The 57,671-nt window shown below is 68.8% G+C and carries 46 protein-coding genes and 3 tRNA genes (1 of these 49 only partly in view); 29 read left to right on the forward strand and 20 right to left on the reverse strand.

Going from position 1 to position 57,671, the window contains the following annotated elements; genetic code table 11:
* A protein-coding gene (locus VGC56_RS12140; protein ID WP_464125184.1) for a secretion protein HlyD crosses the window boundary here: on the reverse strand, positions 1-740 show its 5' portion. Its footprint begins 493 nt before the window's first position; only the first 740 of its 1,233 coding nucleotides appear in the window; it begins with the start codon at positions 738-740; its stop codon lies beyond the left edge, outside the window.
* Positions 741-1,124: 384 nt separating this feature from the next.
* Between VGC56_RS12140 and VGC56_RS12145 the strand changes: the two genes are divergently transcribed.
* Positions 1,125-1,283, forward strand: a complete 159-nt coding sequence (locus tag VGC56_RS12145; RefSeq protein ID WP_464125186.1) for a hypothetical protein — start codon at positions 1,125-1,127, stop codon at positions 1,281-1,283.
* A gap of 123 nt (positions 1,284-1,406) precedes the next feature.
* A complete protein-coding gene (locus tag VGC56_RS12150; protein WP_464125187.1) occupies positions 1,407-2,411 on the forward strand; it encodes a hypothetical protein in 1,005 nt (334 codons plus the stop codon).
* On the opposite strand, the gene VGC56_RS12155 is transcribed toward VGC56_RS12150, so the two are convergent.
* Entirely contained in the window at positions 2,339-3,379 is a 1,041-nt protein-coding gene (locus VGC56_RS12155) for a hypothetical protein (protein WP_464125189.1), read from the reverse strand. The genes VGC56_RS12150 and VGC56_RS12155 overlap by 73 nt on opposite strands.
* A 242-nt stretch (positions 3,380-3,621) precedes the next feature.
* Between VGC56_RS12155 and VGC56_RS12160 the strand changes: the two genes are divergently transcribed.
* Positions 3,622-8,715, forward strand: a complete 5,094-nt coding sequence (locus VGC56_RS12160) for a Calx-beta domain-containing protein (RefSeq protein ID WP_464125190.1) — start codon at positions 3,622-3,624, stop codon at positions 8,713-8,715.
* Between the two features lie 40 nt (positions 8,716-8,755).
* Here the strand turns inward: VGC56_RS12160 and VGC56_RS12165 are convergent, their stop codons facing one another.
* On the reverse strand, positions 8,756-8,968 hold the full coding sequence (locus VGC56_RS12165) for a hypothetical protein (protein WP_464125191.1): 213 nt from the start codon (positions 8,966-8,968) through the stop codon (positions 8,756-8,758).
* Positions 8,969-9,193: 225 nt separating this feature from the next.
* On the opposite strand from VGC56_RS12165, the gene VGC56_RS12170 reads away from it, so the two are divergent.
* Positions 9,194-10,810, forward strand: a complete 1,617-nt coding sequence (locus VGC56_RS12170; protein WP_464125192.1) for a Kelch repeat-containing protein — start codon at positions 9,194-9,196, stop codon at positions 10,808-10,810.
* Between the two features lie 106 nt (positions 10,811-10,916).
* Here VGC56_RS12170 and VGC56_RS12175 read toward each other — a convergent pair whose 3' ends face one another.
* The 3 genes from VGC56_RS12175 to VGC56_RS12185 are packed head-to-tail and all read right to left on the reverse strand — an operon-like array spanning position 10,917 to position 12,756.
* Positions 10,917-12,011, reverse strand: a complete 1,095-nt coding sequence (locus tag VGC56_RS12175) for an AI-2E family transporter (RefSeq protein WP_464125194.1) — start codon at positions 12,009-12,011, stop codon at positions 10,917-10,919.
* Positions 12,012-12,057: 46 nt separating this feature from the next.
* Positions 12,058-12,423, reverse strand: a complete 366-nt coding sequence (locus VGC56_RS12180; protein ID WP_464125195.1) for a response regulator — start codon at positions 12,421-12,423, stop codon at positions 12,058-12,060.
* A 9-nt stretch (positions 12,424-12,432) separates the two neighbouring features.
* Positions 12,433-12,756, reverse strand: coding sequence for a 4-fold beta flower protein (locus VGC56_RS12185; protein WP_464125197.1), 324 nt, complete (start codon positions 12,754-12,756; stop codon positions 12,433-12,435).
* A 207-nt stretch (positions 12,757-12,963) separates the two neighbouring features.
* Here VGC56_RS12185 and VGC56_RS12190 point away from each other — a divergent pair, with 207 nt between their 5' ends.
* The 3 genes from VGC56_RS12190 to VGC56_RS12200 all read left to right on the forward strand — a co-directional run bounded on the left by VGC56_RS12190 (position 12,964) and on the right by VGC56_RS12200 (position 16,712).
* Positions 12,964-13,770 (forward strand): hypothetical protein, encoded by an 807-nt coding sequence (locus tag VGC56_RS12190; protein WP_464125198.1) that lies wholly within the window; start codon positions 12,964-12,966, stop codon positions 13,768-13,770.
* A gap of 315 nt (positions 13,771-14,085) precedes the next feature.
* Positions 14,086-15,327 (forward strand): putative DNA modification/repair radical SAM protein, encoded by a 1,242-nt coding sequence (locus tag VGC56_RS12195; protein WP_464125200.1) that lies wholly within the window; start codon positions 14,086-14,088, stop codon positions 15,325-15,327.
* A gap of 2 nt (positions 15,328-15,329) precedes the next feature.
* Complete coding sequence (locus tag VGC56_RS12200; RefSeq protein WP_464125201.1) at positions 15,330-16,712, forward strand: UdgX family uracil-DNA binding protein; 1,383 nt, start codon at positions 15,330-15,332, stop codon at positions 16,710-16,712.
* Positions 16,713-16,725: 13 nt separating this feature from the next.
* On the opposite strand, the gene VGC56_RS12205 is transcribed toward VGC56_RS12200, so the two are convergent.
* The 3 genes from VGC56_RS12205 to VGC56_RS12215 form a co-directional block, all read right to left on the reverse strand.
* Positions 16,726-18,597 carry an ABC-F family ATP-binding cassette domain-containing protein gene (locus tag VGC56_RS12205; RefSeq protein ID WP_464125202.1) on the reverse strand — a complete coding sequence of 624 codons (1,872 nt, stop codon included), beginning with the start codon at positions 18,595-18,597 and terminating at the stop codon, positions 16,726-16,728.
* Positions 18,598-18,676: 79 nt separating this feature from the next.
* Positions 18,677-19,666: an NADP-dependent oxidoreductase gene (locus VGC56_RS12210; protein WP_464125203.1), complete on the reverse strand. Its 990-nt coding sequence runs from the start codon at positions 19,664-19,666 to the stop codon at positions 18,677-18,679.
* A 129-nt stretch (positions 19,667-19,795) separates the two neighbouring features.
* A complete protein-coding gene (locus tag VGC56_RS12215; RefSeq protein WP_464125205.1) occupies positions 19,796-20,911 on the reverse strand; it encodes a DUF2171 domain-containing protein in 1,116 nt (371 codons plus the stop codon).
* Positions 20,912-21,159: 248 nt separating this feature from the next.
* On the opposite strand from VGC56_RS12215, the gene VGC56_RS12220 reads away from it, so the two are divergent.
* Together VGC56_RS12220 and VGC56_RS12225 are read left to right on the forward strand one after the other, a co-directional pair.
* Positions 21,160-21,235, forward strand: a tRNA-Ala gene (locus tag VGC56_RS12220).
* A 107-nt stretch (positions 21,236-21,342) separates the two neighbouring features.
* Positions 21,343-21,960, forward strand: a complete 618-nt coding sequence (locus VGC56_RS12225; protein ID WP_464125207.1) for a hypothetical protein — start codon at positions 21,343-21,345, stop codon at positions 21,958-21,960.
* An 11-nt stretch (positions 21,961-21,971) separates the two neighbouring features.
* Here VGC56_RS12225 and rtcA read toward each other — a convergent pair whose 3' ends face one another.
* The 3 genes from rtcA to VGC56_RS12240 form a co-directional block, all read right to left on the reverse strand.
* Complete coding sequence (gene rtcA / locus VGC56_RS12230) at positions 21,972-22,991, reverse strand: RNA 3'-terminal phosphate cyclase (protein WP_464125209.1); 1,020 nt, start codon at positions 22,989-22,991, stop codon at positions 21,972-21,974.
* 33 nt (positions 22,992-23,024) lie between these two features.
* Positions 23,025-24,251, reverse strand: coding sequence for an RtcB family protein (locus tag VGC56_RS12235; protein WP_464125211.1), 1,227 nt, complete (start codon positions 24,249-24,251; stop codon positions 23,025-23,027).
* A 77-nt stretch (positions 24,252-24,328) separates the two neighbouring features.
* Positions 24,329-24,401, reverse strand: a tRNA-Pro gene (locus tag VGC56_RS12240).
* 248 nt (positions 24,402-24,649) lie between these two features.
* Here VGC56_RS12240 and rtcR point away from each other — a divergent pair.
* The 6 genes from rtcR (at position 24,650) to VGC56_RS12270 (ending at position 30,900) form a co-directional block, all read left to right on the forward strand.
* Positions 24,650-26,275, forward strand: a complete 1,626-nt coding sequence (gene rtcR, locus VGC56_RS12245; RefSeq protein WP_464125212.1) for an RNA repair transcriptional activator RtcR — start codon at positions 24,650-24,652, stop codon at positions 26,273-26,275.
* A gap of 20 nt (positions 26,276-26,295) precedes the next feature.
* A complete protein-coding gene (locus VGC56_RS12250; protein WP_464125214.1) occupies positions 26,296-27,294 on the forward strand; it encodes a PQQ-dependent catabolism-associated beta-propeller protein in 999 nt (332 codons plus the stop codon).
* Positions 27,291-28,094 carry a quinoprotein dehydrogenase-associated putative ABC transporter substrate-binding protein gene (locus VGC56_RS12255; RefSeq protein ID WP_464125216.1) on the forward strand — a complete coding sequence of 268 codons (804 nt, stop codon included), beginning with the start codon at positions 27,291-27,293 and terminating at the stop codon, positions 28,092-28,094. The genes VGC56_RS12250 and VGC56_RS12255 overlap by 4 nt, the downstream gene beginning before the upstream one ends.
* Before the next feature lie 319 nt (positions 28,095-28,413).
* A complete protein-coding gene (locus tag VGC56_RS12260; RefSeq protein WP_464125218.1) occupies positions 28,414-29,166 on the forward strand; it encodes an NUDIX hydrolase in 753 nt (250 codons plus the stop codon).
* On the forward strand, positions 29,163-29,894 hold the full coding sequence (locus tag VGC56_RS12265; RefSeq protein ID WP_464125220.1) for an extensin-like domain-containing protein: 732 nt from the start codon (positions 29,163-29,165) through the stop codon (positions 29,892-29,894). Before VGC56_RS12260 ends, VGC56_RS12265 begins: the two co-directional genes overlap by 4 nt.
* A 94-nt stretch (positions 29,895-29,988) precedes the next feature.
* A complete protein-coding gene (locus VGC56_RS12270; protein ID WP_464125222.1) occupies positions 29,989-30,900 on the forward strand; it encodes a hypothetical protein in 912 nt (303 codons plus the stop codon).
* Positions 30,901-30,976: 76 nt separating this feature from the next.
* Here the strand turns inward: VGC56_RS12270 and VGC56_RS12275 are convergent, their stop codons facing one another.
* Entirely contained in the window at positions 30,977-31,243 is a 267-nt protein-coding gene (locus VGC56_RS12275; protein WP_464125224.1) for an SWIB/MDM2 domain-containing protein, read from the reverse strand.
* A gap of 237 nt (positions 31,244-31,480) precedes the next feature.
* On the reverse strand, positions 31,481-32,299 hold the full coding sequence (locus VGC56_RS12280) for an LD-carboxypeptidase (RefSeq protein ID WP_464125226.1): 819 nt from the start codon (positions 32,297-32,299) through the stop codon (positions 31,481-31,483).
* Between the two features lie 48 nt (positions 32,300-32,347).
* Between VGC56_RS12280 and VGC56_RS12285 the strand changes: the two genes are divergently transcribed.
* Positions 32,348-33,736, forward strand: a complete 1,389-nt coding sequence (locus tag VGC56_RS12285; RefSeq protein ID WP_464125227.1) for a glutamate ligase domain-containing protein — start codon at positions 32,348-32,350, stop codon at positions 33,734-33,736.
* 57 nt (positions 33,737-33,793) lie between these two features.
* Here VGC56_RS12285 and VGC56_RS12290 read toward each other — a convergent pair whose 3' ends face one another.
* The gene (locus VGC56_RS12290; RefSeq protein ID WP_464125229.1) at positions 33,794-34,342 is read right to left on the reverse strand and encodes a hypothetical protein; all 549 of its coding nucleotides are present in this window, start codon (positions 34,340-34,342) and stop codon (positions 33,794-33,796) included.
* A 379-nt stretch (positions 34,343-34,721) separates the two neighbouring features.
* Between VGC56_RS12290 and VGC56_RS12295 the strand changes: the two genes are divergently transcribed.
* From VGC56_RS12295 to yghU, 7 genes are all read left to right on the forward strand, one after another.
* A complete protein-coding gene (locus tag VGC56_RS12295; protein ID WP_464125231.1) occupies positions 34,722-35,333 on the forward strand; it encodes a TetR/AcrR family transcriptional regulator in 612 nt (203 codons plus the stop codon).
* Between the two features lie 342 nt (positions 35,334-35,675).
* On the forward strand, positions 35,676-36,131 hold the full coding sequence (locus VGC56_RS12300; RefSeq protein WP_464125233.1) for a hypothetical protein: 456 nt from the start codon (positions 35,676-35,678) through the stop codon (positions 36,129-36,131).
* Positions 36,118-36,708 carry a hypothetical protein gene (locus VGC56_RS12305; RefSeq protein ID WP_464125234.1) on the forward strand — a complete coding sequence of 197 codons (591 nt, stop codon included), beginning with the start codon at positions 36,118-36,120 and terminating at the stop codon, positions 36,706-36,708. The genes VGC56_RS12300 and VGC56_RS12305 overlap by 14 nt, the downstream gene beginning before the upstream one ends.
* A gap of 20 nt (positions 36,709-36,728) precedes the next feature.
* Entirely contained in the window at positions 36,729-37,991 is a 1,263-nt protein-coding gene (locus VGC56_RS12310) for an efflux RND transporter periplasmic adaptor subunit (protein ID WP_464125236.1), read from the forward strand.
* A gap of 33 nt (positions 37,992-38,024) precedes the next feature.
* Positions 38,025-41,210, forward strand: a complete 3,186-nt coding sequence (locus VGC56_RS12315; protein WP_464125238.1) for an efflux RND transporter permease subunit — start codon at positions 38,025-38,027, stop codon at positions 41,208-41,210.
* A gap of 11 nt (positions 41,211-41,221) precedes the next feature.
* Positions 41,222-42,640: an efflux transporter outer membrane subunit gene (locus VGC56_RS12320; protein ID WP_464125239.1), complete on the forward strand. Its 1,419-nt coding sequence runs from the start codon at positions 41,222-41,224 to the stop codon at positions 42,638-42,640.
* 43 nt (positions 42,641-42,683) lie between these two features.
* Positions 42,684-43,562, forward strand: coding sequence for a glutathione-dependent disulfide-bond oxidoreductase (yghU, locus tag VGC56_RS12325; protein ID WP_464125240.1), 879 nt, complete (start codon positions 42,684-42,686; stop codon positions 43,560-43,562).
* A 52-nt stretch (positions 43,563-43,614) separates the two neighbouring features.
* Here the strand turns inward: yghU and VGC56_RS12330 are convergent, their stop codons facing one another.
* The gene (locus VGC56_RS12330) at positions 43,615-44,013 is read right to left on the reverse strand and encodes a hypothetical protein (protein ID WP_464125242.1); all 399 of its coding nucleotides are present in this window, start codon (positions 44,011-44,013) and stop codon (positions 43,615-43,617) included.
* Between the two features lie 60 nt (positions 44,014-44,073).
* Here VGC56_RS12330 and glpX point away from each other — a divergent pair, with 60 nt between their 5' ends.
* The 5 genes from glpX to VGC56_RS12355 all read left to right on the forward strand — a co-directional run bounded on the left by glpX (position 44,074) and on the right by VGC56_RS12355 (position 51,068).
* Positions 44,074-45,051: a class II fructose-bisphosphatase gene (gene glpX / locus VGC56_RS12335; RefSeq protein ID WP_464125243.1), complete on the forward strand. Its 978-nt coding sequence runs from the start codon at positions 44,074-44,076 to the stop codon at positions 45,049-45,051.
* A gap of 72 nt (positions 45,052-45,123) precedes the next feature.
* Entirely contained in the window at positions 45,124-46,899 is a 1,776-nt protein-coding gene (recJ, locus tag VGC56_RS12340) for a single-stranded-DNA-specific exonuclease RecJ (protein ID WP_464125245.1), read from the forward strand.
* A gap of 82 nt (positions 46,900-46,981) precedes the next feature.
* Positions 46,982-48,061, forward strand: coding sequence for a M64 family metallopeptidase (locus VGC56_RS12345; protein ID WP_464125247.1), 1,080 nt, complete (start codon positions 46,982-46,984; stop codon positions 48,059-48,061).
* 66 nt (positions 48,062-48,127) lie between these two features.
* Positions 48,128-48,203: transfer RNA gene (locus VGC56_RS12350), tRNA-Glu, on the forward strand.
* 318 nt (positions 48,204-48,521) lie between these two features.
* Positions 48,522-51,068, forward strand: coding sequence for an excinuclease ABC subunit UvrA (locus VGC56_RS12355; protein WP_464125249.1), 2,547 nt, complete (start codon positions 48,522-48,524; stop codon positions 51,066-51,068).
* A gap of 44 nt (positions 51,069-51,112) precedes the next feature.
* Here the strand turns inward: VGC56_RS12355 and VGC56_RS12360 are convergent, their stop codons facing one another.
* Together VGC56_RS12360 and VGC56_RS12365 are read right to left on the reverse strand one after the other, a co-directional pair.
* Positions 51,113-51,406 carry a putative quinol monooxygenase gene (locus VGC56_RS12360; RefSeq protein ID WP_464125251.1) on the reverse strand — a complete coding sequence of 98 codons (294 nt, stop codon included), beginning with the start codon at positions 51,404-51,406 and terminating at the stop codon, positions 51,113-51,115.
* A gap of 36 nt (positions 51,407-51,442) precedes the next feature.
* Positions 51,443-52,117 carry a TMEM175 family protein gene (locus VGC56_RS12365; RefSeq protein WP_464125253.1) on the reverse strand — a complete coding sequence of 225 codons (675 nt, stop codon included), beginning with the start codon at positions 52,115-52,117 and terminating at the stop codon, positions 51,443-51,445.
* Positions 52,118-52,259: 142 nt separating this feature from the next.
* On the opposite strand from VGC56_RS12365, the gene VGC56_RS12370 reads away from it, so the two are divergent.
* A complete protein-coding gene (locus tag VGC56_RS12370) occupies positions 52,260-53,093 on the forward strand; it encodes an aldo/keto reductase (RefSeq protein WP_464125254.1) in 834 nt (277 codons plus the stop codon).
* A 106-nt stretch (positions 53,094-53,199) separates the two neighbouring features.
* Here VGC56_RS12370 and VGC56_RS12375 read toward each other — a convergent pair whose 3' ends face one another.
* Both VGC56_RS12375 and VGC56_RS12380 read right to left on the reverse strand, forming a co-directional pair.
* Complete coding sequence (locus VGC56_RS12375; protein WP_464125256.1) at positions 53,200-54,939, reverse strand: putative bifunctional diguanylate cyclase/phosphodiesterase; 1,740 nt, start codon at positions 54,937-54,939, stop codon at positions 53,200-53,202.
* Between the two features lie 139 nt (positions 54,940-55,078).
* Complete coding sequence (locus tag VGC56_RS12380; RefSeq protein WP_464125257.1) at positions 55,079-57,622, reverse strand: PAS domain-containing protein; 2,544 nt, start codon at positions 57,620-57,622, stop codon at positions 55,079-55,081.
* Positions 57,623-57,671 lie beyond the last annotated feature (49 nt).

The raw sequence follows: 57,671 nt of genomic DNA on the forward strand, positions 1-57,671 counted from the left end.
CCTCTCGCCGAACGAATGGAAGAGACTTGGCTCCTCGCCTGAGCCGCACTTTCGGTGAGGGAGCGCTGCGCTTCCGTCAGCGCTGCCTGCTTACCCGCGCGGGACTGACGAAGTTGCGCCAGTTGCTGGCGTCGGCTGACAAAGCTGTCCTCTCGCATCTGCAGGTCGCGCCGGCTGATGAAGCCGCGAGCAGCCACGCTACGGGCACGGTCAAACTCGGATTTCGCACCCTGCATGAGTTGGCGCTGGTCGGCGATCTGCTCATCCAACCGCGCTATTTCGTCGCTGAGTCCCAGGATCTCGGCTCCGATCCGCTCCCGCTGCGCTTTCGCGGCGGACTCGATTTGCGATGCCTGCCCGGAAAGTCCCGCATCCTGCTGAACGAGGGTGGCATCGACTTCGGTTGCAAGCGGGACCCCTCGCGCGGTGGACTCGACGGCCCGAATCCGAGCCAGCGGCTGACCGGCAGTCACCGCATCCCCGTCATGCACCTCAATCGCGGCGATCGTTCCCGCCCGAGGGGGAACGATCTCGGCGATACCTTGCTGGGCAACGATCTCGCCTGCCACCGCCTCGACCCGCGTGTAGGTGGCAACGGAGGCGAAAGCGAGTGCAGCGGCGGGCCCTACGAAAAGGAACGCTCCTATCACTTGCCATGATACCGGCAGCGCTAACGCCACCCGTCCATACAGGCGTTCTGAACGGTGGCGGACGACTTCGTCCCGGAACAAATCCCGCATTCCCTCGCCCACGACTGTCGATCCCGTCCCCTTCCTAAACCAACTGGGAAAGCTCTCAACCCCTTCAGGAAGCTCTGCCCGTGGCGGTTGATCCGCGCGGCTATTCAGATACGAAGATCACTTGGTCGTCCAGCGCACCGCGGGGACTTCACCAGTCTATGGAGGCTCGGGTTTGTCAGCAGCAAGGGCCTGAGCGAGTGGGCGTATTCGGCTGCACCGATTTGGTATTCAACACTGGAGATTTAACAACTGCGAACACCGGTGGTCGCGGAACCACGTGGCGCCAGCGCCCGACAACAATTTTGCTTTCGCTGCTGTTGCCACCAGCTTCCTGTCTGATATGAACGACTCTCCTGAACAGGCTTCAGGAGAAAGGGGACCGTGATGACGAACAAAGCGCGTTACGAAGGCACCGGGACGAGGATTCTCGGGCGTAAGATCGGCCGTGAGCTCAGCGAGGCCGAACTCGAGTCCGTAGCCGGCGCCGGGACGGGATCGACCGGGCCGAACACCTACGGCACGAACGACACCGACTATTCCTAACATTCGGCGGCGGCGGCGGCCGGTTTGGCTGCCGCCGTTGCATCCCTTATGTCAGTTCTAATAATCTCATATTCCGGAGACCTCCACGCCTCCACGGTCTCGAGCGCTCTTCGTCGCTTCGGTATGAAGTGCGCGACCTTCTGCTTTGACGAGTTTCCAATTGCCTCCACCATCACCTTTGATCTCGATGCGGGAGGACCACTTCTTTCTGGGCCGTTGATTGACGGCAGGCTCGGTGACTTTCGGCTTGTCTGGAACCGGCGCGGCTGGGACCCAGTGCTTCCTGCGGACTTGAACGAGGATGACAGGCGTCTCGTGGCCCCCGTGTGCCGCCGCTATTGCGACGAGCTGAGGCTGTCGCCCCCCGACGGGCAGCTGTGGGTCAACAGCCGTGCAAGCCAGCTGGCGATGCGCAGCAAGGCGCTGCAGCTGCAGATTGCAACTGGCCTTGGGTTCCAGATTCCCGAGACTCTCGTGACGAACGATCCCGCAGCCGCGCGACGTTTCGTGGGCCGGCCAGGCGAATTCATCGTCAAGAGCATCTCACCGATGCGCTGGGAGGAAGAGGGAAAGGTCATTGCCCTCCATACCAGCAAGATCACGGTCGACGAGCTCGAGGACGAAGACGCGGTGCGGGCTTGCCCCATGGTTTATCAAAGGCTGATCGAGAAGCGCTACGAGCTAAGGGTCATCGTCTTCGGTGACGACATCCTCTGGGTAAAAATCCATTCGCAGGATTCAGGCCGCTATGGCCTCGACTGGCGCAAGGGAATTGCCGAGGAGCTCAGGCTCGAGGAGGTGCCGCCGCCCGATGGCGCAGCGGAAAAAATCCGCGCTTACTGCCGCGCGGCCGGCCTCGTCCATGGCTCCTTCGACCTTGCCGTGACGCCGGAGGGCGGCATCGTCTTCTTCGAAGTCAATGAGCAGGGGCAAACGCTTTGGATTGAGGAGGTCAATGAGGACATTGCCGTGTTCGATACTTTGAACCGGTTCCTCTGGCGCGAATCCAGCGGAGAACCGGCACCGTGGCGGGATCAGCGGCTCCTGCTGCGCGATTATCTTGATCTGTCGCTCGGCTCCGGACCGCCCGCTGAATCGGCGGCGGCATCTGGGTCCCGGCTGGTCTGAGTCGCCTCGCCCCTGGACCGCATGATCGATAGGGCAAGCCGAACCGCCTGTTGATCGGCGGAATAGCCGGCATCGCCGGAGTAGAGTGCCCGGAGATAGGCAAGGTCGAAAGCCGTCGCGCCTTCGATCCGTACCTTGGATGCCGTGTCGGTCGACAGCAGCTGCAGGACAGACGCCGTGCTGAGTTGTCCAACGCCTTTCGTGTTGATCGTCGAGAGTGCGAGCACGCCCGCGAGATCCCCGAACTGCTGGACGTTGAGACCCCTTGCGGCATCGCTGCTGATCACCACAAAGGAGTGAGCGAGCTCCATCCGGACGGGCTCCGTCAGCCGAGACATGGTGACGTTGGAAGCGATGTACGCGTTGGGCGAGACAGGTTTCGGCGGTCCCGAGCCGAACGCCACCTGCGAAACATGTTCTACCGGTGCGCCGTCACGGCGCTTAGGATCGATCGAATACCAATTCCAAACCGGTCCCGGCTCTTGCTTCAGCCGCGTGGCTTCGGCGCCGGAAAGGGACTCGAGCAACCGCGGGAACTTCTTCTGGAGCGCGAGGATGACCCTCCGTCCGTCATCGGCAGCTATAATCGTCAAATTGGTTGCACAGCCAGCTTTCGCTCCACGAAGTCCGATCTGTTCGGCAAGCAGCCGTATCCTCTCCTCGATCGCTACGGCAAGGCGCCGCTCGACGCCCAAGACGAGGGGGCAGACGGCCGTCTCGAATCGAGCGAACTGTCCTCGGTGGACCCCTGTTATGCTGCGCACGTCGCTCGTAGTGCGTTCAAGATTGCGGCGCATAGCGGTAACAACGATGTCGTCGCCGGCCGGTGCGACAGGCGGCGCTGTAGGTGAGGCACGCTCAACCCGGGCACTCGACTTCGGAATGGCGCGGCTCTGCGCGCCTGCGGGAGAGGTTGTCGTAACCCCGCAGACAAGTCCTAGGAGCAGTGCAAACGAAAACTTGACCACGTGGGCCTCCGCCCGAATGGAGGTTCGCGGACATTTTACGATTCAGGTGCTCGGGTCAATGGTTATTATGAATTGCGAGGTAAATCTGGTTCGCAACCGACACGGCGACGACGAGCCACATCGTCAGCCTGGTAGACACCAGCGGCTACAATGCCGCCTTCAGCAGCACCAGCCTCACCACGATCGCCACTGCGGGTACGAACACGGCGTTCCGGGGCATCGCGTTCGCACCGCAGGCGGCCGTGGTCTCGTCGACGCCCTCCCTCACCGTCAACGACGTCTCCCACAGCGAGGGCGACACCGGCACAATCACCTACACCTTCACCGTCAGCCTTTCCGCGGCGGCGCCTGCGGGCGGCGTCACGTTCGACATCAGCACCGCCGACGGCAGCGCCACCTCCGCGAGCGGTGACTATGTCGCGCACACGCTGACCGCCCAGACCATCGCCGCGGGCCAGACCAGCGCCACGTTCGACGTCACGGTCAATTCCGACCGCGCGATCGAGCCGAACGAAAGCTTCTTCGTCAACGTGACCAACGTCACCGGAGCGACGGTGACCGACGGCCAGGGCCAAGGCACGATCGTCAATGACGACACGACGCCGGCGCTTAGCATCGACAGCGTCAGCAAGGTCGAGGGCGACAGCGGCACGATCACCTACACCTTCACCGTCAGCCTCGACCATGCGGCGCGTGTGGGCGGCGTCACCTTCGACATCGCCACCGCGGACGGAACCGCGACTACCGCGGACGGCGATTACGTGGCCCGGACGCTGACCAGCCAGACGATTCCCGAAGGCCAATCGACCTACACGTTCGACGTGACGGTGAACGGCGACACCAACGTCGAGTCCAACGAGACGTTCGCGGTCAACGTCAGCAACGTCACCGGCGCCACCGTCGCGCAGGCGCAGGGCACCGGTACGATCATCGACAACGACGTGCCCCCGACCCTCAGCATCGCCGACGTCACCAAGGTCGAAGGCCAAGCGGGCACCACCACCTACACCTTCACCGTCAGCCTCGATCATCCGGCGCCGGCCGGCGGCGTGACCTTCGACATCGCCACCAGCGACGGTACGGCCACCGCCGGCAGCGACTATGCGAGCAAGGTGCTGACCAGCCAGACGATCGCCGCGGGGAGCACCAGCTACACGTTCGACGTCGTGGTGAGCGGCGACCGCGCCTTCGAGGCGGACGAGACGTTCAACGTCACCGTCAACAACGTCGTCGGCGCCTCGGTCGGCGACGGCGCGGCGGTCGGCACCATCACCAACGACGACAGCGCCGGCGGCATCCCGTTCATCAACGAATTCCACTACGACAATAGCGGCACCGACAGCGGCGAAGGCATCGAGATTGCTGGCCCCGCCGGCACCAGTCTCTCCGGCTGGACGCTCGTCCTCTACAACGGCACCAACACGCCGGCGGCGGCGCCGATCTACGCCACGATCAACCTCTCCGGCACCATCCCCAACCAGGACGACGGCTACGGTGTCCTCACCTTCGCCGTCCCCGGCCTCCAGAACGGCGCCAAGGACGGCTTCGCCCTGGTCGATGCCACCGGCAACGTCGTCCAGTTTCTCTCGTACGAAGGATCGATCACCGGCGCGACAGGCACGCCCGCCGCGGGGATCACCAGCACCGATGTCATCGTTTCGGAAGAGCCGGCCGTCGGCGTCGGCCTGTCGCTGCAGCTGACCGGCACCGGCGCCAGCTATGGCGACTTCACCTGGCAGCCGGCCGCCACGGCAAGCTTCGGCCAGGTCAACAACGGCCAGGACTTCATCGGCACCAGCGCGACCGGCCTCGTGTCGATCGCCGACGCGTCGATCGCCGAAGGCGATTCCGGCACGTCCACCTTGTTCCTCACCGTGCACCGCGCCGGCGGCCTCGGCCAGGCGGCCAGCGTCGACTGGACGCTCAACCTCGACGGCACCGCCGACGCCTCCGACATCGATCCGAACCAGCCGCTGAGCGGCCACATCGACTTTGCGCCCGGCGTTTCCGAGGTGAAGATTCCGGTGTCGATCGTCGGCGACACGGTGGGCGAGGACAACGAGACCTTCCACGTCGCGCTGTCGAACCCCGTCGGCAACATCTCCATCACCGGCACCACGGCGACCGGCACCATCCTCAACGACGATTTCGTGACCAAGACGATCATGGAAATCCAGGGCGCGGCGCACACGTCGCCGCTGCTCGGCCAGCATGTGCTGACCACCGGCATCGTCACCCAGGTCGGCCCGAACGGCTATTACCTCCAGGACCCGACCGGCGATGGCAACGACGCCACCTCGGACGCCGTCTACGTCTTCACCCACACCGCGCCGACGGTCAGCGTCGGCGATTCCGTGCAGGTCAGCGGCACGGTGGCGGAGTTCGCCTCCGATCCGGGCGTCGGCCTCACCGTGACGGAGATCGATGGGCCGACGACGACGGTGCTCAGCACCGGCAATGCGCTACCGGATGCGATCATCATCGGCGTGGACGGACGACTGCCGCCGCCCAACGTCATCGATGACGACCATCTGACCAGCTATGACCCCTCGACCGACGGCATCGACTTCTATGAATCGATGGAAGGGATGCGCGTCACGGTCGAGAACCCGCTCGTCATCCAGAGCACCAACTCGTTCGGAGAGACCTATGTCGTCGCTTCGAACGGCACGGGGGCGACCGGCGTCGCCGCGCGGGGCGGCCTCACCCTCTCTGGCGGCGACTTCAACCCCGAGCGGATCCAGATCGACAGCCTCAATGGGTCGCCCTTGCACTTCACCGAAGGCGACCACATCTCCAGCGTCACCGGCATCCTCGGCTACAGCCACGACGAATATGAGGTGCTGACCTCGGTTGAACCGACGCTGAGCCAGCCCGGCAATCTCGCCCGCGAGACCACCAGCCTCGTCGCCGATGCCGACCACCTCGCCATTGCCACCTACAATCTCGAGAATCTCGACGCGTCGGACAACAAGTACGACGTCCTCGCCCACGACATCATCGACAATCTGGGCGGACCCGACATCATCGGCGTCCAGGAGGTGCAGGACGACAACGGCACCGGCACCGGCGTCCTCTCGGCGACGCAGAACCTGCAGAGCCTGGTCGACGCGATGAACGCGCTCGATCCGACGGCCCATTACGTGTTCGCCGAGATCGACCCGACCGCGGAGAATGCGAGCGGCGGCGAGCCCAACGGCAACATCCGCAACGCCTTCCTCTACGATGCGAACCGCGTCAGCCTCGTCGACGGCAGCCTCGAGCAGATCACCGGCGACGTCTTCCACAACAGCCGCAACCCGCTGGTCGGCACCTTCACCTTCAACGGCCAGAACGTGACGGTGATCGACGTCCATTCCTATTCGCGCGGCGGCAGCGAGCCGGATTTCGGCGTCGACCAGCCGCCGGTCCAGTCCGGCGACGACCGCCGCACCGCCATGGCCGACGCGATCCGCTCTTATGTCGACGCCCACCTCGCCTCGACGCCGGACCAGCAATTCGCCGTCCTCGGCGACTTCAACGGCTTCTATTACGAGACGGCGATCAGCCACCTCACCGCCGGCGGCGTGCTCACCAATTTGAACGGCCTGCTGCCGACGGAGGAGCGCTACTCCTACCAGTTCGACGGCAACCTCCAGGAGTTCGACTACATCCTGGTGACGAACGGCCTGACCAGCGGTGCACAGTACGATTCGGTGCACATCAACTCCGAATTCTCCGCCGCGACCCGGCCCACCGACCACGATCCGCAGGTCGCGCTCTTCTCGATTCCGAACCTCGCGCCGACCGCCCATGACGACGCGGTGGCCGTCGACGAGAATGCGACCACTGGGAACCTGTGGACCAGCGTCCTCGGCAACGACACCGATCCGGAGGCCGACAGCCTGACGATCACCGCCGTCGACACGACCGGGACGCTCGGCCACGTCGTCTTCGATCCGCAGACCCAGACGCTGCAATATGTCGCCGAAAATGCGAGCTTCGACGCGCTCGCGACCGGGACTACCGCGCCCGATCACTTCTCCTACACGGTCAGCGACGGCCACGGCCACACCTCGACGGCGACCGTCAACGTGACCGTCACTGCGATCGACGACAGCCACACCACCGACGGCGGCACCGGCGACGACACGTTGAACGGCACCACGGGCGAAGACGTGATCAACGGCGGCGACGGCAACGATTATATCGACCTGTCGCAGGGCGGCTCCGACCACGCCTCGGGCGGCAATGGCAACGACGCCATCTACTTCGCCGCGGCCTATTCGCCGGGCGACGTGGTGGACGGCGGCGCGGGCACCGACACGGTCGGCCTCCGCGGCGACTATACCGGCGCCAACGCCGCGACGATCGCCACCGGCAGCTTCTCGAACGTCGAGGTGCTGAGCCTGATGACGAGCACCGAGGGGCCGGTCGGCTACGACATCGTCTGGCAGGACGGCAATCTCGCCGACGGGCAGCGGATGGCGATCTACGCCGGCAACCTGCAGTCGGGCGAGAACGTCACCTTCGACGGGTCAGCGGAAACCCACGGCTATTTCGTCATGTACGGCGGCCTTGGCGACGACGACCTCACGGGCGGCTCCGGCAGCGACGGCTTCTACTTCGGCCCCGGCAAGTTCAGCGAGGCCGACCATGTCGACGGCGGCGGCGGAGCACAGAACCAGCTCGGCCTCGACGGCAGCTACGATTTCTCGAGCAGCGGACTCGGCACGCTGGGCGGCAACTTCGCCAACATCCAGACCCTCGTCCTCTACAAGGGCGACGTCCGCGACACCTCGGTGCCCTACCCCAACGTCTACAACATCGTCACCAACGACGCCGCCGTCGATGCCGGCAAGCTGCTCACCATCTACGGCACCCCCGTCGCCAGCAATCTCGTCTTGGACGGCTCGGCCGAGCTCGACGGCGCGTTCAAGATCCTGTCGGGCAGCGGCGACGACACGCTGACCGGCGGCCATGGCGACGACATCATCTGGGGCAATATCGGTGCCGACACGATGGCGGGCGGAGCCGGCAACGACACCTTCTGCTACATGGACGTCAAGGAGTCGGCCGGAACCTCGATCGACCACATCCTGGACTTCGACGCCGGCGATACGATCGACCTCTCGCAGATCGACGCCGACACGAATCAGGACGGCGACCAGGCCTTCGCCTTCATCGGCTCGGACGCGTTCGGCGGCCATGCCGGCGAGCTGCGCGCCGATTTCGACGCCGTGAACAACCTCTGGACGGTGCAGGCGGACGTCGACGGCGACGGCCAGGCCGACTTCACGCTCCACGTCACGACCCTCGACAACCACCAGATCGTCGCGACCGACTTCGTCGTCTGAGGAAATGGGCGGGCGGCAGCGAGCCGCCCCCCGCCTCGCTTCAGGCCTCGCGCGTTGCCGCCTTGGCGCGGATGGGCTCTTTCCAGCCGTCCATCTGCACCATGACCCGGGCGCGGACCGCCTCCTGCACGGACGGATCGCGGGCCACCGCCTGCTTCTCCACGTCGACGACCGTGTCGAAATGGTCGGGCTCGACATTGCCTCCGACGAACCCGAGGACGATCCGTTCAAGCGTCAGGACGCGCGCCATCATCGTCGCAAAATCGTCCTCGTTCGTCGGTAATTCTCCAGTCTGTTGCCAGGTCGGCAAAGGCTCCTGGAGGCTCGACGGCCCAAGGCCAAGGCGCCCTGCAGCCTTTCGTCGAACGCCGCTTGCACGGCAGCCCGGGCTGTGATCCTCTCCTGTCTCCTCGAATGGGGGCAAAGGGGCATGGAGAGCAGGCACACGGGCTCCGGTTGGTCGAGGCGGTCCTTTGCCTTGCTGCTGCTGTCGAGCGCCTTCCTCATCTCGGGCTGCGGCGACGACGGCGGGAGCGGAGGCGGCGTCACCCCGACGCCCTCGCCTCCCCCGCCTCCCCCGCCGCCGCCTCCCCCGGCATCGACGCCGACGCTCAAGACCCTCGCCAGCCAGCCGCCGGTCGGCGTCTACCTCGCCATGCTGCTGACCGACGGCACCGTCATGGCGCAGGCCAATCCCACCGGCGCGGCGGGCGCCAGCGCCGCCGATTTCTACCGCCTGCGCCCCGACGCCAACGGCGATTATGCCGGCGGCACCTGGACCCATCTCCCCCAGCCCCCCGCCGGCTACGCGCCTTATGCGTCGGCCGAGGCGGTGCTCGCCGACGGCCGGGTGCTGTTCGTCGGCGGCGAATACAACCAGGACCATTATCAATTCGGCGCGAGTTCGCTCACCAACATGTCGGCGGTGTTCGATCCCGTCGCCAACAGCTGGACGATGATCCCGCCGCCGCCCGGCGTCGGCTATATCGGCGACGTCCCGTCCGCGGTGCTCCCCGATGGCACGTTCATCTACGGCAGCAAGCTCGACAAGACGATGTGGGCGCTCAATCCCGCGACGCTCGCCTGGACGCAGATCGCGGCGACGGGGAAGAACGACAATTTCTCCGAGGAAGGCTTCACCCTCCTTCCCAACGGCGCGATCCTCACCGTCGACATGGTCGACCTGCCCCAGTCGGAGCATTACGTCCCCTCGCTCGGCATATGGGTGCAGGACGGGCCGACGCCGGTCGGCCTCACCTCCCCCACCGATGTCGTGGGCGGGCTCCCCTACGGTCCGGCGCCGGTGCAGGTCGTCGGCGGCGTCACCTACGGACCGGCCCCGGCCGGCCTCTACTTCCCGCCCGGCGAGATCGGCCCCGCCATCCTCCGCCCCGACGGAACCGTGTTCGCGACCGGCTCCGCCGCGCCCGGCAAGGCGGCGCACACCGCCATCTACCACCCCGGCGCGACCGCAACGCAGCCCGGCAGCTGGACCACCGGCCCCGACTTCCCGAACGGCGACACCGCCGGCGATTCGTCGGCGGCGCTGCTGCCGAGCGGCAACGTCCTCGTCGCGACCGAGAGCGGCTCGCTCTACGAATATGACGGTGCGGCCCTCACCCGCACCGTCGCCGGTCCGGTCGGCGGGAACGAAGTCCCCGTCTTCCTGCTACCGCTGCCGAGCGGCGAGATCCTGATGCTGACGCCGTCGCTCAATGTCCACGCCCGGCTCTACGTCCCGCTTGGCACGCCGCAGCCGGCCTGGGCGCCGACGATCAGCGCCGTCCCCACCGCGTTCGCCCGCGGCCAGACCTATCCGCTGACCGGCACGCAGCTGAACGGGCTCAGCGAAGCGGCGGCCTATGGCGACGAGCTCAGCGCCGCCACCAACTACCCGCTCGTCCGCCTGACGATGGGCGCCACCGGCCACGTCTTCTACGCCCGCACCCACGGCCACACGATGGGGGTGGCGACCGGCGCCTTGCCGGTCACGACCCAGTTCGACGTCCCCGCCGGCACCGAGACGGGCGCCGCGACCCTGGTGGTGGTCGCGAACGGCATCCCCTCGTCGCCGGTGGCGGTGACGATCTCCTGAGCGGACGGCCTCGGGGCGTTCAGCGGCCGACGGAGGCCGCTGCTCCGCCAGCCATCCTCAGGAGGCGCGACGAAGCCGCTGTATCAGGCGGCTAAACCGGACCAGCCTAAGTGGCGCGGGCGCGCGACTCGGGCCCGGGCTTCAGGTAGAATTCGCGGTAATAGGCGACTGCGAACGCCGCCGCCGGCGTCCCCGCCAGCGCGCCGAGCAGCCCAAAGGCGAGCGCCGAAGCGAGCGTCGCGAACAGCAAAACCGCCGGATGGATGCGCATCTGCCGCCCCCGGATCGCCGGCGACAGGAAGGTGCCGAGGGTCTCGGTCAGCACCAGGTAGAAAAGCGCCGTCCACAAAGCCGTCGGCACGTCGACCGACAAAGCCAGGATCACCGGCGGGATCGCCATGATGTAGCCGCCGATGCGCGGCACGAACTCGGCGAAGAAGGCGAGCGCCGCCCACACGATCGCGCCCGGCACGTGCATCAGCGACAGGAAGATGCCGCTCGCCACCGCTTCTATAGGCCCGACGATGACGTTGGCGCGGATCCACCCCACCACCGCCCGCGACGCGCCGCGATAGGCGCGTATGCCCGCCGCCCGGTGGCGCAGCGGCAGCGCCGCGACATAGCCGCGCATCAGCGGCATCGGGTCCGAGGTGATGTAGAGCACCGCCGAGAGATAGAGGATCAGCAGGGTCCCGAAGCCGAGCAGCGACAGCGACGCGCCGCCGAGCCGGCCGATGACGTCGATCACCGACGGCAGCTGCCCCGGCGACCCGGTCTGCCCCTGCAGCGCCTGCTGGAGCTCGGGATAATCGCCGAGCTGCGATGCCAGCCGCTCGACAGCCTGCGCCAGGAAGCGGGGTATCTCGGGAATGAACTGCGTCGCCTGCTGCACGAGCGGCGGCACGATGAGCACGAAAAAGGCCGCGAACGCCGCCACGAACAGCAGCAGGGTGACGATCACCGCAATGCGCCGCGGCACGCCGTGCCGGCGCATCCACCGCACCCCCGCCGACAACGCAATCGAGGTCACCAGCGCGAGGAACAGCAGAACGATCGCCGTGATCGCATGGTAGACGAACCACAAAGCGACGATCGCCGCAAAAAACGCCAGTGCATAAGCAACGGCGCGCGAAGGCTCCCGCACCCGCCCCTCCGGGCGGCCGGCGCGGCCTTTCCTCAGTGCAGGCTTGGGCTCGTCCATCGGCCGATCTTAACACAGGGACCGGCGGGAAATATCCCTCGAACCGTTACGCCCGCATCCGCCGCGCCGGGATGGTCTCGCGGATCAGCTGGTCGAGCTCGTCGAGGGTGAACGGCTTCTCGAGGATCGAGGCCCCCTCCCCCGCCGCGGTGCGCAGCGCCCGCAGCGCCGCATGGCCGGTCGAGAACACCACCGGCAGGTCCTCGTCGATGCGGGCGATCTCGCGCGCCGTCTCGGCGCCGTCCAACCCCGGCATCATGAAATCGAGGATGACCATCGCCGGCCGCGATTCCTCGATCAGGGCGATGGCGCGGCGGCCGCTCTCGGCCTCGCGCACCTCATAGCCAAGCGCCGCCACCGACCGGGCGATGGTCGCGCGCACCTGGGCATCGTCGTCGACGACGAGAATCATGATCGGTCCCTATTCGGCCGCTTCGGCCGCGGGCGCCGCATACAGCAGGTGGAACGCATCCGGATAGCCATAGTCGACGACGATGCGGCGAGGCGTGCCCGTGCCGGGGGAAGGCCGCGCCGGCGGCTCGGCGATCGGCGGGATCGCCCGCGGCCGCGCCGTCGGCCGCGTCACCACCGTCTCCTTGAACCATTCGCCAACATAGGTCCCGTCGAGGCGATGGACCCGCGAGCCGAGGATCCGCCCGAGCGGAATCCCGTCCAGATCGTGGATGAAAGTCTCGTAGACGAACCCGACCGGCTCCCCGCCGGCGGAATAAACGTACATAGCCATGGTATTGGAAAGGCCCCGGAAAAAAACACGTACAGCCCCGCGCTGCACGGGCTTGAGAGTGGGTCCGGCGCCTGTACGCCAGATGAACAGGACAGGGTGGCGACGAGAGGGAGAGGCAGGCGGAGCGGCGGGTGCGCCGAAGCGGGCGGGGCCGTTGCGGCGTGGGTCCCATTGCGGACGCGCCGCCTCACGGTTCACAAGGACGCCATGAAGCCCGTCGTCGTTTCCGCCGCCGCCGCACTGATATTGCTCGGCGCGCCGGTCGCCTCCAGACCGGCGCCCGCCGCCAGCCCGTTCGATGGCCTCTGGGTCGACGACCTCAAGACCCAGATGGGCGAAGCCGGCTTCGACACCTACCTAGTCGCGAACGGCGTCTACACGTGCAAAAGCTGCCGGCCGCCGCGATCTTACCCCGCCGACGGCAAGATGCGGCCCGTCCCAGGCGACCTCTCGGTTCTGAGCGAATCCGCCACCGTCACCGGCCCACGCACCCTCCTCACCCGCCTCGTCGACCACGAGATGGCCCGGGAGACCACGATGACGGTCGCCCCCGACGGCACCAGCGCAACCTACGTCTCGCTCGACGCCTGGCCCGGCCGCACCCGCCGCCTCGGCACCGAATATCGCGCCACCCGCGTCGCCTCGGCGCCGCCCGGAGCCCACGCCGTCTCAGGCTCCTGGCGCGGCGTGGCCAACGTCGCCTTCCCCGAGGAATACCGCTCCGTCACCCTCCACGAAGCCGCAGGCCTGTTCACCCGCAGCAACTTCCGCCACGGCCGCTACACCGCCCGCATCAACGGCGCCCCCGCCCCCGTCACCGACGACGGCAAGAACATCTACCAGGCCACCGTCCGCGCGCCCAACCCCCACACCCGCGTCGAAATGATCCTCCTCCAGGGCAAGCCGGTGGTGAAACGCACCTACACCCTCTCCCCCGACTCCTGCGCCCTCACCACCATTGTCAGCAGCGCCGGCGGCGAGGAGCCCTTCAGCACGGTCGCGCATCGGAAGTAGCCGAGGCCCAGCGGCCGGCATTACCCGGACAGACCCCGTGATCCCGGCTTCCGCCGGGATGACCGAAGCTGCCTCTCAGTGCCAGCCACGTGCCAGGCACGTGCCAGGCACTGAGCGGGAGGCATTGAGCGGGAGGCACTGAGCGGGAGGCACTGAGCGGGAACTTCGCGCCTTCGCGTGAACTCGATGGGGTGGACGACGGCGCGCGGCCGACGAAGGATTTCTGGAACCGCTCCGCCCGGAAGCCTGCGCGGCCGCCAACACCAGCCTTTCGGCCATGTTGCCCCCACCGTCCCTCGAACATATATCGAACGCATGTCGCATCTCGATGTCCAGGAAAAGCTTGCCATCCTTGCCGATGCGGCGAAGTACGACGCCTCCTGCGCCTCGTCGGGGAGCGCGAAGCGGGACAGCCGGGGCGGCAAGGGGGTGGGCTCCACCGAGGGGATGGGCATCTGCCACGCCTACGCGCCGGACGGGCGGTGCATCTCGCTGCTCAAGATCCTGCTGACGAACAGCTGCATTTTTGACTGCCACTATTGCATCAACCGCAAGAGCTCGAACGTCCGCCGCGCGCGCTTCACGCCGGACGAGGTGGTCCGCCTCACCCTCGCTTTCTACAAGCGCAATTATATTGAGGGCCTGTTCCTCTCCTCCGGCATCATCCGCTCCTCGGACTACACGATGGAGCAGATCGTCGAGGTGGCGCGGAGCTTGCGCGAGGACCACGATTTCCGCGGCTACATCCATTTGAAGACTATCCCCGACGCCGATCCGGAGCTGGTCCGCCAGGCCGGGCTCTACGCGGACCGGGTGTCGATCAACGTCGAGCTGCCGACCGAGCGGGGGCTGAAGCGGCTCGCCCCGGAGAAGGACGGCGCCCGCATCGAAGGCGCGATGGCGGGCATGAAGGCTGCAATCGAGGAAGGCGGCGATGCCAGGAAGCGCTACAAGTCCGCCCCCGTCTTCGCGCCGGCGGGCCAGTCGACCCAGATGATCGTCGGCGCCGACAGCGCAAATGACGGCGAGATCATCGCCCGCGCGAGCAGCCTCTACGACCGCTTCCGCCTCCGCCGCGTCTATTATTCCGCCTTCTCGCCGATCCCGGACGCCAGCGCCGTCCTGCCCCTGAAGCGCCCGCCGCTGATGCGCGAGCACCGGCTCTACCAGTCGGACTGGCTGATGCGCTTCTATGGCTTCGCCGCGAAGGAGGTGGCGGACGCCGCCGACGAGGCCGGCATGCTCCCGCTCGATATCGACCCGAAGCTGGCGTGGGCGCTCAAGTTTCGGGCCAGCTTCCCGGTCGACGTCAATCGCGCCCCTCGGGAAGCGCTGCTCCGCGTCCCCGGGCTCGGCGTCAAGGCGGTCGACCGCCTCCTCGCCAGCCGCCGCTGGCGCCGCCTGCGCCTCGAAGACGTCGCCCGCCTCACCGCCTCAATCGCCAAGGTCCGGCCGTTCATCGAGGCGGAGGGCTGGCGCCCCACCCTGCTGACGGAGCGCGCGGATCTCGGCGCCTGGCTCAAGCCGAAGACGGAGCAGCTGGAGCTGTTCGGCTGACTATGTATGCGGTTACCCTCGCGGCTCCCGACGATTTCGACGGCTGGCGCGCCGCCGCGCGCGCCCTCGCCTCGGCCGGCGTGGCACCGGGGGAGGTCGGCTGGAAGGTCGAGGGCCAGGAGGCCGGGGACCTGTTCGGCACCGGCACGTCGCCGCCCGCCGGCGCGCCCTTCCCCGTCCCGCGCGCCTTCCTCAGCCTCGCCGAAACCGCGATCTGCCATTCGGACCCGGAGCGGTTCGCGTTGCTCTACGCCCTCCTCCTGCGCATCCGCACCACCCCAAAGGCGCTGGAGGACGAAGCTGATCCGCTCGTCCGCCGGGTCGAGGCGATGGCGAAGGCGGTGCGGCGGGACATCCACAAGATGCACGCCTTCGTCCGCTTCCGCGAGGTGGAGGAGGAAGGCGCCGTCCGCTTCGTCGCCTGGTTCGAGCCCGAGCACCACATCGTCCGCGCCGCCAGCGGCTTCTTCGCCCGCCGCTTCGCCAACATGCGCTGGTCGATCCTGACCCCGGAACTGTCGGTGCATTGGGACGGCGAGGCGCTCACCGAGGGTCCCGGCGCCGCCCGCGCCGACGCTCCGGACCGCGATCCGGTCGAGGCGGTGTGGAAGACCTATTACGCCTCCATCTTCAACCCGGCCCGGTTGAAGGTCGGCGCGATGCTCAAGGAGATGCCGAAGAAATATTGGAAAAACATGCCGGAGACGGCGTTGGTCGGTCAGTTGGTCGCAGGCGCCCAGGGTCGCGAGGCGAGGATGGTCGAGACGTCGCGCACGCAAATCGGTTCAAATGCCCTCGCCGCCTGGCAGGCGGTGCGCGAGGAAGCGCGCGGCTGCACCCGCTGTCATCTCTTTGAATGCGCCACGCAGACCGTGTTCGGCGAAGGCCCGGTGACGGCGCCGCTGATGTTCGTCGGCGAGCAGCCGGGCGACCAGGAGGACCTTGCGGGCAAGCCGTTCATTGGCCCCGCCGGCCAGCTGTTCGACCGCGCGCTGGGCGAGGCTGGGATCGACCGCGGCCAGGCCTACGTCACCAATGCCGTCAAGCATTTCAAGTTCGAGCGCCGCGGCAAGCGCCGCATCCATTCGAAACCCGATGCCGGCGAGATCGAGGCGTGCCGCTGGTGGATCGAGCAGGAACGCGCGATCCTGCGCCCCACCCTCACCGTCGCCCTCGGCGCCACCGCGGCCCGCTCGCTCTTCCACAAGGCGGTGACCATCTCGGCGGTCCGGGGCCGCCCGCATGCGATGCCCGAGGGCGGCGAAGCCTGGGTGACGGTCCACCCGAGCTTCCTGCTCCGTGTCCGGGACAATAGGGACGCTGAATATGCCCGATTCGTCGAGGATCTCGTGCGGGTGAAGGAGCGGTTGGCGGAGCTGGCCTAACGGGCCGCCACGTTCAGGCGGCGATCTGCTCCAGCGCCTCGCTTGCCTCCAGCCATTCGGCTTCGGCGGCGGCGAGCTGGCGTTCGGCGTCGGCGCGGCGCTTCAGGAGCTCGGTCATGCTGAGGCCGGCGAGGTCGCCCGCCGCCGAGCTGGGCTCGAACATCGCCCGGTCGATGGCGCTGAGGGCGGCGTTGAGCTTCGCCACCTTCTCCTCCGCGGCCTTCTCCCGCGAGCGCAGCGCCTGCCCCTTGCCCCGCGCCTCGGCGGCCTTGCGGCGCTCCTCCTTGCGATTGCCGCGCGGCTGCGCCTTCTCGGCGTCCGCCGCGTCGCGGGCGAGGACCAGCGCCGTGTAATCGTCAATGCTGCCCTCGAACTCGCGGGCGGTGCCGCCGTCGACGAGCACCAGCCGGTCGGCGATCAGCTCCAGCATGTGGCGGTCGTGGCTGACCACGACGACGGCGCCCGAATAGTCGTTCAGCGCCTGCACCAGCGCCTCGCGGGCATCGACATCGAGGTGGTTGGTCGGCTCGTCGAGGATCAGCATATGCGGCGCTTCGCGGGTGATGAGGGCGAGGGCGAGCCGCGCCCGCTCGCCACCCGACAGCTTGCGCACTTCGGTCAGCGCCTTGTCGCCGGTAAAGCCGAAGCGGCCGAGCTGGGCGCGCACCGCCGACGGCGTCGCGCCCTTCATCGCGCGGGTCATGTGCTGGAGCGGCGTGTCGAGGCCGTCCAGTTCCTCGACCTGATACTGGGTGAAATAGCCGACCTTGAGCTTCTGGCTGCGCGCCACCGACCCTTCCATCGCCGGCAGCTGCGCGGCGAGGAGGCGGGCCATCGTCGTCTTACCGTTGCCGTTGCGGCCGAGGAGGGCGATGCGGTCGTCCGGATCGAAGCGCAGGTTGAGCCGCGAGAGGACCGGCGTCTCGCCATAGCCGACGCTCGCCATGTCGAGCGTGATGAGCGGCGGCCGCAGCGGCGCGGGGTTCGGGAAGCCGAAGGAGAGCGACGGATCATCGACGAGCTCGGCGATCGGCTGCATGCGGGCCAGCGCCTTGATGCGCGACTGGGCCTGCTTGGCGGTGGAGGCGCGGGCCGAATTGCGGGCGATATAATCCTGCAGCTTCTCGCGCTGCGCCATCTGCTTCTCGCGCGCCGAGGCGAGCTGCGCCTGGCGCTCGGCCCGCTGCCGCTCGAAGGCGTCATAGCCGCCCGGATAGAGGGTCAGCTTGCCGCGCTCGAGGTGGAGGATGTGGTCGACGACATTGTTCAGGAAATCGCGCTCGTGGCTGACGACGAGGATGGTGGCGCGGTAGCTCTGGAGGAAATCCTCAAGCCACAGCACCGCCTCGAGGTCGAGGTGGTTGGAGGGCTCGTCGAGCAGCAGCAGGTCCGGCGCGGAGAACAGCAAAGCCGCGAGCGCGACGCGCATCCGCCAGCCGCCGGAGAAGCTGTCGAGCGGCCGGTGCTGCGCCTCCTCGTCGAAGCCCAAGCCGACGAGGATCCGCGCCGCCCGCGACGGCGCCGAGTGGGCGTCGATGGCATTGAGCCGCTCGTGGACGTCGCCCAAGCGGTGGAGGTCCTCGCAGCTCTCCGCTTCCACCATCAAAGCGGCGCGTTCGGTGTCGGCGGCGAGCACCGTCTCGAACGGCGTCGCTTTTCCGGCCGGCGCTTCCTGCGCGATATAGCCGAGCCGGGAACCGCGCGGCATCGCCGCGGCGCCTTCGTCCGCCTCTAGCAGCCCGGCGACCACCCGCACCAAGGTGGACTTGCCGGCGCCGTTGCGGCCGATCAGGCCGACGCGGCTGCGCGGCGGCAGCGCCGCCGTGGCGCCGTCGAGTATCGTCCGTCCGCCGAGGCGGACCGTGAGGCCATCGATAGAAAGCATGGCGCGGCGCCTAGCACGCCGACGCGGTTTTCGAAAGCGGGTCTATAGCCCCTCCCCTGAAAGGGAGGGGCTTAGCGCCCTAGAGTTTCACCAGCATCTTGCCGGTATTGCCGCCGCGGAACAGGTCCAGGAAGGCGTCGGGCGCAGCTTCGATGCCGTCTCGCACCGTCTCGCGGCTCTTCACCTGGCCGCTCGCCAGCCAGCCGCCCATGTCCCGGTAGAACTCGCCGACCTCACCCATATAGTCGGTGTAGATGAAGCCCTTGAGCATGATCCGCGCGGCGATGATGCGCATGATGTAGCGCAGGGCCGCGGGCGGCGCGCCGTTATAGCCGTCGATCATCCCGCAGATCGCGAAGCGGGCATTGTTGCGCGCCGAGGCGAGCGCGGCGTCGAGGTGGTCGCCGCCGACATTGTCGAAATAGACGTCGATGCCCTTGGGCGCCGCCTTCTGCAGCCCCTGGACGATCGGCTCCGCCTTGTAATCGACGACGGCGTCGGCGCCGAGTTCCTTTACCCAGGCGCATTTTTCGGCGCCGCCCGCGGAGCCGATCACCGTCATGCCTTTGGCCTTGGCGATCTGCACCACCGCCGAGCCGACCGCGCCCGCTGCGGCGGAGACGAAGACGATGTCGCCTTCCTTCGCCTGCGCGGCGCGGAGGAGGCCGAAATAGGCGGTGCCGCCCGTGAGGCCGAGATTGCCAAGCCAGGCCTCGTTCGGCACCGGCATCGGCGGAACCTTGTTGAACGCCTCGGCGGGCCCCACCGCCTCTTCGCGCCAGCCGAGCATGTGGAACACGGTGTCGCCCTCTGCCAAGCCCGGCGCGCGGCTTTCGATCACCTTGCCGACGGCTCCGCCCTGGAGCGGCGCGCCCACCTCGAACGCGGGCACGTAGCTCTTCACGTCGTTCATCCGCCCGCGCATATAGGGGTCGACGGAGAGCCACGCGTTGCGCACCCGCACTTCGCCCTCTGCGAGCGGCCGATCGCCGAGCGGCTTCAATTCGAAATTGTCCATCGTCGGCATGCCCTGCGGCCGCGACTTCAGGTGCCAGGCGCGGTTGGTCATGTGCGTTGCTCCCTCTCCGGTTGGCGCAGCCTTGCGCCGCCGCGCGGGCGGTTGTCAAAACCGTGAGCAAAGAGAAGGGCCCGGCGTCCGCAAGGAAGCCGGGCCCTTCGTTCACTCGCGCCGACAGCCTCAACCGTCGCGGTCGTCTCGGCCCGTCTCGCGGCCCTCGTCGTAGGTGCCGGAGAAGCTGCGGTTGAGGTTGCGCGGGCCGCCTTCGCCGGCGTCGCGGCCCTCGCGGAACAGCGCCTGGCCCTCACCCTCGGCCTGCCAGTCGGACCGCGCCTGGTCGGCGCTCCGGTTGAGCACCACCTTGTCCTCGACCTTGTCGACCCAGGAGCAGGGCACCGAATGGTGGACGCCGCCGGCGGCCGGGTCCGCCTTGGTCAGGATGATGCGGTCGCCCCGGACCTTGTCGACGCTGCCGACATGGCTGCCGTCGGAGCCGACCACTTCCATATGCTCGGCGACGCGGCCGAGCGACTGGCGCTGGCCCTGGCGCTTCGAGCGCCAGCTGCCGAATTCCTGCTCGAACTTCGACTGATGCTCGCGGCGATAGTCCGCATAGTCCCGGTCGAGATCCTCGATCTGCCGCTGCCGCCATTCGGAATAATGAGGATCGTGCAGCCCGCCATAGCCGCCGCCCTGCCCGCGCAAGGTCTCGCCGCCGAAGCCTCCGCTGGCGCTGGAACCGGAACCGGAGCCGGAGCCGCGATAGCCGCCGGCACCGCCCTGCCGCTCGCCACGCTCGCCGCCGCGGGAATCGGTGAACCAGCCCTCCCGCTCGCCGCGGGCGTAATGACGGTCGCCGCCGCCCTGCTCCTGCTCGGGACCGGCGCCGTACCAGCCGCGCTCGCCCGGCCGCTCGCGGTTCCAGCTCTCGCCGCGCTGGTTGCCCCAGCCGGCGCCGAAGCCGCCGCCGCCGAGGGAGCCGGGGCCGTCAGAGCCGCTCCGATAGTCGCCGCGGCCGTAATCGTTGTCGCGGCGGCCGGTCATCCGCTGCTCCTGCTCCCAGCGCCTCTGGTCCGCCTCGCGGCGCCGCTGGGCGTCGTCGTCGCCGAACCAGGAGCGGAGCTCGTCGCCGGCGCGGTCGAAGAAGCCGCGGTCGTCGTCGCCGCCGCCGCCGCGATAGGCGCCGCCGCCGCCGCGGCCCTGCTCACGGCCATAATCGCGGTCGCGGTGCCAATTCTGCTCGCGCTCGCGCCACCGATCTCCGCCGCCGCCGCGGCCCTCGCCAGAATTGCCCATCCACCGTCTCCTTTCATGAAAGCCCTCCGCTACAGGCGCGGCCGATCCGCGCAGGCGGGCTCCAGGCAAGAACGGCCTGCGCGCGGCGCACGTTCCGCGACGGGAGGCGGAGCGTTTCGTGCGCTGGCCGAAACGAACGGGTGCGGAGGAAGCGGGCAAATGCCGCATTGCGAAAGGGAGCGCGCCTCGCTATCTGAGCGCCTTCTCGGGCCGCCGCCCCTTCCCATGGGACGGCCTCACCACGGCGCGGGGCTGTAGCTCAGATGGGAGAGCGCTGCAATCGCACTGCAGAGGTCAGGGGTTCGATTCCCCTCAGCTCCACCAGCCTTTTCAACAGCTTATCCGAAGGTCGATCAGACCGTACGTCATGGCTGCTCGGCCCTCCGACGGATTGGCTGGAACCCGAACGCTCCGCCTACTAGGTTCCATAAATGCTCGTGAATGCCTGGATCGGCGTCGTTCTGCTCGGGGTCGCCGTCACATTCGCCTATCCCCTTTGGAAAGGCTGGGTGACACGGACCGTCTGGTTCCCGTTGAGCATTCTTTCGCTCCAGGATTTTGAACACGAACAGAGCCCCCTGAACTTCTGGGGAGTGATGATTGCCGATCTGCTTGGCTTTATGGCTTCCCTCACCGCAGCCGCGGTCGTGCTAGGGAGTGCGCTGCTTACCTCGCCGCAGCCTGTCGCCAGTCTCCGTAGCCTTGACGGATGCTATGAGGGTGAAGGGATGCCCGATTTCATGCGTCCGCCGGTCCATTGGACCCTAAGACTGGACAATGGCGCGATCTCCAATCGGGGGGGTGAGATCGTCTCGCGGCTGATCTTGGAGGCCGGTACGTCAACCAAAACAGCGGTGAGGTTTTCGCCCGGAATATTGCTTTCCACGACGAAGAATAACGGTCCCTCAGCCTATGCAGGCGATCCCGATGCGAGCCAGCCCTTTCTTCGGGGAGCTGTGGCGGGCGAGGCGTCCATGCGTGGCGGGCGAGCGACGATCAGGATGACGAACGAGTCGGACGAGGTTCTTCTCAAAACGAGCTGCGGCTGAGGACGCATGGATCAGTCCGCCGAAACCGTCACCAGATGGTGCCGCTCCCCCTCTTCGAAGCGGATGGAGACCGGCAGGAAGCGGGCGATCGTGTCGGCGGCCGTCCGCGCATGCGACGACGGCTTGACGGTCGTGAAGCGTCCGCCCCCGGCCAGCGCCATCGGCAGCAGGAGCTGGTCGGCGAGATATGGCCCCGCCACTGCGTCCGAGGCGAGATAGCCGGCCATCCGCTTCGCCGCCTTGGCGCCGACCATCTGGGCCGGTACGCCCAGCTTGCCGAAGCCGCTGACCAGCTCGGTCGCCCCCTCGAACACCGCCTCCAGCAGCAGGATGTTGCCCGGGCCATAATGGTCCGGCAGCGTCTCGATCCGCCGCGCCTCGTCCGGCCAGGCGAGCACTTTCGCGACCGACTCCAGTTCGCGCACGGCGATGTCGCCCGGCAGCGCGGCAATGACAGCGCGTGCGGATACGGAGCGGAGCGCGCCCCGCTCGATCAGGTCGAGGCGCGACAGCGCGGCGGAGGGCGCGATCTCCACCTCGATGCGGCCGCCGCCCGCCGGGTAGAAGCCGGGCCGCACGAGCGTCGCGGTCACCGTTGGCCCCATGCGGTTGAGGATGGGCAGGAACACGCGCTCGAGGAAATCGAACGGCGGCGCGTAGATGTTGTGGGTCCCGCCCTCCAGCACCAGGCGCGACGGCCCGCCCGCCAGCATCAGCGGCGGCAATAGGGTCTGGAGGACGAGGCTGGTGCTCCCCGCCGTGCCGACGGCGAAGCGGTGCTCGCCCGGCTGCACCGTGCCCGGCGTGAAGGTCAAGGCGTCGGCGCCGACCTTCAGCTCCTCGCACTCCGCCCCGCCGATCGCGCACGCCGCCTCGACCGCGGTGACATGCTGGCGCAGCGTCCCGGGCCGCTCGCGTCCGCCGCGGATATTCTCGATGCGGAACGGCCGGCCGGTGACGAGCGAAAGGGAGAGCGCGGTGCGCAGCACCTGCCCTCCCCCCTCGCCTTCCGCGCCGTCGATGACGATCATCGCAAACTCCGTGAAGATGGTGGCGCGAAGGGCTCACCCCTTCACGCACACCACCTGCTTCAACGTGTGGACGATCTCGACGAGATCGGCCTGCGCCGCCATCACCGCCTCGATCGGCTTGTAGGCCGCCGGCGTCTCGTCGATCACGCCCTCGTCCTTGCGGCATTCGACGCCCTCGGTGGCGAGGACATGGTCCTCGACCGTGAAGCGCCGCTTCGCCTCGTGGCGGGACATGAGGCGCCCCGCGCCGTGGCTGCAGCTGTCGAACGACTCCTTGTTGCCGCGACCGCGCACGATGAACGACTTGGCGCCCATCGAGCCCGGGATGATTCCCATCACGCCTTCGGCCGCGCGCACGGCGCCCTTGCGGGTGACGAGCACGTTCTGGCCGAAATGATTCTCCCGCCGCACGTAATTGTGGTGGCAGTTGATCGCCTCCAGCTCCGCCTCGAACGGCTTGGCAATGACGGTACGGATCGCGCGGACCACGTTCGTCATCATCGTCCGCCGGTTCAACGCGGCGAAGTCCTGCGCCCAGCCGACCGCGTCGACATAATCGTCGAAATGCTCGGTCCCTTCCGGGAAGTAGGCGAGGTCTTCGTCCGGCAGGTTGACGAACCAGCGGCGCATGTCCTGCTTGGCAAGCTCGATGAAGAAGCTGCCGATCGCGTTGCCGACCCCGCGCGAGCCCGAATGGAGCATCACCCACACCGTGTCCGCCTCGTCGAGGCAAAGCTCGATGAAGTGATTGCCCGTTCCGAGCGTCCCGAGATGGACGAGGTTGTTGGTCTTCGCGAGCTTGGGATATTTGTCGGCGATCCGCTTGAAGCGCTCGGCGAGCGTCGCCCACGCGGCGACGATCTCGGCCGGCGCGTCGCCCCAGCTGCCCGGATCGCGCTTGCCGCGCGCGACGTCGCGGCCGTGCGGCACGGCGCGCTCGATGGCGGTGCGGATCCCCTCGAGAGTGTCGGGAAGATCCGACGCGTGCAGCGACGTCCGCGCCGCCATCATGCCGCAGCCGATGTCGACGCCGACGGCCGCGGGAATGACCGCGCCCTTGGTCGGGATCACCGAGCCGACCGTCGCGCCGATGCCGACATGGACGTCGGGCATGGCGGCGACATGCTTGAAGATGAACGGCATCTTCGCCGCCCGCGACAGCTGCGCGCGCGCCTTGTCGTCGACGGCGACGCCGCGAGTCCACATCTTGACGGGCACCCCGCCCTCCACCGGCATGAACTCGAAGCTCTGTTCGGCCATTGGGCCCTCCTTTGAACCTGTGTACGGCCTCGCCGCGCCTCGGCAAGGCGCCGGCGCGGCGGGCGGGGCCGGGGCGGTCAGGGTGGCTGGGCTCGAACCAGCGGCCTCCGGCACCCAAGGCCGGCACTCTCCCGACTGAGCTACACCCTGAGCTTCGGGGGCGGCCGGCCCATTCCGGCCGCCCCACTTTCCGCACCCGGCCGATCGCGAACGATCGACCGTTGTCCGCAGCACTGCAGAGGGCGTGCCAGATCGAACCGCCGGCCGGAGAAATCTGGGTAAGTCTCTGTGACAGCATCCTTTTCAATGCTGAAAGAGATGTGAGTGGCACCTGCACGCCTGCAAGACCCGTCGCAAAGACTATCGACAGAGCTACGACTTTAGATCACAATATAAGAATGAAACCCACTGTCGTCATCGGATTCCTCGGCTCGACGCTCGACGGCAGCAAGCACGACCAGTCGCGCTGGAACAAGTGGCGGCCGAGCGTCGGCATGTGCATGCAGGAGGACCTGAGGGTCGACCGGCTGGAGCTGATCCACGGCAGCGCCCATCAGGGGCTCGGCCGCTTCATCGCCGCCGACATCGCCTCGGTATCCCCCGAAACGAGCGTCGAGCCGCGGCTCATGGACTTTCGCGATCCGTGGGATTTCGAGGAGGTGTACGGCAAGCTGCTCGACTTCGCCCGCGCCTATGCCTTCGACACCGATGCCGAGGATTATCTCGTCCACATCACCACCGGCACCCACGTCGCGCAGATCTGCCTCTTCCTTTTGACCGAGGCGAGGGACCTTCCCGGCCGGCTGCTCCAGACCCACCCGCCCCGCGGCGCGGCCGGCGGCTGCGTCGGAACGTGGAGTGCCATCGACCTCGATCTGTCGCGCTACGACAGCATCGCCACCCGGTTCGCGGCGGCGGCGGCGGAAGGGAGCTCGTTCCTCAAATCCGGCATCGAGACGCGGAATACCGCCTTCAACGGGATGATCGACGAGATCGAGCAGGTCGCCGTCCGCTCCCGCGCGCCCCTGCTGCTGATGGGCCCGACCGGCGCCGGCAAATCGCAGCTGGCCCGGCGGGTGTTCGAGCTCAAGCGGCTCAAGCACCAGGTCTCGGGCGAATTCGTCGAGGTGAATTGCGCGACGCTGAAGGGCGACAGCGCCATGTCGGCCTTGTTCGGGCACAAGAAGGGCGCGTTCACGGGCGCCGCGGCCGACCGGCCGGGCCTGCTCCGCGCCGCCGACAAGGGTGTGCTGTTCCTCGACGAGATCGGCGAGCTTGGCCTCGACGAGCAGGCGATGATCCTCCGCGCCATCGAGGAGAAGCGCTTCCTCCCCGTCGGCGCCGACCGCGAGGCGTCGTCGGACTTCCAGCTGATCGCCGGTACCAATTGCGACCTCGGCGCGGCGGTCGGCGCCGGCGGTTTCCGCGACGATCTGTTCGCGCGCCTCAACCTCTGGACCTTCGAGCTCCCGGCGCTTCGCGACCGGATCGAGGATATCGAGCCGAACCTCGATTACGAACTCGACCGCTTCGCCGAGCGCGAAGGGACGCGGGTCAGCTTCAACAAGGAGGCGCGGCGTGCCTTCCTCGCCTTCGCCACCGCGCCGGATGCACTGTGGCTCGGCAATTTCCGCGATCTCGCCGCCAGCGTCACCCGGATGGCGACCTTCGCCCCCGCCGGCCGCATCGACGTCGTCACCGTCGAAGCGGAGAAGACGCGCCTCAAGCGGTTCTGGTCCGGCAGTGCGCCGCGCTCGCCGCTCGAGGATCTGCTCGACGCCGACGCACTCGAAGCGATCGATCCGTTCGACCAGGTCCAGCTTGCGGAAGTCATCCGGGTCTGCCGCCGCAGCCGCTCGCTCTCCGATGCGGGCCGCAACCTGTTCAGCGCCTCGCGCGCGCGCCGCGCCTCCGCGAACGACGCCGACCGCCTCCGGAAATATCTTCAGCGCTACGGCCTCGACTGGTCGACCGTCACCGGCATCTCGACCGCGCCCGCCGCGGCTTCTAAGGGACGGCCATAGTCCACCCTTGGGACGTCGGGATGAGAGAAGCTGGCAGCCGCCCACTGAATTGCCTTTGCGGGTTCCTGCTCCTGGGACTGGCCAGCTGCGGCGGCTCGCCGCCGAAATCGACGGACATCGTCTTCGTCTCGAACGAAGGCGCCAACGAGGTCGAGCTCATCGACGGCGCCACCGGCAGCGCCCTGCCGCCGCTCGCCACGGGCCAGCGGCCCCGCGGCATGGCGCTCTCACCCGACGGCAAGATCCTCTACGTCGCCGCCAGCAATTCCAACCGCATCGAGGCTTGGGACGTCGCCGGCCGCAAGCGCCTGCGCCTCTATGATTCCGGCACCGACCCCGAGCGCTTCGCCGTCAGCCCCGATGGCGCCACCCTCTACATCGCCAACGAGGACAATAGCGCCGTCTCCTTCCTCGATTTGCGCAGCGGCAAGATCGTGCGCGAGGTCAAGGTCGGCCCCGAGCCGGAAGGCATGGGCGTCAGCCCCGACGGCCGCCTGGTCGTCGCGACGTCGGAAGCGGCGAGCACCGCCCACTTCATCGATGCGTCGAACGGAACGCTCCTCGACAGCGTGCCGGTCGGCAGCCGTCCGCGCTTCGTGCTGTTCCTCGCCGGGGGCAAGACGATCTGGGTGTCGTCCGAGCAGCGCGGCACCATCACCGTCTTCCACGCCGCGACCCGCAAGATCGTCCGCACCATCGATCTCGTCCCCGACTTCCCCGGCGCGGAGCCAGTCCAGGCCGTCGAGATGAAGGCGACGAAGGACGAGAAGCGCGTGTTCGTCGCCATGGGCCGCGGCAACCGCGTCGCCGAGATCGATCCGGCGACGGCGAAGGTCGTCCGCACCTTCCCCACCGGCGAGCGGACCTGGGGGATCGCCCTCTCCCCCGACGAGAAGAGGCTCTACGCCGTCTCGGGCCTTTCCGGCACCGCGACGATCGTCGATCTCGAGCGCAACGAGGTTGTCCGGACGGTGCACCTCGGCGGGAAGCCCTGGGGCGCGGTCGCAGCGCCGCGATGAGCAAGGCCGGCCGCTTCGCCGTGCTGCTGGCGCTCGCCGCCGCCTCGTGCAGCACGCCTCAGCCGCCCCGCCGTCTCCTCGCCTGCGCCGATCCCAACAACCTGCCTTTCTCCAACCGCGCCGGCCAGGGCTTCGAGAACAAATTGGCGGAGATGATCGCCGCCGATCTTCACGCGGAGCTCGGCTACGTCTGGTGGGCGCAGCGCCGCGGCTATGTCCGCAACACGCTGAACGAAAAGAAATGCGATTTCTGGCCCGGCGTCGCGAGCAACGTCGAGATGGTGGCGACCAGCCGCCCTTATTACCGCTCCACCTACGTCTTCGTCACCCGTGAGGGCGACCGCCTCGCCGGGCTCACCCTCGACGATCCGCGGCTGCGCAAGCTGCGCATCGGCGTCCAGATGGTCGGCAACGACGCGATGAACACGCCGCCCGCCCATGCCCTCGCCAGCCGCGGCATCGTCGGCAACATTCGCGGCTACATGCTCTACGGCGACTATGAAAAGCCCGATCCCCCCGCCGAGATCGTCCGCGCCGTCGCCCGCGGCGAGGTCGACGTCGCGCTCGTCTGGGGGCCCCTCGCCGGCTTCTTCGCCAAATCGTCGCCGACCAGGCTGCGGCTCGAGCCGGTGACGCCCTGGCTCGACCGCGCCCAATGGCCGATGCAATATGACATCTCCGTCGGCGTGCAGAAGAACGACGCGCAGCTTCTAAAGGAAGTGGACGGCGTCCTCGCCGCCCGCGCGGGGAGGATCAAGGCGCTGCTCGCGAGCTACGGAGTACCGGTCGTGCAGCCCTGACGGAGCCCCGCCAGCTTCCCTCCCGCCGCCGTCCCACTTAGGGTCCGTACTCAGTACCGGCAATGGCCAGGATCGCCCGGAGAAGGGCAGCGGCAAGGAGCGGTGCGCAGGGCGGGCTTGTTGCCCGCACAAGCGCCGCGACGTAGCCGCTGCCCTTCTCCGGACGACCGCGCAGCGGCGAGGCGGAGAGGCGGCCATGGCGGCGTTGCTCGTCGGTCACGATGCATCAGCATCGCTCCCTCCTCGCGCCTAGCCCTGACCACCTCTCCGCCTCGTCATGGCCGTTGCCGGTACTGAGCACGGACCCTAAGCCGCAAGGATGGACGACGACCTTCCGCCGCCGATTCCCGCCGCGACATTGATCCTGATGCGGCCGAGCCCAGGCGGCGCGCCGGACATATTGTTCATCGAGCGGGCGCAGACCATGGCGTTCGCGGCCGGTGCACTCGTCTTCCCCGGCGGCCGCATCGACCCGGAGGATCATGAGGCGGCCGCCGGCCTCGGCCCAGAGCTCGACGACGGCGCCGCGCGCGTCGCGGCGGTGCGGGAGACGATCGAGGAGACCGGCATTGCCCCGCTGCTTCCGGCCGATGCGGATGGCGGCGCGCTGCGGGCCGGCCTCGCGGCGGGCGAGCCGTTCGCCGCCCTCCTCGCCCGGTTCGGCCTTGCGCTGGACCTGAGCGGCCTCACCCCCTTCGCCCGCTGGTGCCCAAACTTTCGTGAGGCGCGCCGGTTCGACACCCTCTTCTACTTGGCCGAGGCCCCCGCCGACGCCCCGGCACCGCGCGCCGACGACGCCGAAGCCGTCCGCAGCTTCTGGGCCCCGGCGGCGCACGTCCTTGCCGACGTCGAGGCGGGCCGCGCCCACGCCATCTTCCCCACCCGGCGCAACCTCGAACGGCTCGCCCGCTTCGCCTCCTTCGACGAGGCGCGCGCCGACGCCGCCCTCCACCCGGTGGCGAAGATCACGCCGTGGGTCGAGGAGCGCGGTGGCCGCCGCTTCGTCTGCATCGCCGAGGGGATCGGCTATCCCGTCACCGCCGAACCCTATGAAAGCGCGCGGCGGCGGTGAGGCCGGTCCTGCGCTGGACGCGGCGGCTCGTCGTCGTCGCCATCATCGTCTTCGCCGGGCTGCTCGCCTGGGGCTATGGCCACAGGCATCCCGAAGACGTGCCCTGGACGAAGCTCGACCTCGCGCGACCGGTCGGCACCTTCACCGGCATGAAGCTCGCCGGCCTCCACGGCGACGCCGCCCGCTGCCGCGCCTTGCTGGACCGCGCCGGCATCGCCTTCACGGCCGTGCCGCGGCGGGTCGACGGCCCGCAATGCGGTATCGCTGACGGCGTTCGTCTCGAGCCCGGCGGCGCGGAGACGATCGCCTACGCACCGGCAGGGCTCGCCACCAGCTGCCCGGTGGCCGCCGCCCTCACCTTGTGGGAGTGGCATTTCGTCCAGCCGGCGGCGCTGCGCCATTTCGGCCGCCGCGTCGTCCGCATCGACACGTTCGGCAGCTACAATTGCCGCCGCATGTACGGCAAGGCGAGCGGCGACTGGAGCGAGCATGCCCGCGCCAACGCCATCGACATCGCCGCCTTCCGCTTCGACGACGGCAGCAGCGTCTCGGTCGCGGCCGACTGGAAGCAGCGCGGCGCCAAGGGCCGCTTCCTCCACGACGTGCGGGACGGCGCCTGCCGCCTGTTCACCTACACCCTCTCCCCCGATTACAACGCCGCGCACCGCGACCATCTGCACCTCGACGAGGCCGCCCGCGGCGGCTTCGGCTGGCGCGCCTGCCGCTGATCGGCCATTCGCCGGGGCACCGCGAAAGTGCTTGAAAAGACAGCGATTTCCGCCATTGTGCGGCTTCAACCCCGCGTCGATCAGGGCAGCTTGCATGCGCCTTCTCCGGACCCTCGTTCTCCTTCTCGCCGCCGCCCTCGCCCCTTCCGGCGCCCTCGCGCAGCCGCAGCCTCTCGGCGCCCTGTGGACCGACGGGAAGGGCAGCGTGGAGGTGATCCCCTGCGGTCCCCACGGAGACTATGACGCCTATTGCCGCGGAATAGGGATGCGCCACGCGGGCAAGCTTGAGCTTGTCGGCGAAGGCTACGCCAGCGTGGATCTGATCTGGCAACGCCGCGCCGGCGCGGCGGGACCCGACCTCGTCGTGCGGGGCAATTCCGGCGGCTCGGCGGGGGATGCCGACATCTTCGCGCTCGACTTCGCACACGGCACGGTCCGAAAGCTCAACCTCAACCGCGGCGACACCGTCACCGCCTCGGGAGGCGACGGCCCCCTTCGCCTCGAAGTGCCGTTCGTCGTCGGCTATTTCAACGGCGCGCCGCATGCACAGGATACGGTGGTGGCCGTTCCCTTCGTCTGGGTGGACGGCGATCTTCGGTTGGACATCGATGCGCTCGCAGCCCGCCCCTTCTCGCAGGGCGAACTGCGCTTCCGTGAACTCGCCGTCCGTGAGGAGCTGACGCATCGCGCCCAGAACCTCTTCCCCGCGACCACGCTCTACGTTTCGGGTCCCCATCCGCAAGGCGGTACCCCGGTGACCGTCTACGCCCTGCTCGATCTCATCCTGGCCGGCCGGGCCGACGCGGCGCGAACGCTGCTGCACCGGGCCTGGCCCTGGAGGTATGATGGGGGCCGCGTGCCCTATGGGGGTGAGGACGCCTTCTGGGCGAGCCTGTGCCGCGCAATATCGCAGCGGGAGCACTGGCGGAAATTCGGCTTCGATCGCCTGCCGCACGCCGATCTCATCGAAGCGTCGGCACGGGCGCCGGCGGCGATCACAGGCTGACGCAGCGAGCCCCCAAACGAGATCGGCCCCGCCCTTTGGGGGGCGGGACCGATCGGAAAGCCGCTGGTAGCGACGCTTACTTGAGGTGGCCCGACAGCAGCTTGTTCATCTCGAACATGGTGGCGCTGTCCTTGCCGAAGATCTTCTTCAGCTTGTCGTCGGCCAGAATCTCGCGCTTGTTCTGCGGGTTCTGGAGGTTGTTCTTGCGGATGTGGTCCCAAACCTTCGACACGACCTGGCTCCGCGGCAGCGGATCGGCCCCGGTGATCGCCGCGAGATCGGCAGACGGAGTCACCGGACGCGCCAGACCGCCGCGCGCGCCGCCAGTAGTAGATTTAGCCATGAAACCCTCCCTGTTGGTGTTCGTGCCTTGATACAGCCCAAACGCTCTCTCAGTGCAAGAGACGAAAAGCCCTTCGGCCCCTCGTTCCGGCGCATAGCGCCTCCGCGTGCCGCATTTGCTGTGGATTAAGCCGCCTCCGTTGGCCGGAGAGGCGTGGCGGCGCCGGCTCCTCAGAGCGGAACACCGCATAGAGGCGAGGCGCGAAGGCGTGATTCGCGCACCTCGCGGGGCCAAAGCTCAGCGGAGGCGGCCGAATGGCACCACCTTATTGTCCGCATCGTGGCCGATGTCTGCGCGCCCCAAATACGGGATTCCCGCGCGGCTGCACCAGAAGCGGAACACCTCCTCCTCGGTCTCGCCGAAATCCGGATCGTTGACCGGCACCTCGCTGCAGCGGCCGAGGCGGATGCCCGCGACCCTGCGCACGCTGGCCGAGCCGGTGATGTGGAACATCGCCCGGTCAGTCCGGTACATATGCTCGCTGACGTCCTCGAGCAGCAGCACGTGGTCCGACAGGTCCGGCTCCAGCGCGGTGCCGATGAGGTGGCCGAACACCGTGATGTTGAACGCCGCCGCCGGCCCCTCCCCCAGTTCCGGCTCGAGCGCGCCCGGATCGCGGTCGACGAGCCAGGCGAGCGCGCGCCGCACCGCAGCCTCCCCGCCGATTCGCAGGATATCGTTGGGCATCGGCCCGTGCGCCGCGGTGCCGACGCCGTTCCCGTAGAGGCCGGCGAGCAGGAAACCGGCGTCGCTATAGCCGAGATAGGCCTTGTCCCGCGCCGCGGGGCCGAGCCGACCCAGCACCCCCTCGGCGATCCGGCACGATCCGTAGCCGCCGCGAGCGAACCAGAGAGCGTCGAAGCCGGGATCGTTGGCGGCGGCGACGAACGCCTCCGCCCGCGCCGCGTCGGTGCCGGCGAAATGGTTGTGGCGCTGAAAGCATTGCGGATCGAAGACGATCTCCACGCCCGGATGCGCCGCCTCGGCGAGCGCGCGCACGCGCTCCGCCGTCTCCGGCGCAATCGGCGTGCTCGGCGCCACGACCGCAATCCGCATCCCGTCTCCCCGTTTGAAAAGGCGCGGCGACCTCAATAGGGCGGCGCCATGGCGGAGACAAAATCCTATTTCTTCTGCGGGATCGGCGGCAGCGGCATGCTGCCCTTGGCCTGCATCGTGCGCGCCCAGGGCGCCGAAGTGGCCGGCTCGGATCGCGCGCTCGATCAAGGCCGGGTCGGCGAGAAGTTCGCCTTTCTCGAGGCGCAGGGGATCAGCCTGTTCCCGCAGGACGGCAGCGGCGTCACGTCGCCGGACCAAATTCTCGTCGCCTCGGCGGCCGTGGAGGAAAGTGTGCCGGATGTCGCCGCCGCCACCCGCATCGGCGCCTCCCGCCTGACCCGTGCCGAGCTTCTCGCGCAGCTGTTCAACGCTGCGCCGCTGTCCATCGGCGTCGCCGGCACGTCCGGCAAATCCACCGTCACCGGCATGATCGCCTGGATCCTCCACAGCGCCGGCCGCGACCCGACGGTGATGAACGGCGCCGTGATGAAGAATTTCGCCGGGCGCGACCGCCCCTTCGCCAGTGCGCTGGCGGGCCACGGAGACGTGTTCGTCAGCGAAGTGGACGAGAGCGACGGCTCGATCGTCCTCTATCGTCCCAGCGTCGCGGTGCTCAACAACGTCACCCTCGACCATAAGGGTCTGGACGAGCTGCGCCGCCTGTTCCTCGATTTCGCGGGCAAGGCCGGCGCGGCGATCGTCAACATCGACGACCCGGAGGCCCGCGCCCTCGCGGCGCAGCTTCCCGCCGCCACCGGCTTCAGCCTCGCCGACCCCGCCGCCGCCTTCAGCGCCACGGACATCGTCGAGGAGCCGCTCGCCGTCTCGTTCACCGTGTCGGAGCGCGGCGGCGCTCCGGTGCCGGTCCGCCTCCAGGTCCCCGGCCGCCACAATGTCGCCAACGCCCTCGCCGCCCTCGCCGCCGTTCGCGCCGCCGGAGTAGGGCTGGAGGACGCCGCCGCCACGCTCGCGGGCTTCACCGGCCTTCGCCGCCGCTTCGACGTGGTCGGGACGCGCAAAGGCGTCACCGTCATCGACGATTTCGGCCATAACCCCGACAAGATCGCCGCGACCCTCCAGACCCTTCACGCCTTTCCCGGACGGTTGCTCCTCTTCTTCCAGCCGCACGGCTACGGCCCGCTGCGCACGATGGGCAAGGAACTCACGGCCACCTTCGCAGAGGGCATGGCGGCCGGAGACGTCCTCGTGATGCCGGACCCGGTCTATTACGGCGGCACGGTGGAGCGGACGGTCGGCAGCGGAGACATTGTCGCCGGCATCCGCGCGGCGGGCGGCGATGCCGAGCACATCGCGGACCGGACGGAGGCGGGGCGGCGGCTGGCGGCGCTGGCGGAGCCCGGGGACCGCATCGTCGTCATGGGCGCCCGCGACGACACCCTCACCGCCTTCGCCCAGGATGTGCTCGACAGCCTCTGACGGAAAACGGCGGACCCGAGGGCCCGCCGTTCCTTACGCTGGTACTGAAACTCGGCCTCAGCCCGCGACGGTCAAATCCACCTTGTCGACCCATTCCGGGAAGAAAGCGGGCTCGCGGTTCGACCAGCCGGGCGCGGTCGCCGCGGCTTCGCTGATCGACTGGAGCAGCGCCCGGCGCTTCTCCGGGTGGAGGTGCGGCAGCGCGGCGGCGGCGCAGAAGGCGCCGGGGAGCCAGGCGCGGACGGCGGCGCCGACCAGGCGCTCGTAGAGGAAGCGGTAGGAGGCGAAATCGGGGAGCCGGTCCTGGCCGAGGTCGAACGCCGTCATCGTGATCAGCGCGCCCATCATCGGCTCGAGCTCGTCGAGTCCGCTGTCGTCCGGCACGTTGGCGCGGATATGGTCGAGCCGGCGGTAGATGCGCTCCTGGGCGCGGATCGACGCGGCCTCGCCGGCGTCGCGCGACCAGCGGCGCATCGCGTCGCGGCGGCCGAGGCCGATGTCGAGCGCGCGGCGGATGTAGCGCTGGGTCGCGGGCGAGAAGCTCGCAAACTCCTTCATCTCGACCAAAGTCAGGGCCCCGTCGGCAGGCTTCGTATGCGTCGCCATGATCCCACTCCTCGTACTCGGCGGAGATCATGCGATTCAAACGGTTACCAGCCGCTTAACCAACATCCCCGCTCCCCGAACACCAATGAATCAAACTTCGAGTCTGTGGGCAAATGGAAAACGCGCCCCTGTGCGCTGCGGGGAACCTCGTGTTACTTCCGCGCCACAGGCGGGCGCAAAAAGCCGATGCTTTCCAGAGGCTTCTGGGGGGCGACGAAGCTTTTCCACAGAAAAGTACCGCAACCGCTTGATCGTAACGGCTCCGCCCGCTCCGGCGTCGCGAGTCGGCTGGGATCGCCTGCACCCACGGCGGAGCGATCACGCGACACACGGGGATTTCCCTTTCAATCCCCGCGCGATAGATTATATACCGCTCGTTATGAATATGCCCTGCCCCGTCCAGAAAGGCCGTCCGCGGGAATTCTGCGTCGATCAGGCGCTGACCGCGGCGTTGGGGGTGTTCTGGAGCAAAGGCTATGAAGGTGCGTCGCTGACCGACCTTACCGAGGCCATGGGAATCACCCGCCCCAGCCTCTACGCGGCGTTCGGAAACAAGGAAGCGCTCTTCAAGAAAGCGTTCGATCTCTACGAGCGCGAAAAGCTCGCCTACATACAGGAGGCGCTCGCGGCGGCGACGGTCCGCGGCGTCGCCGAGCGGCTGATGCGCGGCAACCTCGCCATGCTCACGGAAGAATGCACCGCGCGCGGCTGCCTGTCCGTGATCAGCTCGATGGCGTGCGGCGCGGAGGCGGAATCGGTGCGCAGCGAAGTCGTCGCACGCCGCGCGGTCTGGAACGCCGCCGTGGTGGAGCGCTTTGAGCGCGCCAGGGCGGAAGGCGACCTTCCGGACCATATCGACCCGCAGGGCCTCTCGCGGCTCTTGAGCGCGATGCTCCAGGGCATTTCGATCCAGCATGGCGACGGCGCTACCAAGGAGCAGCTGGAGCAGCTGATCGACACCAGCCTTGCGCTCTGGCCCACCGCGAAATAAAAATACCGCTCGATACAAAAAGCAGTTGACCAGCAGCAGCAGGGTTTCTATACCAGTCGGTATGGAATGAAAGCTGCCCCGTCGGGAAAGCGGGAGAAAGGCTGCAAATGACCAATATCCACCGGAGCGGCGCCCGCTCTCCGTAACACCGGCCACCGGCCACACCGCCTCAAGCATCCCGCAACTTGCGTCCGCAGCCGCCGGCCCCTCGCCGGCGAGCGGTCCCGCTTGCCTGCCGCGGCCGGTGCCACCGCCACTGCCAACAACACAGCCGCCGGAGCCCGCTCCGGCGCCAGGGAAGACGTGCGCCGCAAAGGCGCCTCAAAAAAAGGGAGACGAACCATGGCCTATCTCGAATTCGCGGAATGCGGCGGGGCCGGCGCAGCCACGGCAACCTACGAAGTGCCCCGCCCCGCGGCGCGCTTCTCGGCGCTGGAATGGTGGGTGATCGCCGCGGCCCAACGCGACCGGCTCTCCAGCCTCGACGCGCCCGGTCCGGTTGCCCGCCTGCTCGGCGCGCTCTTCCCCTCGAACGACAACGACAGTGATCGCGACGCCGACCCGCGCATCGAGGCGCTGCGCCGGATGGCGGTGCTCGCCTGGCACAAGAGCTACGTCATTCCGAAATGGGAGATCGAAAGCTTCCGCCGCGCCGGCTTTACCCTCGACCATTACGAGTTGCTTCAGGCCAGCATCGCCGCGGCGAAGGCCAAGCAAAGGAGCGCCCGCGCCGCCCGCCCCCGCCACGCCGCCCGCCGCGCCTGGATCCCGCTGGAGCCGACCTATGGCCTATCTTGATCTCCGCCTCGGCGTCGGCCTCAATGGGGGCCTCGCCGCGGGCACCGCCGTTCCGGCCCCCGAACTGGCGCCGCGCCGCCTCGGCCGGCCCGAGCGCGACGCCATCGCCCTGGCGCTGAGCGAGGGGCGGACGGCCCTGCTTCTCGGCCGCGTTTCGCGGCTCCTCGGCCGCCTCTGGCTAGGCATGAACGACGAGCCGGTCTTCGCCGCCGAGCGAATCGAGGCGATCCGCCGCTACGCCGTCCGCTATCGGCTCGAGGGTGGCGGCCTCGCCCTCGCCGAGGACGATCGCCTCCGCGCCGCCGGCGTCGACGAGGTCGACGCCGCGGAGCTCCGCGCCCTCGTCGATGGCCACGCAGCAGACGCGCCGAAGCGCCGCCCCGGGCGCCTCGCCGCACAGTTGCTCGGCGCCCTCCTCATCGCCGCCATCCCCATGCTGGGCGCGGCGATCCTCTATTTGTGGCTCGCGGGCCAGGTCGAGGACCGGCTCAGCGCCCTCGTCGTGTCGATCATCCTGGTCGTCGCCATCGTCTCCCCGGCCGCCTTGGCCGGCCACCCTTCCGGCCGCTCGGCCTGACCTTCAGCAGGAACATGACGATGAACATGGTCGCCCCGATCGCCGCCGACGAAACCGGCGGAAAGCCCCAGCCGCTGCGGCGCCTGCGCCCCTGGCAGAAGGGCAGCCTGGTGCTCGTGCCCGTGGCGCTCGTGGCGGGCGCCTGGACCCTCACCAGCCGCCCCCACGCCGCCGCCGCCGCGCCGCCGCCGCCGACGGTGTCGGTCGCGACCCCGCTCGTCCGCCAGATCGACGAGTGGGACGATTATGTCGGCCGCTTCGAGGCGAGCAAGACGGTCGAGGTCCGCCCCCGCGTCGCCGGCGCGATCACGGCCGTCCACTTCACCGACGGCGCCTTCGTCCGCCAGGGCCAATTGCTCTTCACCATCGATCCGCGCCCTTACCTCGCCGCCCTCGCCGAGGCGCAGGCCGGCCTCGCCACCGCGCGCAGCGATCTCGCCCTCGCTCATGCCGATCTCGACCGCGCAAATCGCCTGCTCGGCGCCGACGCGGTGTCGAAGAGCGACGTCGACCGGCTCCGCGCCAAGGTCCGCGCCACCCAGGCGGCGCTCGCCGCGGCCCAGGCCCGGGTCCGCTCGCGGGCCCTCGACGTCGAGTTCACCCAGGTGCGCGCACCGATCAGCGGCCGCGTCTCCGACCGCCGCGCCGACGCCGGCAACCTCGTCGCCGGCGGCGAAGGCACGGCGGCGACCCTGCTCACGACGATCAATGCCGTCGATCCCATCTACTTCACCTTCCAGGGGTCCGAAGCGTTGTTCCTGAAGATGAAGCGGGCGCGGGAGAGCGGCGGCGCCGGCACCGCAGTCCAAATCCGCCTGCAGGACGAGACTGGCTACCGCTGGACCGGTCAGCTCGATTTCACCGACAACGGTCTCGACCCCAAGTCGGGGACGATCCGCGGCCGCGCCGTGGTGCGCAACGGCGGCGCGTTCCTGACGCCCGGCATGTTCGGCAACATGCGCCTCACCACCGGCCATGCCATGACGGCCATGCTGGTCCCGGACTCGGCGGTGCAGACCGACCAGGCGCGCAAGCTCCTCCTCGTCGCCGCCCCCGACGGCACCGTCGTCCCCAAGCCCGTCGAACTCGGCCCGGTGGCGGAAGGGCTCCGCGTCGTCCGCTCGGGCATCGCGCCGACCGACCGGGTGATCGTCACCGGAACCCAGCTCGCCATGCCCGGGACGAAGGTCCAGGCGCGCCTCACCCGCATCGCGCCGGTCGCCCAACCGACGGCCATCGCCTCCTCCGCGGCGCCGATCAGCGGCGAAGCCACCTTCCGCTGACGCGTACCCCCCTTTTCGCCTTCAGGAGCCGCCATGCGCCGCCTCTCGCAATTCTTCATCGTCCGGCCGATCTTCGCAGCCGTCATCGCGATCCTCATCACGGTGGTCGGCGGGCTCGCCTATTTCGGCCTGCCGGTCTCGCAATATCCGGACATCGTCCCGCCGACGGTGACGGTCACCGCCGCCTATCCGGGCGCGTCGGCAGAGACCGTCGCCGAGACGGTGGCGGCGCCGATCGAGCAGGAAGTGAACGGCGTCGACAACATGCTGTATCTGTCGTCGCAATCGACCGGCGACGGAGCGGTAACGATCACCGTCACCTTCAAGCAGGGCACGGACCTCAACGCCGCGCAGGTGTTGGTCCAGAACCGGGTCGCCATCGCCGTCCCGCGCCTGCCGACCGACGTGCAGCGCCTCGGCGTCGTCACCCGCAAGACGGCGCCAGACTTCCTGATGGTCGTGAACCTCATCTCCCCCGACAACAGCCTCGATCGCGGCTACATCTCCAACTATGCGCTGACCCAGGTGCGCGACCGGCTGAGCCGCATCGACGGCGTCGGCGACGTGCGGCAGTTCGGCTCGCGCGATTACGCGATGCGGGTCTGGATCGACCCCGGCCGCGCCGCCGCCCTCGGCCTCACCGCCGGCGACATCGTCTCGGCGCTACGCGCCCAGAACGTCCAGGTCTCCGCCGGCACGTTGGGCCAGCCGCCTTATGCGAGCGGCGCCGCCTTCCAGGTCAATGTCGAGACGCAGGGGCGGCTCACCGACCCGGCGCAGTTCGCCAACGTCATCATCCGCACCGACGCCGACGGGCGGCAGGTGCGGGTGTCGGACGTCGGTCGCGTCGAGCTCGGCGCCGCCGATTACACCTCCAACACCTATCTCTCGAACCAGCCGACCGTCATCCTCGGCGTGTTCCAGCGCCCCGGTTCCAATGCCCTCGCCGCCGCCAAGGCGGTCGAGGCGGAGATGCAGCACCTGTCGAAGAGCTTCCCCAAGGGGCTCGAGTACCGGGTCATCTACAACCCGACCGAATTCATCGCCCAGTCGATCGACGCCGTCGTGCACACTCTGCTCGAGGCGATCTTCCTCGTCGTCCTCGTCATCATCGCTTTCCTTCAGAAATGGCGGGCCGCGATCATCCCGGTCGTCGCGATCCCGGTGTCGCTGATCGGCACCTTCGCGGTGCTGGCGGCGGTCGGCTATTCGCTGAATAATCTGTCGCTGTTCGGCTTGGTGCTGGCGATCGGCATCGTCGTCGACGACGCCATCGTCGTGGTCGAGAATGTGGAGCGCAACCTCGACGAGGGTCTCTCACCGCTTGAGGCCGCGAAGACGTCGATGAACGAAGTTTCCGGCGCCCTCGTCGCCATCGTGCTGGTGCTGTGCGCCGTGTTCCTGCCGACCCTGTTCCTCGGCGGCCTTTCGGGCGCCTTCTACCACCAGTTCGCGGTGACGATCTCGGCCGCCACCGTCATCTCCCTGCTCCTGTCGCTGACCCTGTCGCCGGCGCTCGCCGCGATCCTGCTCAAGGGCCGCCACGAGGACAGGGTGGGCGGGCCGCTCCACCGCCTCGCCATTGCCGCGGGCGACCGGTTCAACCGGGCGTTCGCACGGCTTAGCCACGGCTACGGACGGCTTACCGCACGGCTCATCGCCGCCCCGAAGCGGATGATGGCCGCCTATGCAATCCTCATCGGCCTTACCCTCGGCCTGTTCTGGATGACCCCCTCGGGCTTCATCCCGGCGCAGGACCAGGGCTATTTCCTCACCGCCATCCAGCTCCCGCCCGGCTCGTCGCTGGAACGCACCGACGCGGTGATGCGCAAGGTCGTCGCCAAGATCCTGCCCATCAAGGGCGTCAAGGGCGCGGTGATGCTGGCCGGCTTCGACGGCGCCTCGCAGACCCTCGCCCCCAATGCCGCCGCCGCCTACATCCCGCTCCAGTCGTTCGAGGAGAGGAAGAAGCTCGGAGTCTCGTTCCAGCAGATCATGGACGAGGCCCGCAAGGCCACCGGCGACGTCAACGAGGCGCAGCTCTTCGTCCTGCCGCCGCCGCTCATCCAGGGCATCGGCTCGGCCGGCGGCTACCGCATCATGATCCAGGACAAGGGCCAGCACGGCTATGAGGGGCTCGCCGGCCAGGCCTATGCCATGATGGCCAAGGCCAACCAGACCCCGGGTCTCAAGCAGGTCTACACCCTGTTCAACACCGTGACACCGCGGGTCTTCGCCGACATCGACCGCAGCAAGGCCGACATGCTCGGCGTGCCGGCGGAGCGGGTGAACGAGGCGCTGCAAGTCTATCTCGGCTCGGCCTTCGTCAACGATTTCAACTTGCTCGGCCGCACCTACCGCGTCACCGCCCAGGCCGACGCGCCCTACCGCGCCACCCAGGCCGACATCGCCAACCTCCAGACCCGCTCCACCTCCGGCGCGATGGTGCCATTGGGCTCGGTCGCGACCTTCAAGGACAAGACCGGCCCCTACCGCGTCGTGCGCTACAACCTCTTCCCGGCGGTCGAGCTGGACGGCGACACCGCCCCCGGCTTCTCCTCCGGCCATTCGCTGACGGTGATGGAGAAGCTCGCCGGCGAGACGCTGGCGCCCGGCTACAGCACGGAATGGACGGGCATCGCCTACCAGCAGAAGGAAGCCGGCAGCACCGCCGGCATCGTCTTCGCGCTGGCCGTGCTGTTCGTATTCCTCGTCCTCGCCGCGCAATATGAGAGCCTGACGCTACCGCTGGCGATCATCCTCATCCTGCCCATGTGCCTGTTCGCGGCGATGGTGGGGGTGAACCTGCGCGGCATGGATAACAATGTCCTGACCCAGATCGGCCTCATCGTGCTGATCGCGCTCGCCGCCAAGAACGCCATCCTGGTGGTCGAGTTCGCCCGCCAAGGCGAGGCCGAGGACGGCCTCAGCCCGGCGGAAGCCGCGATCCACGCCGCGCAGATGCGGCTGCGGCCGATCCTGATGACCAGCTTCGCCTTCATCTTCGGCTCGGTCCCCCTGCTCATCGCCACCGGCGCCGGCGCGGAGCTCCGGCAGGCGCTCGGCACGGCGGTCTTCTTCGGCATGGCGGGGGTGACCGGCTTCGGCCTCCTCTTCACGCCCACTTTCTACGTCGTCTGCCGCACGCTGCCGCAGCGGCTGCGGGGCCTGCTCCCCGCCCGCCGCCTGCCCCCCGCGCAGCTCCAGCCGGCCGAATGAGGAACCAGCCCATGACCCGCCTCCGCCCGATCCTCGTCTCGACCCTCGCGCTCGCCGCCGCCGCCTGCGCGTCCGGCCCGAACTATGTGCGCCCCGCGACGCCGACCACGGCGGCCGGGCCCTTCCTCTCCGCCAACTCGCCCGCGCTCGATCCGAGCGCGCAGGTGCAGGGCGACTGGTGGCGGCTGTATCGCGACCCGGTGCTCGACCGCCTCGTCGCCGATGCGCTGGCGGCGAACACCGACGTCCGGGTGGCGATCGCCCGCCTCGCCCGCGCCCGCGCCTCGCTGCGGGAAGTGCGGGGCGAGCGGGCGCCGCAGCTCTCGGTCGGGGGCGGGGCGAGCTACGGCCGTGCGCCACTCGGCCAGACCGCCCCCGGCGCCCCGCGGGAGGATTGGTCGTTCGATGCCGGGGTCAGCGTCGCCTACGAAGTCGACCTGTTCGGCCGCGCCTCCCGGGGCGTCGAAGCGGCGCGGGGCGAAGTCGGCGCCGCCGACGCGGACGTCGCCGCGGTGCGCGTGCTGGTCGCCGCCGAAACCGCCCGCGCTTATGCCGACGCCGCCTCCGCCGCCGAACGGCAGTCGGTCGCCGAGCATATCGTCGCCCTCCTCGACAAGTCTCTGGCCTTGACCGAGAAGCGCCACACTGTCGGCCTCACCACCGGCCTCGACGTCGCCCGCATCGCCGCGCTCCGCGACCAGCGGCGGGCCGAAGTCCCCTCGCTCCTCGCCGAGCGCCAGGCGGCCTTGTTCCGCCTCGCCATGCTCACCGGCCGCACCCCCGCCGATCTCCCCCCCGAAGCGGGCGCGCGGCGCCAGACGCTGCGGCTCGACAGCCCGATCCCGGTCGGCGACGGCGCCGCCCTCCTCGCCCGCCGGCCGGACGTCCGCGCCGCCGAGCGCCGCCTCGCGGCCTCCACCGCCCGCATCGGAATCGCCACCGCCGATCTCTACCCGCGGATCAGCCTCGGCGGCTCGTTCGGCTCGACCGCCTCCAAGCTCGGCGATCTCGTCACCGGCGGCCCGGTCCACTGGCTGCTCGGGTCGCTGCTGAGCTGGACCGTCAACCGCGGCCCCGCCCGCGCCCGCATCGCCGAGGCGCAGGCCGACAGCCAGGCCGCCCTCGCCACCTTCGACGGCACGGTGCTGCGGGCCCTGCAGGAGACCGAGACGGCGCTCTCCGCCTACGCCAACCTCCTCGACCGCCGCACCGCGCTCGCCAGCGCCCGCGACCAGGCCGAGCGCGCCGCCGCCATCACCCGCGCCCGCCAGCGCGAGGGCGACATCAACTCCCTGGAGCTGCTCGACACCGAACGCACCCTCGCCGACGCCCAGGCCGCGGTCGCCGAAGCCGACGCCCGCATCGCCGACGCGCAGGTCGAACTGTTCCGGGCCCTGGGCGGCGGCTGGCAGCCCAGCGCCCATTCCTGACTCCGGCAGCTGTGCTAAACCGCCTTCCGAAAAGGACCACGAGATGACCGAGACTTCCGCCTACACCCCACCCCCCGTCTGGACCTGGGACAGCGCCAGCGGCGGCCGCTTCGCCAACATCAACCGCCCCGTCGCCGGCGCCACCCACGACAAGGATCTGCCCGTCGGCCGCCACCCGCTCCAGCTCTATTCGCTCGGCACGCCGAACGGGGTGAAAGTCACGATCATGCTCGAGGAGATGCTCGCGGTCGGGCATGCCGGCGCGGAATACGACGCGTGGCTGATCAACATCGGCGAGGGAGACCAATTTTCCAGCGGCTTCGTCGGGGTTAACCCGAATTCGAAGATTCCCGCCTTGCTCGACCGCAGCGGACCGGAGCCGGTGCGCGTGTTCGAATCCGGCGCGATCCTGATGCACCTCGCCGAGAAGTTCGGGGCGTTCCTTCCCGCCGCGGGAGCGGAGCGGGCGGAGGCGCTCTCCTGGCTGATCTGGCAGGTCGGCAGCGCCCCGTTCCTTGGCGGCGGCTTCGGCCATTTCTACGCCTATGCGCCCGAGAAGTTCGAATATCCGATCAACCGCTATGCGATGGAAGTGAAGCGGCAATTGGACGTGCTCGACCGGCGGCTGGCGGAGAGCGAATATCTCGGCGGCGCCGACTACGGCATCGCCGACATCGCCGCCTGGCCCTGGTACGGTCTCCTCGCGCTGGGCGAGCTCTACGGCGCCGGCGAATTCCTCCAGGTCGAGACGTATCGCAACGTCGCCCGCTGGACCCAGGCCATCGCCGCCCGCCCCGCCGTCGTCCGCGGCCGCATGGTCAACCGGGTGACGGGCGATCCCTCCACGCAGCTGCGCGAACGGCACGAGGCGGGCGACTTCGAGACGATGACCGAGGACAAACGCGCACCGACCCCCGGCTGACGGCAGTCCGCGGCCAGCGCCGTGCCCCGCACGTCCGCGGGGCTCGTGGGCCTCAATCCCTGCCGAGGATGTGGCGGACGATCTTGGGCACTGCTCTGGCCGCGCCGACCAAGTCGACCGTGACGCCGACGTTGCAGAGGCGGGTGCAGCGGTCGGCGGCGAGGGCGGCGATGCCGAAGCCGGGCTCGTTGATGTGGCGGACGATCTCGCCGGGCTCGCGCTCGAATTCGATGGGCTTTTCCCGGTGGGCGCAGACGACGATTTCGTTGCCGGCGCCGGTGCCGGTGCAGGGGGCGGGGAGGCCGGGCGGCCTGGTCATGGCGCGGTCGAGGGTGGCGGCTTCTTGCGGGGTGAGCGGAATTGGAGTTTGCGCCGCGGCGGGCGCGGCGGTGAGCGCTGCCCATATCAGCAGCGGCGGCATCAGCATCGGCGCCAATCTCGACTTCGCCACGGCTCTCCCCTATCGCCGCCCGCAAACCGCCCTCGGGCCGACAGGAGGATGACACAAATCATGGTGAGCGCAAGCCACGTACTCGACCGCGTCCTGGTGCTGGAGATGGTCCGGGTGACCGAGGCGGCGGCGGTGGCGGCCTCCAAGCTCGTCGGCCGCGGCGACGAGAAGGCGGCCGACCATGCGGCGGTCGAGGCGATGCGCGCGGCGCTCAACACGCTCGAATTCGACGGCACGGTGGTGATCGGCGAAGGCGAGCGCGACGAGGCGCCGATGCTCTATATCGGCGAGAAGGTCGGCGCCGCGCAGGGCAGCGGCCCGAAGATCGACATCGCCCTCGATCCGCTCGAGGGGACGACTTTGACCGCGCACGGCGCGCCCAACGCGCTGGCGGTGCTGGCCATCGCCGAGGAGGGCGGGCTCCTGAATGCGCCCGACGTCTACATGGACAAACTGGCGGTGGGCCCGGGCTATCCTGCCGGGATCATCGACCTTGCCGCGACGCCGACGGACAATGTCCGGGCGGTGGCGCGGGCGAAGGGCGTGGACCCTTCCGAGCTCATCGTCTGCGTGCTCGACCGGCCGCGCCACCAGGCGCTGATCGCCGAGCTGCGCGGGCTCGGCTGCGGAATCCACCTGATCCCGGACGGCGACGTGTCGGGGGTAATCGCGGTCACCAATCCCGAGACCACGATCGACATCTACATGGGCTCGGGCGGCGCGCCGGAGGGCGTGCTGGCGGCGGCGGCCTTGCGCTGCGTCGGCGGCCAGTTCCAGGGGCGTTTGCTGTTCCGTAATGCGGACGAGATCGCCCGCGCCCACCGCTGGGGCGTCGACGACCTCGACCGGATCTACCATCTCGAAGACCTCGCCAAGGGCGACTGCATCTTCGCCGCGACCGGCGTGACGGACGGGTCGATGCTCGGCGGTGTGAAGCGGCGGCGCGACTTCATCGGCACTGAGAGCGTGGTGATGCGGGCGTCGTCCGGCACCGTGCGGTGGGTCAAGGGGCAGCACCGGCACGAGCCGGGGCTGTAGGAGCCGGCACTAATCCACAGCTTTCGGCGGGGGTGGATTCACAGGCGGCCGTCGCGCGCCTAAGCTGGCGCGATGCTCACCGCCGCCCATGTCTGCGGAGTTTCGCACTCCATCCTCGGCCAGCCCTGGCGCTGGCGGGGGTCGGCGGCGGACGGGCATGACGCATCGTTCGTGCCGGACGACCTCGTCGACCAATTGCTGATGGCGCGCGGCGTGGTGCGCGAGGAGCTGATGCGGCATCGCCAGCCGACCTTGCGCGGCTTCATGCCCGACCCGTCGCTGTTCCGCGATATGGACGCGGCGGCGGCGCGGCTTGCCGACGCCGTCGAGGCGGGCGAGGCGGTGACCGTGTTCGGCGACTATGACGTCGACGGCGCGACATCTGCGGCGCTGCTGGTGCGGTTGTTGCGGCAGCTTGGGCTCGACCCGCGCGCGTACATTCCGGACCGGCTGATGGAGGGCTACGGCCCGTCCGGCGAGGCGCTGGTGCGTTTGGGGGCCGAGGGCGCGCGGCTGATCGTGACCGTCGATTGCGGGGCGCAGGCGTTCGAGGCGCTGGCGATGGCGGCGGAGGCCGGCGTCGAGGTGATCGTCGTCGACCATCACAAATGCGCGGCGGCGCTGCCCAGGGCGCTGGCGCTGGTCAATCCGAACCGATTGGACGAGGGCGACGAGGGCGCGGCGCACGGCCATCTCGCCGCGGTGGGGGTGAGCTTTCTGCTCGCCGCCGCCTTGGTGCGGACGCTGCGGGGGCGGGACTATTTCGCGCGGCGCGAGGAGCCCAAGCTGATCGCGCTGCTCGACCTGGTTGCGCTGGGCACGGTCGCCGACGTCGCGCAGCTGCGCGGGCTCAACCGGGCGTTCGTGACGCAGGGGCTGAAGGTGATGGCGGCGCGGGGCAATATCGGCCTTGCCGCCCTGGCCGACGCGGCGCGGCTGGTGCGGGCGCCGACCTGCACCGATCTGGGCTTCGCGCTGGGCCCCAGGATCAACGCCGGCGGGCGGGTCGGCAAATCGGACCTCGGCGTGCGGCTGCTGACCACCGAGGATGAGGGCGAAGCGGCCGCCATTGCGGCCGAGCTCGACCGGCTGAACGAGGAGAGGCGTGCAATCGAGGCTTCGGTGTGCGAGGCGGCGGAGGCGCTGTGCCCGGCCCAGGCCAATCGCGCGGTGGTGGTGGTCGCGGGCGAGGGGTGGCATCCGGGGGTGATCGGCATCGTGGCCGGGCGCCTCAAGGAGAAGCTCGGGCGGCCGGTGCTCGTCGTCGCGCTCGACGCGGACGGCGTGGGCAAGGGCTCGGGCCGCTCGATCGGCGGGGTCGATCTCGGCGCGGCGGTGCTGGCGGCGAAGGAGAGCGCACTGCTCGTCGCCGGCGGCGGGCACGCGATGGCGGCGGGGATCACCGTCGCGCGGGACAAGATCGAAGCGCTGGCGGATTTCCTGGAAGAGCGGCTGGCGGTGGACGTCGCCCGCAGCAGGGACGCGCGCGCCTTGCTGCTCGACGCTTTGGTGGCGCCGGGCGGGGTCTGCCCGGCCTTGTGCGACGCGCTGGAGGCCGGCGGGCCTTATGGAGTCGGCTGGCCGGCGCCGCGGGTGGCGGCCGGGCCGGTCCGCATCGTCAAGGCGGACGTGGTCGGCAACGGCCATTTGCGGCTGGTGGTGGCCGGCGACGACGGGCGGCGGGTCAAGGCGATCGGCTTCCGCCTCGCCGACGGCGCGCTCGGCCAGGCGCTGCTCGCCGCGCCGCCGCACCGCAAGCTGTGGCTGGCAGGCCGCGTCCGCCGCGACGAATGGGGCGACCGGATCGCCGCCGAACTCCATCTGGACGACGCCGCCTGGGCGGACTGAAAATCGTCCGTAGCGGATTTGACCGCGACCCCCTGGTGTGTTTTCCTCGCGCCCTAGGCACGCTTTTCGTGGGGGAAAGCTCATGGGTCTGCATATCTCTCTGCCGTTCGGCCACAGCCATGCCGCCAAGGCGCATGCCAACACGCCGCCGGACGGAACGCCGCCACGGATGATCGTCGAGTTCCTGGACCAGGACGGCAAGGCCGTCGGCGGGCGGATGCGGCCGCTGGTGCCGCAGCCGCTTCACGCCGAAGTGCCGAGCGGCGACGCCGGGATGGACTGGCACAAGACCGATCCGCACCTGACCGTTGCCCCCAAGTCGGTGCCCGCGGGCGCGGTGGCCGTGCGGGCGCGCAGCGGCGACACCGTCGTGGCGCAGCTGCCCCTCGCCGCAGCCGCCTCTGCCAAACCCGCCCCGCCTGTGGACAAGGCGACGTTCAACCCGGCCGGCAAGTGGACCTTGCTGCTTCTCAGCGAGCTGTTCACCGACAAGGCGCGGTTCTTCGGATTCGCCGGTGCGCTCGACAAGTATATTCGCAGCCAGGCGCCCTTCTCGCACAACCCCGACAGCGGCGTGCGGATCGAAGCCTTGTTCTGGCCGAGCCCGGCGGGCGGACTGTTCAATACCAGCCAGAATGGCAGGCTCGTCTACGGCGACACCGGCGTCGTCAACGCCTTCGTCGCGAAGAGCGGCGCCAAGGGGCGGCTTACGATTGTGCTCGTCGACCTGCCCCGGCGCGGCGGCGCGGGCGGCGGCCAGGGGCGGCCAGCGTGGGTGACGATCACCAGCGAGCCGACCGAGACCTGGCAGGCGGTGGCGCTGCACGAACTCGGCCATTCCTTCGGCCTCGCCGACGAATATACCAATTCGGAGCAGCCGACGCCGGAGCCGCACCCGCTCGAGCCGAACGTCACCGACCGGAGCGACCCCGCCCAGGCGCCGTGGGCCGCGCTCTGCACGCCCGGCCACCCTGGCAAGCCGACCTGCGCCGCCGCCACCCGCCCGCCGGCCCCTCTCGGCGTCGTCGGCACCTTCGAAGGCGCGCGCTACACCGAGACGGGCCGCTATCGGCCGACTGCGGAATGCCTGATGCAGCGCACCGACCGGCCCTTCTGCCCGGTCTGCCAGGCCGCCATCGCCAAGGCGCTCGCTGCCGCCTGAAGGCACTGCGCGGCCACCCGGTTGACCCCCGCGCGCCGCTTGCCTAAGGCCCACGCCTGCCGCGCCGGCCCCATCGTCTAGCGGTCTAGGACGTCGCCCTTTCACGGCGAAAACACGGGTTCGATTCCCGTTGGGGTCACCAGCGAAATCAATGACTTAGCTGTCTCGAGCACGGCTCGCGGCAAATCGCTGCAATGTTCGAGCCCGCCAAACGGGAACAGGCCCGGACTACCGAGCAGTAGAAAGTGCAGCGAGTGTCTGATTCGGCCGATTGCGGCGGTTCTGCTTCGGGTGACTGGGAAAAAGAGGGCATTCGTCCGGCGAGCTGCGGGAATCAGCGGTTCGTCATTCCCGTGTCCGCGGAACGGCGGCTTTGGCTCGGTCGTTCGACTGGAAGACGGCGAGCCGCAGCCTCGACACCAAGGCGAACCGCGAGGCGTGCAGGGGGCAGGAGGTTAGCATGCGCGACACCAGGGCCTCCGGCTTCGTCCGCGTTCGCGGCGCCCGCGAGCACAACCTCAGGAACGTCGACGTCGACATTCCGCGCGACGCCTTGGTCGTGTTCACCGGCGTATCGGGATCGGGCAAGTCGTCGCTCGCTTTCTCCACCCTCTATGCCGAGGCGCAGCGGCGCTATCTGGAATCGGTTTCGCCCTACGCGCGCCGCCTCTTCCACCAGATGGAAGTGCCCGAGGTCGACGAGATCGAAGGGCTGCCGCCGGCGGTGGCGCTGCAGCAGCAGCGCGGATCGCCGACCACGCGGTCGTCGGTCGGAAGCGTCACCACCCTCTCCAACCTCTTGCGCATGCTCTATTCGCGCGCCGGCGAATATCCGACGGGCCAGCCGCATCTCGACGCGGAATCCTTCTCACCGAACACGCCCGAGGGCGCCTGCCCGCGCTGCCACGGGCTCGGCCGGATCCACGAGGTCACCGAAGCCTCGATGGTACCCGATCCTTCGAAAACGATTCGCGAGCGCGCCGTCGCCGCCTGGCCGACGGCCTGGGGCGGCCAGAATTTGCGCGACATATTGATCAGCCTCGGCATCGACGTCGACACGCCGTGGCGCAAGCTGCCGAAGAAGGAGCGCAACTGGATCCTGTTCACCGAGGAGCAGCCGCAGGTGCCGGTCTATCCCGGCTGGAGCCATGACGAGATCCAGCGCGCGATCCGGCGCAAGATCGAGCCGGCCTATATGGGCACCTTCTCGAGCGCCAAGCGCTACGTCACCCACAGCTACGCAACCACCCAGAGCGCGATGATGAAGAAGCGCGCCGCCCGCTTCATGATCGCCCGGCTCTGCCCGCTCTGCGACGGCAAGAGGCTGCGCCGGGAGGCCCTGTCGATCCGCTTCGAGGGCGTCGACTTCGCCGAGATGAGCCGGCTGCCCATGGGTCGCTTCTCGAAGATCTTCGCGCCTTATGCCGAGGCGAAGGCGGGCAAGCTCCGGGCCCTGCGCAAGACCCATCCGGAAAAGGCGCTGGTGGTCGAGCGGATCGCGGGCGACCTGTGCCGCCGGCTGTCGGTGCTGCTCGACCTCGGCCTCGGCTATCTGACGCTGGAGCGGGGCACCCCGACGCTGTCGCCCGGCGAGCTTCAGCGGCTCCGGCTCGCTACCCAGGTCGTCTCGAACCTGTTCGGCGTCGTCTACGTGATGGACGAGCCGTCCTCCGGGCTCCACCCCGCCGACACCGAGGCTTTGCTCCGCGCGCTCGACGGCCTGAAGGCGGTCGGCAATTCGCTGTTCGTCGTCGAGCATGAGATGGACGTGGTCCGGCGCGCAGACTGGATCGTCGACGTGGGCCCGGCCGCCGGCGAGCGTGGCGGCGAGATCCTCTACAGCGGCCCGATCGAGGGCCTCAGGAAGGTCGCCGCCTCCGAAACAAGGCGCCACCTGTTCGACGAGGGCGCCGGTATTCCCAGCTGCAACCGCGAGCCCACGGGCTGGCTGCGGCTGGAGGGGGTCACGCGCAACAACCTGCGGGAGGTCGATTGCGCGATCCCGCTCGGCGTGATGACCGCGGTCACCGGGATCTCCGGCTCGGGCAAGTCGAGCCTGATCAGCCAGGCGCTGGTGGAGCTGGTCGCGGACGCGCTCGGCGCGCCGGTCGGGCCGGACGAGGAGCCCGATGCCGAAGCGGCGCTCGAGGACCGCCCCGCCGCCGCCACGGAAGGCCGGATCGCCGGCGGCCTCGAAGGGGTGAGGCGACTGATCGAGGTCGACCAGAAGCCGATCGGCCGCACCCCGCGCTCGAACCTCGCCACCTATACGGGCCTGTTCGACCACGTCCGCGCCCTCTTCGCGGCGACCCCCGAAGCCCGCAAGCGCCGCTACGATGCCGGCCGCTTCTCGTTCAACGTCGCCAAGGGCCGCTGCCCGCGCTGCGAGGGGGAAGGGTTCGTGATGGTCGAGCTGCTCTTCCTGCCGAGCGTCTACGCCCCCTGCCCGACGTGCCACGGCACCCGCTACAATCCCAAGACGCTCGAGATACGCTACCGCGGCAAGTCCATCGCCGAGGTGCTCGCCCTCACCGTCGAGGGGGCGTGGGAGTTCTTCGCCGACGCGCCCAACGTCTGCCGCTCCTTGAAGGTACTCCGCGAAGTGGGCCTCGACTATATCCGCCTCGGTCAGCCCGCGACGGAGTTTTCGGGCGGCGAGGCGCAGAGGGTGAAGCTCGCCACCGAGCTTCAGCGCGCCCAGCGCGGCGGCGCGCTCTACGTGCTCGACGAGCCGACCACCGGCCTCCACCCGACGGACGTCGAGCGCCTGCTCGGCCAGCTCAGCGCCCTGGTCGACGCCGGCAACAGCGTCGTCCTCGTCGATCACGACATGAAGCTCGCCGCGGCGAGCGACTGGGTGATCGACCTCGGCCCGGGCGCCGGCGACGAGGGTGGAAAGATCGTTGCCGCCGGTCCGCCGGCCAAAGTGGCGTCCTCAAAGGCCAGCCGCACCGCACCCTATCTCCGGCGCGCGCTGGGAGAAAAAGCAGCCGCTACGGCGGCCTGATCGGCGGTCGCCGCTCGGACTGGGTCCTTGTACTCCGCCGCCGTCTACTTGGACGCCAGCACTTCGGCATGCTCGATCTTGGGTATACCGTGGAGCAAGGTCGGGGTGTGGGCGATCAGGGCCCGGCCGACCTTGCCGGCAAGGTGGGCAAGCCGATCCTTCTCGCTTCCGAACGTGTCGAAGATCGCGAAGTCGCGGCTCCCGAACTTGACGGCATACCAGTTGATCGTCCCCTCCTCCTCCATCACGTCGTCCAGCGCCTTCCGGAGAAAGTCTTCGACCTCGTCCTCCTTGCCTTCCTTCGCCTCGACGCGAACGAACAATGCGCGGTCAATCATCGGCTTTCTCCTCTGCGTGGAACTGGGGACTCGTCGCTACGCCTCCTCTTTCTCTTCGCGGCCCGGCTCCTGGCCCGGCCGGTAGCGCGGGCTGGGCTGCGGAATGAGGAACCAGGCGACGGTCAGCAGGGCGATTCCCGCACCGATCCGCGGGGAGGCCAACGCCACCGGCACCGCCACGATCTGGATCGCGGTCGCGATGCCGTAGCGGCGGGTCATCTGCTTCAGGAAGTCGGGGGCGAGCCGTTCGTCCATCACCCGGCGGCCGCCCGACATTCCGTAGAACCACTTCATCATCCAGGCGATCGCCGTGGAGGCTAGCGCGACGGTGAGGGTCACCGCGGCCGCGGGCTCGAACGCCGTGCCGAGATGAAAGCACCAGACCCGGATCGGATAGGGCACCACGACGATGACCAGCAGGAACAGGAGGTTGATCAGGCCGAAGACATGGTCGCTGCGCGCGTAGATCCGGCCGGTATAATGGTGCTGCAGCCAATAGGCGCCGATGGTGACGTAGCAGAGCAGCAAGGCGAGATGCTCGCGCCATTGCTCCGCCATGGCGTGAACGAGACTGTCGTAGCCGTGCGGCCCGTCATGCGCGCCCGGCGGCTTGATCTCGACGATGAGCAAAGTCAGTGCGATGGCGAACACCGCGTCGGTGAAACCTTCGAAGCGACTGAGCCCCCGGACCGCGCCGAAATTTTTCGCCATCATGCTGTCCTATGGACCGTAACCGCCCAACCCGCGGGGACTGCGTTAAGTTGCCGAATACCTTCGTGGACCGCGCGCGGGCGCTGATCGTTGTCGTCCCATCCCGGCGGACTGGAGCCTGGAATGACGCCAGGAGGCAGCGATGCGGTTTCGACAGTTTGGATCGACGGGCCGCCAGGTCCCGATCGTCGGCCAGGGCAGTTGGAAAATCGACAATGACAGGCGGGGGCCGGCCGTTGCGGCGCTTCGCCGCGGGCTCGACGAGGGAATGACCCACGTCGACACCGCCGAGATGTACGGCGATGCCGAATTGGTGGTCGCGGAGGCGATTGAAGGCCGGCGCGACGAGTTGTTCCTCGTCTCCAAGGTGCTTCCCAGCAATGCCTCCGCCGAAGGAGTGGTCAGGGCCTGCGAGCGCTCGTTGTCGCGCCTCGGGACCGACCGCCTCGATTGCTACCTGCTTCATTGGCGGGGATCGGTTCCCCTCGTCGAAACCATTGAGGGCTTCGAGCAGCTCGTCCGGTCGGGCAAGATCCTAAGCTGGGGCGTCAGCAATTTCGACGTCGCCGACCTCGAGGAAGCGCTCCGTATCGCCGGCCCGGGCAAGATCGCCTGCAACCAGGTGCTCTACAATCTCGAGGAACGCGCGATCGAGCACGAAGTCATTCCATGGTGCGAAGGGCACGGGGTAGCCGTCGTCGCCTACAGCCCGTTCGGCCATGGGAGCTTCCCCGACGCGCGGTCGACGGGGGGTGAGGTTCTTGCTGAAATCGCCGAAGCCCACGATGCGACGCCCCGGCAGGTCGGGCTTGCCTTTCTCGCGCGCGCGGCATTCGTGATACCGAAGGCGTCGAGTCCGGAACGCACTGCTCAGAATGGCGCGGCGGGCGATCTCGAGCTGTCCGAGAGCGAGCTGGCGCGCATCGACGCTGCGTTCCCGCGGGGGCCGAAGCCGGCATCCCTGCCGATGCTTTAGAGCCGGCAACCCGGTGGCGACCGCCGCACTTGCTCGTGGGGGTTTAAACGCGACGGTCGCCAAAGCGGCGTCACCACAAGGCGCGTGCCGCGTCGATACGGTGAGGCTACGGTAGTAGCGGCGGCAGCTTCCGCAGCAGCTCGCCGACCTCCTCCATCTTCACCGGCCTGGAGAACAGGAAGCCTTGGCCGTAATCGCAGCCGATCCCGGCCAGGAACTTGCGCTGCGCTTCGTCCTCCACGCCCTCGGCGACGACCTCGATCGACAGGTTCTTCGCCAGCTCGACGAGGGCCCGCACGATGGCGGCGCTCTCGGCGACCGTATCGATCGTCGACACGAACGACCTGTCGATCTTGAGGGTGTCGACCGGGAAGTCCTTGATGTGCGAGAGCGACGAATAGCCGGTGCCGAAATCGTCGAGCGAGATGCGGATCCCGTTCGCGCTCAGCACCCGCAGCGCGCGCTCGACATGCTCGGCGCCCTGGGCAAGGAAAGCGTGCTCCGTGACTTCGATCTGGACCAGGCTCGGGCAGATGCCCGCCTGCTGGACGCGGGCGACGAGACGCTCCGCATAGTCGTCGCGCATGAACTCCGCCGGGGAAGCGTTGATCGAGACATGACCGAATTCGACGCCTTGGCGCAGCCAGGCGCGGATGTCGCCGATCACGGCCCTTTGGATCAGGCTGCCGATCCGCGAGGCGAGCTCGTAATCCTTGAACGCTTCGCTGATGGTCTCCGGCAGCTGGATGCCGAGGCGCGGATGGTCCCACCGGAGCAGCGCCTCCAATCCGCTGATCCGGCCGGAGGCGAGGCACAGTTTCGGCTGGTAGAAAGGCAGCACGGACTTTTCCATCAGGGCCACGCGGGCGAGGCTGAGCTGCGACGCCTCGCGCTGCGCCGCCTGGCGCATGTGCTGCTGGAACATCTGGATGCCGCCGCGGCCGCGCGCCTTCGTCGCGAACAAAGCCCGGTCGGCATTCTTGAAAAGCTCGTCGGCGCTGGCCCCGTCGCGAGGGAATAGGGCGGCGCCGATGCTTGCGCTGGCGTGGATCAGGCGGCCGTCGAAACATGCCGGCCGCTGCAGCCGTTCGAGGATCGCCTCGCCGACGCGGATCAGGTCGAGGTCGGCGGCGATGTCCGGGACGATGACGGCGAACCCGTCGCCGCCGACCCGCGCCAGGAAGGCGCCTTTGTCCAGCACGCCGCGCAGCCTGCGCGCGACGATGCGCAGGAGGTGGTCGCCGGCGGCATGTCCGAACATGTCGTTGACGTGCTTGAAGCGATCGAGGTCGAGGAGAAGGAGGCCGAAGGTGGAGGACTTGTCCATGGCCTCGAGGGCGGCGGCTTCGACCCGCATCTGGAAGCTTCGGCGGTTGGGAAGGTCGGTCAACCAATCCTCTTCCCCGATCCGGCGCAGGCGGTCGGCGGTCGCCCGGTGTGCCGTGATGTCGCGCGAGATGGCCAGCAACCGCGCGACCCGCCCACGACGGTCGCGGATCGGAGTCACGATGACGTCCCACCATCTCGGGGCGCCTCTCGCCGTGGGACAGGGCGCCGTAAACCGAACCGCGTCGCCGGTGCGGGCCTGGACGACGGCGCTCTCCACGAGCTGGCGCTCGCCGGCGGGCCACAGGGCTGCCCACTCTTGCCCGACGAGTTGGTGGAAATCGTCGATCTCCATCGCGCACAGTCCCGGGCCGTTCATCAGTTCGAGCCGGCCGTCCGTGGACAATATCTTGATGCAGTCGACGCTCGCCGCGAGAATGCTCTGGAAGAGCGCCTCGGGATCCGCGAGGTCGGCCGGGCTTCCCACCGACTTGGCGAGCGCTTTCCGGGTACCGATCAACTCGATCCCGGTGTGCGTGTCTGTGCGCCGTCTCCTGCCCGTCATATCCAGCATTGGCTGTCCCTCCGGCAGTGGGGACTAGGCCGCCGGGCACAAGAAGGGGATAAACGCCCAGACCGTGAGAATACCGTAGTGGCGTTCAGGCACGAGAGGCGAGCGGCAGGCTGAAACAGAAAGACGCGCCGTTCGGCACATTGTCTTCCACCCAGATACGGCCAGCGTGGGAGTTGACGATCGTCCTGCAGATGGAGAGGCCAATGCCCAGGCCTCCGCTCTTGGAACTCGCGAAAGGGGTAAAGAGCAGCGCTTTCTGGTCTTCGGACAGGCCCGGCCCTTGGTCGCTGACGCGAATCTCCGCGTCCCCGGCGCTGGAGCGTCGGACGCTGATCTCCACGGGATGGCCTGAAGCGTTCTCGGCGGCGGCTTCCTGAGCGTTCCGGATCAGGTTGAGCAGCACCTGCTCGATCTGGATGGGATCGGCCAGCACGAGGTCGGCATCGGCGGCTATCGAGACCTCCGGCCTGGCGGCTTCGGGCGAGCAGGCGCCTGCGATCCGGCACGCGCCCTCGACAAGCGCCGCCAGGCTCTCGGGCCGCTTGGCGGGTTCGCGGTCTGCTGCGTGCTCCCTCAGGCGCCGGAGGATCTCGGCGGCATATTCCGCGCTCCGCTCCGCCCCGGAAAGGGCATCGAGCACCGTGTCGGGGACGTCGCCGCCTGCTTGACCCAAGGACCGGCCGAGCCCGCGGGTGAAGTTCGCGATCGCCGTGAGCGGCTGGTTCAACTCGTGCGCCAGGGTCGCGGCCATCGCGCCCATCGCACTGAGGCGGGAAAGGTGGACGACCTCCGTCTGCACCCGCTTCAGCTCCATGTCCGCCTCGGCGCGCTCGGTGACGTCCTGGTTAAGGCCGACGAAGCGGCAGGCGTTGCCGCGGCTGTCCGCAACCGTCTTGCCGAGGCCGAGGACCCAGCGGCAGCGGCCGTCCGCCCCGATGGTCCGAAACTCGGCTCGATAGACGGTGCCATGCTCAACGCTTGCTTCGAGCGCATCATGCACCCTCGCGACGTCGTCCGGGTGGAGCGTCGCCTGCCATTCCTTTTCCGTCAGCGTCTCGGCCGCGTCCGGCGCAAGGCCGTGCATCTCGAGGCTGCGCGGGCACAGGCGAACGATCCTCGTCGCGAGGTCGAGGTCCCATGTCCCCGCCCCGGCGCTTTCCTGCGCCACGGCGATCCGCTCGAACGCTTCCCTGGCGCGCTCCTCGCTGCCGCGAAGAGCGGTCACGTCGCAGGCGCTGCCGACCATGCGGACGGGAAGGCCGGAGAGCGGGTCGCGGGCCACGACCCGCCCCCGGTCGAAATTCCAACACCACCCGCCCTGGCTCCGCCGCACCCGATACTCGCACTCGAACGTGGGCGTGCGGCCTTCCAGATGATTGCTGAGCTGCTCCGAGACCCTGGCCAGGTCGTCCGGATGAACGAGCTGGCGGACCGCCTCGAACCGCCCGGGCATGGCGTCGGGATCATAGCCCAGCCGCTCCAGGAATCGCGGAGACATGGCGATGTTGCCCGTGGGGATGTCCCAGTCCCAGGCCCCGTCTCCCGTCGCCTCCAGTGCCAGGAGCAAGGCCTCCTCGCTGATGCGCAGCGACGCGGTAGCCTTTCGCTCCGCGCTCACGTCGCGGAAGAAGACCTGCAACCCGCTGTCCATCGGCCTTGCATTGACGTCGAGCCAAAGTTCGAGATCGGGCTCGAAGAACTGGAAGCGCAGCGCCTGCCGGTCGGAGGCGACGCGATGGAGCTGCTCCCACGCGCGCGTACCCACCGACAGCGGAAAGGCCTGCCAGATGACCTTGCCTTTCAGGTCCCTGTCCACGCCGAACATCTCGGCGGCGTTCCGGTTGAGGTAGCTGAAGCGCCAATCGTCATCGAGCAGGAACACGCACTCGGTTGTGCCTTCCAGCACGTCGAGCACAGCCGGGAGGACCCCCGTGTCCGGCTGCTCCGGACCTGCCGGCCGGCCATCCTGCACGCCTTCGAACGAGCTTGAGGCCAGAGCCTTGGGAGGCGCGTCCGCGCCTTCGAGCGGCGCGAGCTCCGCCTCGATGGCAAGATGGAGCGCCTCCGAAAGGCTGGTCAGCCCCAGATCGTCCATCATGTTCGCCCGGTGCATCTCAACCGTGCGGGGGCTCAGCTGCAGTGCGCGCGCAATAGCCTTGTTGGTCATCCCGGCCAGCAGGCCCTGCAGGACCTGCCGTTCGCGGCTGGAGAGGCAGGCGAGGCGCGCTGCGGCTGCGGACCGCGTCTCGCGCCGGTCGCGGCTCCGCAGCGCGCCGTCGAGCGCCCGCTCGATCGCCGCGATCAGCTCGGCCTCCTGGTACGGCTTTTCCAGGAAGTCGACGGCACCGAGCTTCATCGCCTGGACGGCGTCGCGCAGATCGCCGTGGCCGCTCATCATGATAACCGGGAGCGCTCCGTCGCGTGCCGCGATCTGGGCCATGACTGCGGCGCCGCTGAGCCCCGGCATGCGCAGGTCCAGGAGGACGCACCCGTCTCTGAGCTTCGGCTGCGCCAGAAGCTCCTCGCCGCCGGCATAGACCTCGGTCGTATAGCCCTGGCCGGTCAGGAGGTAGCTGGTCGCGGCGCGCACGTGGGCGTCGTCGTCGACAATGTGAATGACGGGTGCCAAGGCAATTCTGCGCGCAAGAGGAATTCGTTCCAAAATAGGAACTTAGTCC

The organism is Allosphingosinicella sp. (genome assembly GCF_036403745.1).
In the GTDB taxonomy this organism is placed as follows: Bacteria; Pseudomonadota; Alphaproteobacteria; order Sphingomonadales; family Sphingomonadaceae; genus Allosphingosinicella.

Excerpts from the sequence above, each read along its gene's own strand:
- VGC56_RS12145 (WP_464125186.1), top strand. The coding sequence starts at position 1,125 with ATGACGAACAAAGCGCGTTACGAAGGCACCGGGACGAGGATTCTCGGG.
- VGC56_RS12150 (WP_464125187.1), top strand. The coding sequence starts at position 1,407 with ATGAAGTGCGCGACCTTCTGCTTTGACGAGTTTCCAATTGCCTCCACC.
- VGC56_RS12165 (WP_464125191.1), bottom strand. The coding sequence starts at position 8,968 with ATGATGGCGCGCGTCCTGACGCTTGAACGGATCGTCCTCGGGTTCGTC.
- VGC56_RS12175 (WP_464125194.1), bottom strand. The coding sequence starts at position 12,011 with ATGGACGAGCCCAAGCCTGCACTGAGGAAAGGCCGCGCCGGCCGCCCG.
- VGC56_RS12180 (WP_464125195.1), bottom strand. The coding sequence starts at position 12,423 with ATGATTCTCGTCGTCGACGACGATGCCCAGGTGCGCGCGACCATCGCC.
- VGC56_RS12185 (WP_464125197.1), bottom strand. The coding sequence starts at position 12,756 with ATGGCTATGTACGTTTATTCCGCCGGCGGGGAGCCGGTCGGGTTCGTC.
- VGC56_RS12190 (WP_464125198.1), top strand. The coding sequence starts at position 12,964 with ATGAAGCCCGTCGTCGTTTCCGCCGCCGCCGCACTGATATTGCTCGGC.
- VGC56_RS12195 (WP_464125200.1), top strand. The coding sequence starts at position 14,086 with ATGTCGCATCTCGATGTCCAGGAAAAGCTTGCCATCCTTGCCGATGCG.
- VGC56_RS12200 (WP_464125201.1), top strand. The coding sequence starts at position 15,330 with ATGTATGCGGTTACCCTCGCGGCTCCCGACGATTTCGACGGCTGGCGC.
- VGC56_RS12205 (WP_464125202.1), bottom strand. The coding sequence starts at position 18,597 with ATGCTTTCTATCGATGGCCTCACGGTCCGCCTCGGCGGACGGACGATA.
- VGC56_RS12210 (WP_464125203.1), bottom strand. The coding sequence starts at position 19,666 with ATGACCAACCGCGCCTGGCACCTGAAGTCGCGGCCGCAGGGCATGCCG.
- VGC56_RS12215 (WP_464125205.1), bottom strand. The coding sequence starts at position 20,911 with ATGGGCAATTCTGGCGAGGGCCGCGGCGGCGGCGGAGATCGGTGGCGC.
- VGC56_RS12225 (WP_464125207.1), top strand. The coding sequence starts at position 21,343 with ATGCTCGTGAATGCCTGGATCGGCGTCGTTCTGCTCGGGGTCGCCGTC.
- rtcA (WP_464125209.1), bottom strand. The coding sequence starts at position 22,991 with ATGATCGTCATCGACGGCGCGGAAGGCGAGGGGGGAGGGCAGGTGCTG.
- VGC56_RS12235 (WP_464125211.1), bottom strand. The coding sequence starts at position 24,251 with ATGGCCGAACAGAGCTTCGAGTTCATGCCGGTGGAGGGCGGGGTGCCC.
- rtcR (WP_464125212.1), top strand. The coding sequence starts at position 24,650 with ATGAAACCCACTGTCGTCATCGGATTCCTCGGCTCGACGCTCGACGGC.
- VGC56_RS12250 (WP_464125214.1), top strand. The coding sequence starts at position 26,296 with ATGAGAGAAGCTGGCAGCCGCCCACTGAATTGCCTTTGCGGGTTCCTG.
- VGC56_RS12255 (WP_464125216.1), top strand. The coding sequence starts at position 27,291 with ATGAGCAAGGCCGGCCGCTTCGCCGTGCTGCTGGCGCTCGCCGCCGCC.
- VGC56_RS12260 (WP_464125218.1), top strand. The coding sequence starts at position 28,414 with ATGGACGACGACCTTCCGCCGCCGATTCCCGCCGCGACATTGATCCTG.
- VGC56_RS12270 (WP_464125222.1), top strand. The coding sequence starts at position 29,989 with ATGCGCCTTCTCCGGACCCTCGTTCTCCTTCTCGCCGCCGCCCTCGCC.
- VGC56_RS12275 (WP_464125224.1), bottom strand. The coding sequence starts at position 31,243 with ATGGCTAAATCTACTACTGGCGGCGCGCGCGGCGGTCTGGCGCGTCCG.
- VGC56_RS12280 (WP_464125226.1), bottom strand. The coding sequence starts at position 32,299 with ATGCGGATTGCGGTCGTGGCGCCGAGCACGCCGATTGCGCCGGAGACG.
- VGC56_RS12285 (WP_464125227.1), top strand. The coding sequence starts at position 32,348 with ATGGCGGAGACAAAATCCTATTTCTTCTGCGGGATCGGCGGCAGCGGC.
- VGC56_RS12290 (WP_464125229.1), bottom strand. The coding sequence starts at position 34,342 with ATGGCGACGCATACGAAGCCTGCCGACGGGGCCCTGACTTTGGTCGAG.
- VGC56_RS12295 (WP_464125231.1), top strand. The coding sequence starts at position 34,722 with ATGAATATGCCCTGCCCCGTCCAGAAAGGCCGTCCGCGGGAATTCTGC.
- VGC56_RS12300 (WP_464125233.1), top strand. The coding sequence starts at position 35,676 with ATGGCCTATCTCGAATTCGCGGAATGCGGCGGGGCCGGCGCAGCCACG.
- VGC56_RS12305 (WP_464125234.1), top strand. The coding sequence starts at position 36,118 with ATGGCCTATCTTGATCTCCGCCTCGGCGTCGGCCTCAATGGGGGCCTC.
- VGC56_RS12310 (WP_464125236.1), top strand. The coding sequence starts at position 36,729 with ATGAACATGGTCGCCCCGATCGCCGCCGACGAAACCGGCGGAAAGCCC.
- VGC56_RS12315 (WP_464125238.1), top strand. The coding sequence starts at position 38,025 with ATGCGCCGCCTCTCGCAATTCTTCATCGTCCGGCCGATCTTCGCAGCC.
- VGC56_RS12320 (WP_464125239.1), top strand. The coding sequence starts at position 41,222 with ATGACCCGCCTCCGCCCGATCCTCGTCTCGACCCTCGCGCTCGCCGCC.
- yghU (WP_464125240.1), top strand. The coding sequence starts at position 42,684 with ATGACCGAGACTTCCGCCTACACCCCACCCCCCGTCTGGACCTGGGAC.
- glpX (WP_464125243.1), top strand. The coding sequence starts at position 44,074 with ATGGTGAGCGCAAGCCACGTACTCGACCGCGTCCTGGTGCTGGAGATG.
- recJ (WP_464125245.1), top strand. The coding sequence starts at position 45,124 with ATGCTCACCGCCGCCCATGTCTGCGGAGTTTCGCACTCCATCCTCGGC.
- VGC56_RS12345 (WP_464125247.1), top strand. The coding sequence starts at position 46,982 with ATGGGTCTGCATATCTCTCTGCCGTTCGGCCACAGCCATGCCGCCAAG.
- VGC56_RS12355 (WP_464125249.1), top strand. The coding sequence starts at position 48,522 with ATGCGCGACACCAGGGCCTCCGGCTTCGTCCGCGTTCGCGGCGCCCGC.
- VGC56_RS12360 (WP_464125251.1), bottom strand. The coding sequence starts at position 51,406 with ATGATTGACCGCGCATTGTTCGTTCGCGTCGAGGCGAAGGAAGGCAAG.
- VGC56_RS12365 (WP_464125253.1), bottom strand. The coding sequence starts at position 52,117 with ATGGCGAAAAATTTCGGCGCGGTCCGGGGGCTCAGTCGCTTCGAAGGT.
- VGC56_RS12370 (WP_464125254.1), top strand. The coding sequence starts at position 52,260 with ATGCGGTTTCGACAGTTTGGATCGACGGGCCGCCAGGTCCCGATCGTC.